Source organism: Sulfitobacter sp. PS-8MA, from assembly GCF_040933935.1.
In the GTDB taxonomy this organism is placed as follows: domain Bacteria; phylum Pseudomonadota; class Alphaproteobacteria; order Rhodobacterales; family Rhodobacteraceae; genus Sulfitobacter.
This window is the reverse complement of sequence record NZ_JBFQYJ010000007.1, coordinates 166,795-223,247: the sequence shown is the minus strand read 5'-3', so window position 1 is coordinate 223,247 and position 56,453 is coordinate 166,795. Positions and strand designations below refer to the sequence as shown.

At 62.6% G+C, this 56,453-nt stretch carries 52 protein-coding genes and 1 pseudogene (2 of these 53 only partly in view); 25 read left to right on the top strand and 28 right to left on the bottom strand.

Annotated features, from left to right (window positions below; genetic code table 11):
• Positions 1–418, top strand: the final stretch of a protein-coding gene (locus AB4M76_RS14455) for an aspartate kinase (protein WP_368442654.1). 1,019 nt of this gene lie to the left of the window's left edge; 418 of the gene's 1,437 nt are visible here — the last part of the coding sequence; the start codon falls outside the window, past its left edge; it ends in the stop codon at positions 416–418.
• 168 nt (positions 419–586) lie between these two features.
• Here AB4M76_RS14455 and AB4M76_RS14450 read toward each other — a convergent pair whose 3' ends face one another.
• Positions 587–1,108, bottom strand: coding sequence for an invasion associated locus B family protein (locus AB4M76_RS14450; protein ID WP_368443521.1), 522 nt, complete (start codon positions 1,106–1,108; stop codon positions 587–589).
• Between the two features lie 189 nt (positions 1,109–1,297).
• Between AB4M76_RS14450 and AB4M76_RS14445 the strand changes: the two genes are divergently transcribed.
• Positions 1,298–2,278 carry an asparaginase gene (locus tag AB4M76_RS14445; protein WP_368442653.1) on the top strand — a complete coding sequence of 327 codons (981 nt, stop codon included), beginning with the start codon at positions 1,298–1,300 and terminating at the stop codon, positions 2,276–2,278.
• 17 nt (positions 2,279–2,295) lie between these two features.
• Here the strand turns inward: AB4M76_RS14445 and AB4M76_RS14440 are convergent, their stop codons facing one another.
• Both AB4M76_RS14440 and serB read right to left on the bottom strand, forming a co-directional pair.
• Positions 2,296–2,610 carry a YciI family protein gene (locus AB4M76_RS14440; protein WP_368442652.1) on the bottom strand — a complete coding sequence of 105 codons (315 nt, stop codon included), beginning with the start codon at positions 2,608–2,610 and terminating at the stop codon, positions 2,296–2,298.
• Positions 2,611–2,753: 143 nt separating this feature from the next.
• Complete coding sequence (gene serB, locus AB4M76_RS14435) at positions 2,754–3,629, bottom strand: phosphoserine phosphatase SerB (RefSeq protein ID WP_368442651.1); 876 nt, start codon at positions 3,627–3,629, stop codon at positions 2,754–2,756.
• Between the two features lie 153 nt (positions 3,630–3,782).
• Here serB and AB4M76_RS14430 point away from each other — a divergent pair, with 153 nt between their 5' ends.
• The 4 genes from AB4M76_RS14430 to AB4M76_RS14415 all read left to right on the top strand — a co-directional run bounded on the left by AB4M76_RS14430 (position 3,783) and on the right by AB4M76_RS14415 (position 7,677).
• Positions 3,783–4,946 (top strand): phosphoserine transaminase, encoded by a 1,164-nt coding sequence (locus tag AB4M76_RS14430; protein WP_368442650.1) that lies wholly within the window; start codon positions 3,783–3,785, stop codon positions 4,944–4,946.
• 100 nt (positions 4,947–5,046) lie between these two features.
• Entirely contained in the window at positions 5,047–6,642 is a 1,596-nt protein-coding gene (gene serA, locus AB4M76_RS14425; RefSeq protein WP_368442649.1) for a phosphoglycerate dehydrogenase, read from the top strand.
• Between the two features lie 111 nt (positions 6,643–6,753).
• On the top strand, positions 6,754–6,933 hold the full coding sequence (locus tag AB4M76_RS14420; protein ID WP_368442648.1) for a hypothetical protein: 180 nt from the start codon (positions 6,754–6,756) through the stop codon (positions 6,931–6,933).
• A 15-nt stretch (positions 6,934–6,948) separates the two neighbouring features.
• Entirely contained in the window at positions 6,949–7,677 is a 729-nt protein-coding gene (locus AB4M76_RS14415; protein WP_368442647.1) for a metallophosphoesterase family protein, read from the top strand.
• A gap of 47 nt (positions 7,678–7,724) precedes the next feature.
• Here the strand turns inward: AB4M76_RS14415 and tdh are convergent, their stop codons facing one another.
• The 3 genes from tdh to AB4M76_RS14400 all read right to left on the bottom strand — a co-directional run bounded on the left by tdh (position 7,725) and on the right by AB4M76_RS14400 (position 10,608).
• Positions 7,725–8,765, bottom strand: a complete 1,041-nt coding sequence (gene tdh / locus AB4M76_RS14410; RefSeq protein ID WP_368442646.1) for an L-threonine 3-dehydrogenase — start codon at positions 8,763–8,765, stop codon at positions 7,725–7,727.
• The gene (locus AB4M76_RS14405; RefSeq protein ID WP_368442645.1) at positions 8,765–9,949 is read right to left on the bottom strand and encodes a glycine C-acetyltransferase; all 1,185 of its coding nucleotides are present in this window, start codon (positions 9,947–9,949) and stop codon (positions 8,765–8,767) included. Before AB4M76_RS14405 ends, tdh begins: the two co-directional genes overlap by 1 nt.
• Before the next feature lie 92 nt (positions 9,950–10,041).
• On the bottom strand, positions 10,042–10,608 hold the full coding sequence (locus AB4M76_RS14400) for a helix-turn-helix domain-containing protein (protein WP_368443519.1): 567 nt from the start codon (positions 10,606–10,608) through the stop codon (positions 10,042–10,044).
• A 115-nt stretch (positions 10,609–10,723) separates the two neighbouring features.
• On the opposite strand from AB4M76_RS14400, the gene AB4M76_RS14395 reads away from it, so the two are divergent.
• Entirely contained in the window at positions 10,724–11,905 is a 1,182-nt protein-coding gene (locus AB4M76_RS14395; RefSeq protein ID WP_368442644.1) for an acetyl-CoA C-acyltransferase family protein, read from the top strand.
• A gap of 64 nt (positions 11,906–11,969) precedes the next feature.
• On the opposite strand, the gene ubiB is transcribed toward AB4M76_RS14395, so the two are convergent.
• Both ubiB and ubiE read right to left on the bottom strand, forming a co-directional pair.
• A complete protein-coding gene (ubiB, locus tag AB4M76_RS14390) occupies positions 11,970–13,502 on the bottom strand; it encodes a 2-polyprenylphenol 6-hydroxylase (protein ID WP_368442643.1) in 1,533 nt (510 codons plus the stop codon).
• Positions 13,502–14,254: a bifunctional demethylmenaquinone methyltransferase/2-methoxy-6-polyprenyl-1,4-benzoquinol methylase UbiE gene (ubiE, locus tag AB4M76_RS14385; protein ID WP_368442642.1), complete on the bottom strand. Its 753-nt coding sequence runs from the start codon at positions 14,252–14,254 to the stop codon at positions 13,502–13,504. The genes ubiB and ubiE overlap by 1 nt, the downstream gene beginning before the upstream one ends.
• A gap of 100 nt (positions 14,255–14,354) precedes the next feature.
• Here ubiE and mutM point away from each other — a divergent pair, with 100 nt between their 5' ends.
• The 8 genes from mutM to gyrB all read left to right on the top strand — a co-directional run bounded on the left by mutM (position 14,355) and on the right by gyrB (position 23,908).
• Entirely contained in the window at positions 14,355–15,206 is an 852-nt protein-coding gene (gene mutM / locus AB4M76_RS14380) for a bifunctional DNA-formamidopyrimidine glycosylase/DNA-(apurinic or apyrimidinic site) lyase (protein WP_368442641.1), read from the top strand.
• Positions 15,207–15,270: 64 nt separating this feature from the next.
• Entirely contained in the window at positions 15,271–16,047 is a 777-nt protein-coding gene (locus tag AB4M76_RS14375; protein ID WP_368442640.1) for an enoyl-CoA hydratase, read from the top strand.
• Between the two features lie 174 nt (positions 16,048–16,221).
• Positions 16,222–16,485: a 30S ribosomal protein S20 gene (gene rpsT, locus AB4M76_RS14370; protein WP_368442639.1), complete on the top strand. Its 264-nt coding sequence runs from the start codon at positions 16,222–16,224 to the stop codon at positions 16,483–16,485.
• 511 nt (positions 16,486–16,996) lie between these two features.
• Complete coding sequence (gene dnaA, locus AB4M76_RS14365; RefSeq protein WP_368442638.1) at positions 16,997–18,358, top strand: chromosomal replication initiator protein DnaA; 1,362 nt, start codon at positions 16,997–16,999, stop codon at positions 18,356–18,358.
• Between the two features lie 163 nt (positions 18,359–18,521).
• The gene (gene dnaN, locus AB4M76_RS14360; protein WP_368442637.1) at positions 18,522–19,640 is read left to right on the top strand and encodes a DNA polymerase III subunit beta; all 1,119 of its coding nucleotides are present in this window, start codon (positions 18,522–18,524) and stop codon (positions 19,638–19,640) included.
• A 59-nt stretch (positions 19,641–19,699) separates the two neighbouring features.
• A complete protein-coding gene (gene recF, locus AB4M76_RS14355) occupies positions 19,700–20,797 on the top strand; it encodes a DNA replication/repair protein RecF (RefSeq protein WP_368442636.1) in 1,098 nt (365 codons plus the stop codon).
• A complete protein-coding gene (locus tag AB4M76_RS14350) occupies positions 20,794–21,414 on the top strand; it encodes a LysE family translocator (RefSeq protein WP_368442635.1) in 621 nt (206 codons plus the stop codon). The genes recF and AB4M76_RS14350 overlap by 4 nt, the downstream gene beginning before the upstream one ends.
• A gap of 79 nt (positions 21,415–21,493) precedes the next feature.
• Complete coding sequence (gyrB, locus tag AB4M76_RS14345) at positions 21,494–23,908, top strand: DNA topoisomerase (ATP-hydrolyzing) subunit B (protein WP_368442634.1); 2,415 nt, start codon at positions 21,494–21,496, stop codon at positions 23,906–23,908.
• Positions 23,909–24,326: 418 nt separating this feature from the next.
• On the opposite strand, the gene AB4M76_RS14340 is transcribed toward gyrB, so the two are convergent.
• From AB4M76_RS14340 to istA, 3 genes are all read right to left on the bottom strand, one after another.
• A complete protein-coding gene (locus AB4M76_RS14340; RefSeq protein ID WP_368442633.1) occupies positions 24,327–25,301 on the bottom strand; it encodes a hypothetical protein in 975 nt (324 codons plus the stop codon).
• A 216-nt stretch (positions 25,302–25,517) separates the two neighbouring features.
• Positions 25,518–26,249, bottom strand: coding sequence for an IS21-like element helper ATPase IstB (gene istB, locus AB4M76_RS14335; protein ID WP_108485421.1), 732 nt, complete (start codon positions 26,247–26,249; stop codon positions 25,518–25,520).
• On the bottom strand, positions 26,246–27,745 hold the full coding sequence (gene istA, locus AB4M76_RS14330; RefSeq protein WP_368440290.1) for an IS21 family transposase: 1,500 nt from the start codon (positions 27,743–27,745) through the stop codon (positions 26,246–26,248). The genes istB and istA overlap by 4 nt, the downstream gene beginning before the upstream one ends.
• Before the next feature lie 124 nt (positions 27,746–27,869).
• On the opposite strand from istA, the pseudogene AB4M76_RS14325 reads away from it, so the two are divergent.
• The 3 genes and pseudogenes from AB4M76_RS14325 to AB4M76_RS14315 form a co-directional block, all read left to right on the top strand.
• Positions 27,870–28,289 (top strand): annotated as a pseudogene (locus AB4M76_RS14325) (oxidoreductase); the annotation flags it as partial.
• The gene (locus tag AB4M76_RS14320; RefSeq protein WP_368442632.1) at positions 28,286–30,196 is read left to right on the top strand and encodes a putative inorganic carbon transporter subunit DabA; all 1,911 of its coding nucleotides are present in this window, start codon (positions 28,286–28,288) and stop codon (positions 30,194–30,196) included. The pseudogene AB4M76_RS14325 and the gene AB4M76_RS14320, both read left to right, overlap by 4 nt.
• Entirely contained in the window at positions 30,096–30,650 is a 555-nt protein-coding gene (locus AB4M76_RS14315; RefSeq protein WP_368442631.1) for a putative inorganic carbon transporter subunit DabA, read from the top strand. The genes AB4M76_RS14320 and AB4M76_RS14315 overlap by 101 nt, the downstream gene beginning before the upstream one ends.
• Positions 30,651–30,771: 121 nt before the next feature.
• On the opposite strand, the gene AB4M76_RS14310 is transcribed toward AB4M76_RS14315, so the two are convergent.
• The 3 genes from AB4M76_RS14310 to AB4M76_RS14300 all read right to left on the bottom strand — a co-directional run bounded on the left by AB4M76_RS14310 (position 30,772) and on the right by AB4M76_RS14300 (position 32,640).
• Complete coding sequence (locus AB4M76_RS14310) at positions 30,772–31,299, bottom strand: DUF4269 domain-containing protein (protein WP_368442630.1); 528 nt, start codon at positions 31,297–31,299, stop codon at positions 30,772–30,774.
• A 131-nt stretch (positions 31,300–31,430) separates the two neighbouring features.
• A complete protein-coding gene (locus AB4M76_RS14305; protein WP_368442629.1) occupies positions 31,431–31,976 on the bottom strand; it encodes a L,D-transpeptidase in 546 nt (181 codons plus the stop codon).
• Positions 31,977–32,013: 37 nt separating this feature from the next.
• Positions 32,014–32,640, bottom strand: coding sequence for a DsbA family protein (locus tag AB4M76_RS14300; protein ID WP_368442628.1), 627 nt, complete (start codon positions 32,638–32,640; stop codon positions 32,014–32,016).
• Between the two features lie 151 nt (positions 32,641–32,791).
• Between AB4M76_RS14300 and AB4M76_RS14295 the strand changes: the two genes are divergently transcribed.
• Together AB4M76_RS14295 and AB4M76_RS14290 are read left to right on the top strand one after the other, a co-directional pair.
• Positions 32,792–33,457 carry a winged helix-turn-helix domain-containing protein gene (locus AB4M76_RS14295; RefSeq protein ID WP_368442627.1) on the top strand — a complete coding sequence of 222 codons (666 nt, stop codon included), beginning with the start codon at positions 32,792–32,794 and terminating at the stop codon, positions 33,455–33,457.
• Positions 33,454–34,806 carry an ATP-binding protein gene (locus tag AB4M76_RS14290; RefSeq protein ID WP_368442626.1) on the top strand — a complete coding sequence of 451 codons (1,353 nt, stop codon included), beginning with the start codon at positions 33,454–33,456 and terminating at the stop codon, positions 34,804–34,806. The genes AB4M76_RS14295 and AB4M76_RS14290 overlap by 4 nt, the downstream gene beginning before the upstream one ends.
• A 133-nt stretch (positions 34,807–34,939) precedes the next feature.
• On the opposite strand, the gene AB4M76_RS14285 is transcribed toward AB4M76_RS14290, so the two are convergent.
• The 10 genes from AB4M76_RS14285 to cysQ form a co-directional block, all read right to left on the bottom strand.
• Positions 34,940–36,793, bottom strand: a complete 1,854-nt coding sequence (locus AB4M76_RS14285; protein ID WP_368442625.1) for an ATP-binding protein — start codon at positions 36,791–36,793, stop codon at positions 34,940–34,942.
• Positions 36,794–36,982: 189 nt separating this feature from the next.
• Positions 36,983–37,639: a YitT family protein gene (locus tag AB4M76_RS14280; protein WP_368442624.1), complete on the bottom strand. Its 657-nt coding sequence runs from the start codon at positions 37,637–37,639 to the stop codon at positions 36,983–36,985.
• 69 nt (positions 37,640–37,708) lie between these two features.
• Positions 37,709–39,136 carry a nodulation protein NodH gene (locus AB4M76_RS14275; RefSeq protein WP_368442623.1) on the bottom strand — a complete coding sequence of 476 codons (1,428 nt, stop codon included), beginning with the start codon at positions 39,134–39,136 and terminating at the stop codon, positions 37,709–37,711.
• 3 nt (positions 39,137–39,139) lie between these two features.
• A complete protein-coding gene (locus AB4M76_RS14270; RefSeq protein ID WP_368442622.1) occupies positions 39,140–40,837 on the bottom strand; it encodes a beta-1,6-N-acetylglucosaminyltransferase in 1,698 nt (565 codons plus the stop codon).
• On the bottom strand, positions 40,834–41,844 hold the full coding sequence (locus AB4M76_RS14265; RefSeq protein ID WP_368442621.1) for a glycosyltransferase family 2 protein: 1,011 nt from the start codon (positions 41,842–41,844) through the stop codon (positions 40,834–40,836). The genes AB4M76_RS14270 and AB4M76_RS14265 overlap by 4 nt, the downstream gene beginning before the upstream one ends.
• A 45-nt stretch (positions 41,845–41,889) precedes the next feature.
• Complete coding sequence (locus AB4M76_RS14260) at positions 41,890–43,092, bottom strand: glycosyltransferase (protein WP_368442620.1); 1,203 nt, start codon at positions 43,090–43,092, stop codon at positions 41,890–41,892.
• Positions 43,093–43,169: 77 nt separating this feature from the next.
• On the bottom strand, positions 43,170–44,063 hold the full coding sequence (gene galU / locus AB4M76_RS14255) for a UTP--glucose-1-phosphate uridylyltransferase GalU (protein WP_368442618.1): 894 nt from the start codon (positions 44,061–44,063) through the stop codon (positions 43,170–43,172).
• Between the two features lie 68 nt (positions 44,064–44,131).
• Positions 44,132–45,373: a glycosyltransferase family 2 protein gene (locus AB4M76_RS14250; protein WP_368442617.1), complete on the bottom strand. Its 1,242-nt coding sequence runs from the start codon at positions 45,371–45,373 to the stop codon at positions 44,132–44,134.
• Positions 45,370–46,170, bottom strand: coding sequence for a 3-deoxy-manno-octulosonate cytidylyltransferase (locus AB4M76_RS14245; RefSeq protein WP_368442616.1), 801 nt, complete (start codon positions 46,168–46,170; stop codon positions 45,370–45,372). Before AB4M76_RS14245 ends, AB4M76_RS14250 begins: the two co-directional genes overlap by 4 nt.
• Complete coding sequence (gene cysQ / locus AB4M76_RS14240; protein WP_368442614.1) at positions 46,170–46,967, bottom strand: 3'(2'),5'-bisphosphate nucleotidase CysQ; 798 nt, start codon at positions 46,965–46,967, stop codon at positions 46,170–46,172. Before cysQ ends, AB4M76_RS14245 begins: the two co-directional genes overlap by 1 nt.
• 116 nt (positions 46,968–47,083) lie before the next feature.
• Between cysQ and AB4M76_RS14235 the strand changes: the two genes are divergently transcribed.
• On the top strand, positions 47,084–47,908 hold the full coding sequence (locus tag AB4M76_RS14235; protein ID WP_368442613.1) for an ABC transporter permease: 825 nt from the start codon (positions 47,084–47,086) through the stop codon (positions 47,906–47,908).
• Entirely contained in the window at positions 47,905–48,513 is a 609-nt protein-coding gene (locus tag AB4M76_RS14230; RefSeq protein WP_368442612.1) for a COG3650 family protein, read from the top strand. Before AB4M76_RS14235 ends, AB4M76_RS14230 begins: the two co-directional genes overlap by 4 nt.
• Positions 48,514–48,565: 52 nt before the next feature.
• Here the strand turns inward: AB4M76_RS14230 and AB4M76_RS14225 are convergent, their stop codons facing one another.
• A complete protein-coding gene (locus tag AB4M76_RS14225) occupies positions 48,566–49,168 on the bottom strand; it encodes an alpha-ketoglutarate-dependent dioxygenase AlkB (protein ID WP_368442611.1) in 603 nt (200 codons plus the stop codon).
• A gap of 208 nt (positions 49,169–49,376) precedes the next feature.
• On the opposite strand from AB4M76_RS14225, the gene dnaK reads away from it, so the two are divergent.
• The 3 genes from dnaK to radC all read left to right on the top strand — a co-directional run bounded on the left by dnaK (position 49,377) and on the right by radC (position 53,400).
• A complete protein-coding gene (dnaK, locus tag AB4M76_RS14220) occupies positions 49,377–51,299 on the top strand; it encodes a molecular chaperone DnaK (protein WP_368442610.1) in 1,923 nt (640 codons plus the stop codon).
• 80 nt (positions 51,300–51,379) lie between these two features.
• Positions 51,380–52,528: a molecular chaperone DnaJ gene (gene dnaJ / locus AB4M76_RS14215; protein ID WP_368442608.1), complete on the top strand. Its 1,149-nt coding sequence runs from the start codon at positions 51,380–51,382 to the stop codon at positions 52,526–52,528.
• Positions 52,529–52,686: 158 nt separating this feature from the next.
• On the top strand, positions 52,687–53,400 hold the full coding sequence (gene radC / locus AB4M76_RS14210) for a DNA repair protein RadC (RefSeq protein ID WP_368443517.1): 714 nt from the start codon (positions 52,687–52,689) through the stop codon (positions 53,398–53,400).
• A gap of 7 nt (positions 53,401–53,407) precedes the next feature.
• Here radC and AB4M76_RS14205 read toward each other — a convergent pair whose 3' ends face one another.
• The 3 genes from AB4M76_RS14205 to secA form a co-directional block, all read right to left on the bottom strand.
• Positions 53,408–54,967, bottom strand: a complete 1,560-nt coding sequence (locus tag AB4M76_RS14205) for a substrate-binding domain-containing protein (RefSeq protein ID WP_368442607.1) — start codon at positions 54,965–54,967, stop codon at positions 53,408–53,410.
• A gap of 19 nt (positions 54,968–54,986) precedes the next feature.
• Positions 54,987–55,955 (bottom strand): hypothetical protein, encoded by a 969-nt coding sequence (locus AB4M76_RS14200; RefSeq protein WP_368442605.1) that lies wholly within the window; start codon positions 55,953–55,955, stop codon positions 54,987–54,989.
• 103 nt (positions 55,956–56,058) lie between these two features.
• On the bottom strand, positions 56,059–56,453 hold the final stretch of the coding sequence (gene secA / locus AB4M76_RS14195) for a preprotein translocase subunit SecA (RefSeq protein WP_368442604.1). 2,308 nt of this gene lie beyond the right edge of the window; 395 of the gene's 2,703 nt are visible here — the last part of the coding sequence; its start codon lies beyond the right edge, outside the window; the stop codon is at positions 56,059–56,061.

Sequence of the window (56,453 nt, the reverse complement as noted above, 5' to 3'; positions counted from 1 at the left end):
GGTCGGGGTGAAGGGCTATGACACCGCGATCCTCGACGTGCTGACACGGCATAATGTGCGGATCGTCTCGAAGGTGTCGAACGCCAATACGATCACCCATTATCTGGATGCCTCGCTGAAAACGATGCGTCGGGTGGAGAAGGATCTGGCCGAGATCTACCCAACCGCCGAGATCACCACCCGCACGCTGTCGATGGCCTCGGTCATCGGGCGCGACCTGAACGGGTTGTCGGTGCTGCAACGCGGGCTGGTGGCGATTGCCGAAGCCGGGCAGACGGCGATCGGCGCGAGCCAAGGGCCGCGCAATGTGGATGTGCAGTTCATTGTTGAGCGCGAAACGCTTCAGCCGGTGATCAAGGCGCTGCATGGCGCGTTTATCGAGGAAGAGGTGGCGGCACCGCTGTCGCGGGCGGCCTGACGCCGGTACATTCTTAAGAGCCAATGGCCGCGGCTTCCGAAAGGGGGCCGCGGCTTTTTTATGTGAGGGCCACAGGCTCGATTCCGGGCTGGGTGGCAATCTCAACAGCCGCAAACGAAAACGGCCCCGCAATCGCGAGGCCGTCCCAAACTCTCAAATCTCAGAGGCTCACCCCCCGCAGCGTTTCTCCGCATCTTCCACCGCCGCGGTGAACCCCAGCAGCGAGAAGGTGTCCTTGGTCTGCGTCCCGCGCGAGGATTTGCCGGTCAGCGTGGCGTCCGCCCCGCGTTTCATCGCGGCGATGATCTTGGCGTCATCCGCCGTGGTCGCAGGCCAGGCCCATTCGCCCTCGGTGAAAAGCTCATAGGTATTGCCCGAAATATCCATCGTCACGGTCGAGCCCGACGCGAAAGGATAGCCGCCGGTAAAGGCCACCTGCCCATTCGCATTGGCCGACGGACGGTAGAACACCATCAACAACGTCTGCCCCCGGTTCACCGCCACGACACGCCCGTCGCGGGTGTTGACCACTTCTTTCGGCGTCGACACGCCCCAGCACTCGGTCGGGTTGTCTTCGACAAAGACGCTCCAATCGGTCTTGGCCGCGACCCGGTTGGTGCTCTGTTCCTGCGCCCATGCGCTGCTTGCCATCATGGCGAGCGCGCCGAGCGCAAACCCGCAAGTTTTCATCATTCCCATCTGTCCAGCCTCCAGCCGTCCTTGACCTCAACGCAGTGACAGACCCCGGCCGGGCAACCTCGGGCGGGTTGCTCTCTTGCAGGTGTCTGTTATCTGTTCGACACCAACCACAATAACGGCAAACGCGCGACAGGCGAAACCCTGATTGGCAGAATTTCGCCCAGAAATAGGATGATACCGATGACCCAAGCAGCCCCCTTTGCCGAAATCTGGCGCGGCCCTTTTCTGGAAAGCGTGCACTCTGGCCATGCGGTGATCTGTGATGACAGCGGCCAGATTGTGGAGGCCTGGGGCGATCCGGACAAGGTGATCCTGCCGCGCTCCTCCTCGAAAATGATCCAGGCGCTGCCGCTGATCAACTCCGGCGCTGCCGATCAGGCCGGGCTGACCTCCGAGCAACTGGCGCTGGCCTGCGCCTCGCACCAGGGGGCCGCGATCCACACCGACCGGGTGGGCCTCTGGCTCGACACTTTGGGGCTGGACGACGCCGCCTTCCGCTGCGGCCCGCAAGAGCCCAACGATCGCGACGCGATGGAGGCGCTGATCCGCGCCCATGAGAAACCCTGCCAGATCCACAACAACTGCTCGGGCAAACACGCGGGGTTCCTGACGCTGAACAAACATCTCGGCGCCGGGCCGGACTATGAAAAGCCGGACCATGCGGTGCAACAGGCCTGTCTGGAGGCTTTCGAGACGGTCACGCAGGAAACCTCCCCCGGCTATGGCATCGACGGCTGTTCTGCCCCCAACCCGGCCTGCACCCTGCACGGCATGGCCCGCGCCATGGCGCATTTCGCCGCCGCCCCCGAAGGCTCCGCCGAGGCACGCCTGCACGAAGCCATGCGCCTGCACCCCGAACTGGTCGCGGGCGAAGGCCGCGCCTGCACGGAATTGATGCGGGCGATGGACGGTAAAGTGGCGCTCAAGACCGGTGCCGAAGGCTTCTTCATCGCAATCTGGCCCGAGCGCAAACTGGGCATCGCGCTGAAAGCCGCCTGCGGCACCACCCGCGCGGCGGAATGCGCGATCACTGCGCTGCTGGTCAAACTGGGTGCGCTGGACGCCAACCACCCCGCCGCGCTCAAGCGGATGAACGCGCCGATCAAAAACTGGCGCGGGCTTGAGACGGGCATGTTGAAAGCGGCGGCTGAATTGACCTGACCGCGAAAGGGTCGCGCCTACATTTCAATCACCGGCGCGACCTCGACCGATCCGCTGCCATCTGCAACCATCGGGCAGCCTTTGGCGATTTTGCAGGCGGCATCGATGTCATCCGCGCGCACGACCGTGAAACCTGACAGCGGATTGGCCCCGCCATTGTCCGCAATCCCGTCGGCGCTGACGGTCTTGGACATCCCCACGGGGTTGCCGGGGTTCACGATTTGCGGCCCCATTTCTTCAAACCACGCCCCCCAGGCGGCCATGGCCTTGTCGCTTTCTTCCTGCGACTCCGGGGACTTCCCCCCATGATAGGCAAAGATAAAGTCCGGCATTGTTCTTCTCCCTGATTGCTGCGCGGCACAGGGGCGCCCATGGGCTCTGCCGTGGATGTCGGACAGCACGGTAGGAACCGAGGCAAGCTGTGCCTGCCCCATTACCGCCGCTAATCCCTGCCGAGTCAAATCAGGGTTTTGTGTCAGCCCGCAAATTCCATACGCGCATAGCCCTGCACAAAGAGCAGCGCGGTCAGATCGCCAAAGTTGATCCGGATGTCACATTGCGCCGCGACCGAAGGCTTCGCATGCAGCGCCACGCCCATGCCGGCCCGCCCCAACATGCCCAGATCATTGGCCCCATCGCCCACGGCGATGACCTGATCCTCGCCGATCCCCAGCTTGGCGGTGATCTCTTCCAGCGCGGCCACTTTGGCCTCGCGTCCCAGAATCGGCAGGCCGACTTCGCCCGAGAGGGTGGTCTGTTTCAGCAGGAGCGTATTGGCGCGGTTCTCGTCAAAGCCCAGCATCTCGGCCACTTTCGCGGTAAAGGCGGTGAACCCGCCCGAGACCAGCGCGGCATAGCCGCCATTGGCCTTCATCGTCCCCACCAGCGCCCCGCCGCCGGGCATCAGGGTGATGCGTTCGGCCAATACCTTGTCGATCACATTGGCTTCCAGCCCTTTCAGCAGGCCGACCCGTTCGCGCAGGGCCCCGTCGAAATCCAACTCGCCATTCATCGCCCGCGCGGTGATCTCTTTCACCCGCTCCCCGACGCCCGCCTCTTCGGCCAGTTCGTCGATGCATTCCTGCTGGATCATCGTGCTGTCCATATCGGCCAATAACATCTGCTTGCGGCGGCCTTCGGTCGGCACGATCACCAGATCGACCCCCATGGACTGGCAATCTTCCCAGACGTCCCAACGGTTTGCGGGCATCTGGGCGAGCGGAAACTCCGCCGCCTCATCCGGGGCCAGCCAGATCGCATCGCCCCCGCCCCAAGCGTTGCGCAGGCTTTCGACCAGCGCGGGGTCGAGGCTGGGGTTGGAGGGGGAGGTCAACAAGATTGCCGTGAACATAAGTTTCCGATCCGCATCATTCGCGCCGCGCAAAGCGACATGACCGGCGTCCTAGCGTCATTTTGCGACTTGCGCCAGCCCGGCCTCCCCGCGTATCCCGACAGTGGGACACCCTTCCCCAACGAAGGGCGAATATCTGAGAGGGTAGCATCAATGGCTATGAACCAACCGGCACCGCGCCCGGAAGCGAAACCTGTTGCCGTACCGGCAAACCCCCGTTTCTCCTCCGGCCCCTGCGCCAAAATCCCCACATTCGATCTGACCAAGCTTGGCGATGCTCCGCTGGGCCGCAGCCACCGTGCCGCACCCGGCAAGGCCAAGCTCGCGCAGGCGATCGAGACCACCCGCGAAGTGCTCGGCGTGCCCGCGGATTACCGCATCGGCATCGTGCCCGCCTCCGACACCGGCGCCTTCGAGATGGCCATGTGGTCGCTTCTGGGCGAACGGCCCGTTGAGATGGTGGCGTGGGAGAGCTTCGGCGCGGGCTGGGTCACCGATGTGGTCAAGCAGCTCAAGATCGAAGCGCAGGTCCACACCGCCGACTATGGCGAGATCGTCGACATGGCCGCGCTGAACTATGACAATGACGTCTGCTTTACATGGAACGGCACCACCTCGGGCGTGCGGATGCCCAACGGCGACGCGATCCCGGCGGACCGCGCGGGGCTGACTCTCTGCGATGCGACCTCCGCCGCCTTCGCGCAGGACCTGCCCTGGGACAAGCTGGATGTGACGACCTTCTCTTGGCAGAAAGTGCTGGGCGGTGAAGCGGCGCATGGGATGCTGATCCTGAGCCCCCGCGCAGTTGAGCGGCTGGAGAATTACACCCCCGCATGGCCGCTGCCGAAAATCTTCCGGCTCACCAAGGGCGGCAAGCTGAACGAAGGCATTTTCAAAGGCGAGACGATCAACACGCCGTCGATGCTCTGCGTCGAAGATTACCTGCTGGCGCTGGACTGGGCCAAATCCGTGGGCGGCCTCAAAGGGCTGATCGCGCGCGCCGATGCGAACACCAAGGCCGTGGCCGATTTCGTCGAGGCGCATGACTGGATCGACTTCCTCGCGACCGACCCGGCGACACGCTCCAACACCTCGGTCTGCCTGAAGTTCACCGACGACCGGATCAAGGACGGCGCAGCTTTCGCCAAGGCCGTGGCCAAACGACTGGCGGATGAGGGCGCAGCACTCGACATCGGCGCCTACCGCGATGCCCCTCCGGGCCTGCGCATCTGGTGCGGCGGCACGGTCGAGACGGCGGATATCGAAGCGATGCTGCCTTGGCTTGCATGGGCCTTCGAGGCCGAAATCAACGCGTAAAGCGACGGTGCGCAGCCCTGCGCACCCACCCCCATCCCCATTCCCGTAGGGTGCGCATTCACTGCGCACCGCCGACCCCCGTTTATAAAGGACCGCAAACATGGCTCCCAAGGTACTCATCTCCGACAAACTCTCCGAAGCCGCCGTTCAGATCTTCCGCGACCGTGGCATCGACGTGGATTTCCAACCCGATCTGGGCAAGGACAAGGACAAGCTGGCCGAGATCATCGGCAACTATGACGGCCTCGCCATCCGCTCGGCCACCAAGGTGACCGAAAAAATCCTCGCCAACGCGCCGAACCTCAAAGTCATCGGCCGCGCGGGCATCGGCACCGACAATATCGACAAGGAAGCGGCATCGAAACAGGGTGTGATCGTGATGAACACGCCCTTCGGCAACATGATCACCACCGCGGAACACGCCATCGCGATGATGTTCGCCGTGGCGCGGCAAATCCCCGAAGCCAGCGCCTCCACCCATGCGGGCAAATGGGAAAAGTCCAAGTTCATGGGTGTCGAGCTGACCGGCAAAACCCTCGGCGTGATTGGTGCCGGCAACATCGGTGGCATCGTCTGTGACCGTGCGCTTGGCCTGAAAATGAAGGTCGTGGCCTATGACCCCTTCCTCGGTGAGGAGAAGGCCGAGAAGATGGGTGTCGAAAAGGTCGAGCTCGACGAGCTTCTGACCCGCGCCGATTTCATCACCCTGCACGTCCCCTACACGGAGCAGACGGCGAACATCCTGAGCCGCGAGAACCTTGAGAAGACCAAGAAAGGCGTGCGCATCATCAACTGCGCCCGTGGCGGTCTGGTGGACGAAGAAGCGCTGGCCGATCTGTTGAAGTCGGGCCATGTGGCGGGCGCGGGTTTCGACGTCTTTGCCGAGGAACCGGCCAAAGAGAATCCGCTCTTTAACCTGCCCAATGTGGTCTGCACCCCGCACCTCGGCGCCGCCACCACCGAAGCGCAGGAGAACGTGGCCCTGCAAGTGGCCGAACAGATGTCCGACTACTTGCTGACCGGCGCCGTGACCAACGCGCTCAACATGCCCTCGGTCACCGCCGAGGAAGCCAAGGTCATGGGGCCGTGGGTCAAACTGGCAGGCCACCTCGGGGCCTTCATCGGCCAGATGACCGATGAGCCGATCAAGGCGATCAATATCCTCTATGACGGTTCGGTCGCCAAGATGAACCTCAAGGCGCTGAACTGCGGCGTCGTGGCGGGCATCATGAAACGTGCCAACCCGGACGTGAATATGGTCTCCGCCCCCGTGGTTGCCCGCGAAAAGGGTATCCAGATCAGCACCACCAATCAGGATAAATCCGGCGTCTTCGATGGCTACGTCAAGGTGACCGTGGTGACGGAGAAGCGCGAGCGTTCGATCGCGGGCACCGTCTTTTCCGACGGCAAGCCGCGCTTCATCCAGATCAAGGGCATCACCATCGACGCCGAGATCGGGGAGCATATGCTCTACACCACCAATGAGGACGTGCCGGGCATCATCGGCACGCTGGGTCAGACCATGGGCGAGAATGGCGTGAACATCGCCAACTTTACCCTCGGCCGCCACACCGCGAAAGGCGAGGCGATTGCCCTGCTCTATGTCGACGATCAGGTGCCCGAGCCGGTGATCGGCAAGCTGCGTGACACCGGCATGTTCCGGCAGATCAAACCGCTGCAATTCGACGTGGCCTAAGCGGCAGGACCGAACAGAAAATGCCCCGACCCGGGGGCGTTTTCGCGTTTAGCGCAGGGCGCGGCTGCGCCATAGAACGGCGGCAAAGATCAACGGAACCGTGCTGACCAGATGGCCGGCGAGCTGAACATGATTGTCTACGAGCCGCCTCTGGCCCTACTGCGGCGGGTGAGTGGCATATATTGGCACAAACGCGCCAGCAATTCCCCCGCCCATCGCTGGCTGCGCGCGCAAATTGCGCTATTGATGGAGCCGCTGAACACCGAGGCAGCGCCCCTGCCGAAAGCCTAACCAAAGGACCCTTCCATGCCCCGCCCCATCTACGCCGTCGGCGATATCCACGGTCAAGCTGCCGAGCTTGAGCGCGTTTTGAACCTTATCCATCAGGACGGGGGGCCGGAGGCTGAGATCGTCTTTCTGGGGGATTTCATCGACCGCGGGCCTGACAGCAAAGCCGTGATCGAACGGTTGGCGGCAGGTAAGGCTGAGGGCCGCAACTGGACCTTCCTCATGGGCAATCACGACCGCATGTTCCGCTGGTTCATGGAGGATTTCCCCCGCCACGATCCCTATCTTCTGGTCGAGTTCAACTGGCTGCACCCGCGCATCGGCGGCGACACGACGCTGGCCTCCTATGGAATTCCCGTCACCACGCAGGACCGAATGTCAGAACTCCACGCCCGCGCGCGCGCGGCCGTGCCGCAGCAGCATATCGACTTCCTGCAAAATCTGGCGCTGAGCCATGAGACCGACGACCTGTTCTTTGCCCATGCCGGCATCCGACCCGGCGTGGCGCTTATGGAGCAAAGCGAAGGCGATCTGCTCTGGATCCGCAAAGAGTTCCACAGTTTCACCGCGCCGCATCCCAAGCTGATCGTCCACGGCCATACGCCGGTCGACAGCGCCAAACACTACGGCAACCGGGTGAATCTCGACACCGGGGCAGGCTATGGCAAACCGCTTTGCGCCGCGGTTTTCGAAGGCAGCGAGGTCTGGGTTCTCACCGAGCAGGGGCGCAACCGCCTGCGCCCCTGACCCGAGATCTCGCGCTTTTGAGCCAAGACCGCGTCAGCGCGCCGCTCTCACGTCCAGTCGAGCACCACCTTGCCCGACTGGCCCGATTTCATCGCGGCAAAGCCCTTCTCGAAATCATTTACGCCAAAGCGATGGGTGATGATGCCCGACACATCGAGACCGTTTTCCAACATGGCAATCATCTTATACCATGTCTCGAAAATCTCGCGCCCATAGACGCCCTTGATGGTGATCGCCTTGAAGACGATGCGGCTCCAATCCACCGGCGATTTGCCCGGCGGGATGCCCAGCATGGCAATGCGCCCGCCCATGGTCATGGCCTCGACCATCTGATCCAACGCCTGCTGGTTGCCCGACATCTCCAGCCCCACGTCAAAGCCCTGCTTCATTTTTAGCCGCGGGATCACATCGGCCAGGTTTTCTTCGGCCACATTCACCGGCACAACATCCGCGACCTTTTCCGCCAGCGCCAGCCGCGCGGGGTTCACATCGGTGATCACCACATGCCGCGCACCGACATGCCGCGCCACCGCCGCGGCCATGATGCCGATGGGGCCGGCGCCGGTGATCAGCACGTCCTCGCCCACCAGATCAAAGCTCAGCGCCGTATGCACCGCATTGCCCAAAGGATCGAGGATCGCGCCGATGTCGTCTGGAATCTCGTCCGGCAGCGGCACCACGTTAAAGGCGGGCAGCTTGAGGTATTGCGCGAAAGCCCCCTGCTCGTTCACCCCGATGCCCCGCGTCGCGGGATCAAGGTGGAACTTGCCCGCCCGGCTTTGGCGTGACTGTTTGCCGATCAAATGCCCCTCGCCCGAGCAGCGCTGGCCGATCTCCAGCCCTTCGACACGGCGGCCCAACTCGACAATCTCGCCGGCAAACTCATGCCCGGTGATCAATGGCACCGGCACGGTCTGCGCGGCCCAATCGTCCCAGTTCCAGATGTGGATATCCGTGCCGCAGATGCCGGTCTTGTTGATCTTGATCAGCACGTCGTCGGGGCCGATTTCCGGGACCGGCGCATGGGTCATCCACAGCCCCTCGCGGGGGTGCAGCTTGGCCAGCGCCTTCATTTCGTTGGTCGCCATCAGATCACCCCGCATGCCTTGCCGGCCGTCTCGAAAGCCTTCAGCGCGCGGTCCAACTGTTCACGGGTCAGTGCGGCGTTCATCTGGGTGCGGATGCGCGCCTGTCCGCGCGGCACCACCGGAAAGAAGAAGCCCGAGACATAGACACCTTCCTCGAAGAGCTTCGCCGCCATGTCCTGCGCCAGCTGCGCCTCGCCCAGCATCACCGGCACGATGGGATGTTCGCCGGGCAGCAGATCAAAGCCGAGCTTTTCCAGCCCCGCGCGCCAATAGGCGGTGTTCTCGAACAATTGCGCCCGCAGGTCGTCGCCCTGCTCGACCAATTCCAGCGCCCGCATCCCCGCCATCACGATCGACGAGGGCAGCGAGTTGGAAAACAGATAGGGCCGCGCGCGCTGGCGCAAGAGGTCGATCACCGGCTGCGGCCCGGAGATATAGCCGCCGATCGCCCCACCAAGCGCCTTGCCCAGCGTGCCGGTCACGATATCGACCTTGACCCCGTGATGCGCCGGCGTGCCCGCGCCCTTGGGCCCCATGAAGCCGGTGGAATGGCAATCATCCACCATCACCAGCGCCTCATACTGCTCGGCCAGCGCCACGATCTCGGGCAGCTTTGCCAGATAGCCGTCCATGGAGAAAACCCCATCCGTCGCGATCATGATGAACCGTGCGCCATCCGCGCGGGCCTGTTTCAGCTTGGCCTCCAGATCATCCATGTCGCTGTTGGCGTAGCGGTAGCGCTTGGCCTTGCAGAGACGAATGCCGTCGATGATCGAAGCATGGTTCAGCGCGTCCGAGATCACCGCATCCTCGGGCCCCAAAAGCGGCTCGAAGAGCCCGCCATTGGCGTCGAAACAGGCGGCGAAGAGGATCGAATCGTCATGGCCGAGGAAACCCGCCAGCTTCTGCTCCAACTCGCGGTGAATGTCCTGCGTGCCGCAGATAAAGCGGACCGAGGCCATGCCAAACCCCTTGTTGTCCATCGCCTCTTTGGCGGTGGCGATCAGATCGGGGTGGTCGGCCAGACCAAGGTAGTTATTGGCGCAGAGGTTGATCACTTCGCGGCTGCCCACCTCGATTTCCCCGCCCTGCGGCGTGGTGATCAGTCGCTCGCGTTTCATCATGCCCTCGGCGTCGATCTCGGCCAAGGTGTCGGTGATATGGTCCAGAAATGCTTTGGTCATGAGACTCTCCTTTGAGTCTCATCTACCATAGCGGAGGCCGTTCCGAAATAGAGGATGTCTTGAATAGCGGAATTTTTCCGATATATCGGACGTTACGCGTCCTGTACCACCAAAAAGGCCCGCACCGGCCCCTTTATCGCGCGGATCGCATGGGGGACATCGGCGGCATAGCGGGCGGTATCTCCGGCCTGCAACTTCTCGGTGCCTGTGCCGCTGGTCACTTCGACCGCGCCTTCAAAGACACTCAGATGCTCGCGCGCGCCCCGGGTATGCGGGGCGCTTTCCAGCACGCCCCCATCGGCGATGAGCAATTCGTAGACCTCGTGATGCCCGGCCTCTTCGGGCGGCGAAAGGATGCGGATGCGACAGCCATCGCCCAGATTGCTGATCGTCGGCACCGCCGCACTGCGCAGCACCTCGATCTGCGCGACGCTGGGCGCACCGTCCAGCAACCCGGCGAAATCGACCTGCAAGGCGCGGGTCAGGTTCCAGAGGGTGGCAATGGTCGGGCTGGATTCGCCGCGCTCGATCTGGCTGACCATGGAGCGTGACACGCCCGAGAGTTTCGCCACCGCGTCCAGCGACAGGCCCTGCCCTTGCCGCGCTTCTTTCAGGCGGGCGGGGAGCTGCGTCAGGATCTTGTCACTGTTTTCCGTCATGGCGGATATGTCGCGCGGCACCCCGCCCCTGTCAAGCCGCGCTTTGACGGAACGTCCCCGCTGACATTGCCCCGCCGCCGCCCCATAGTGCCGCCAACGGATAGAGGAGAGCTTCATGTCAAACGATATCGTCATCTTGGGCGGCGCCCGCACCGCCATCGGCACTTTCGGCGGCAGCCTTGCCGCAACCCCGCCGACCACCCTGGGCAGCACCGTGGCCCGCGCCGCGATGGAACGCGCAGGCGTTTCGCCCGAACAGATCGGCCATGTGGTCTTTGGCAATGTCATCAACACCGAGCCGCGCGACATGTACCTTAGCCGCGTCGCCGCGCGCGACGCCGGTGTGCCGGATGAGGTGCCCGCGATGAATGTGAACCGCCTTTGCGGCTCGGGCGTGCAGGCGCTGGTCTCGGCCACCCAGAGCCTGATGCTGGGCGATGCGGATTTCGCCCTGGCAGGCGGTGCCGAAAACATGTCCCGCGCGCCCTATGTCCTGCCCGATGCCCGCTGGGGCCAGAAGATGGGCGATGCCCGCAGCCTTGATATGCTGCTGGGCACGCTGAACTGCCCCTTTGGGACGGGTCATATGGGGGTGACGGCCGAGAATGTGGCCGATGAACATCATATCTCCCGCGAAGACCAAGATGCCTTTGCCTTGCAGAGCCAAGAGCGTGCGGCGGCAGCGATTGCGGCAGGGCATTTCAAAGAGCAGATCGTGCCGGTCGAGGTCAAGGTGAAGCGCGATATGGTGCCTTTTGATACGGATGAGCACCCCAAGGCGACCACCGCCGAAGCGCTGGCCGGATTGCGGCCGGTGTTCCAGAAAGACGGGCGCGTCACGGCAGGCAATGCCAGCGGTATCAACGACGGGGCGGCGGCGCTGGTGCTGGCCCGGGCCGAGGCGGCGGAGACCGCAGGGCTGAAACCGCGCGCGCGGATTATTGGCTATGCCCATGCGGGCGTGCGGCCCGAGGTGATGGGCATCGGCCCGATCCCTGCGGTGCAGAACCTGCTGCAGCGGACCGGTTTGAAGGCCAGTGATTTCGATGTGATCGAAAGCAACGAAGCCTTTGCCAGCCAAGCGCTGGCGGTGAGCAAGGAGCTGGGCTTTGACCCGGCGAAGGTGAACCCCAATGGCGGGGCGATTGCGCTTGGCCACCCGGTGGGCGCAACTGGCGCGATCATCACCGTGAAAGCGCTTTACGAGTTGGAGCGGATCGGCGGATCGAAGGCGCTGATCACCATGTGTATCGGGGGCGGGCAAGGGATTGCGCTGGCGATTGAACGGATCGCCTAATCTCAACTGATCGGGGGGCATCGCGCCCCCCGACCCTTCCGCAAAGTATTCTTGCCCAAAAGCGTTAGAGAAGCGCGTTTATAAGCGCGACTGTCGTGGCCCCCGCCATGCCAGAGACCACCGCCGTGCTGGCGATATAGCGCCAGAAACGGGGGCGGCGTGGCGGGTGTTCTTCGGCCTGACGGTTCAACGCCTGTTCGACCAGCCCCGGCAGGCGCGGGCCGAAACGGGCCATGACCATGGCGGTGTCGCGCAGGTCTGACAGCATGGCGCGGGGGCCGAGCGATTTGGTGATATACTCCGTGACGATGGGGCTCGCCACTTGCCAGATGTTGATATGCGGGTTGAGCGAGCGGGCCACGCCCTCGACCACGACCATGGTGCGTTGCAGCAGGATCAACTCGGTCCGGGTCTCCATGCCGAAACGCTCTGTCACCTCAAAGAGATAGGTCAGCAGCCGCGCCATGGAGATGCGGGTGGCGTCCATGCCGAAGATCGGCTCGCCCACGGCGCGCAGGGCGCGGGCAAATTCATCGACATCCTTGTCGGCTGGGACATAGCCCGCCTCGAAATGCACCTTGGCCACGCGCAGGTAGTCGCGGCGGATGAACCCATAGAGAATCTCGGCATAGACCCGGCGGGTGTAGCTGTCGATATGGCCCATGATGCCGAAGTCATAGGCGATGATATCGCCATTGGCCGCGACCTTGAGGTTGCCCTGGTGCATGTCGGCGTGGAAGTAACCATCGCGCAGGGCGTGTTGCAGGAAGAGTTGCAGCACCCGTTCCGACAGCGCCACCCGGTCGTGCCCCGCTGCATCCAGCGCGGCGTTATCGCCCAGCGGCAGCCCATCTGCCCAACCCAGCGTCATCACGCGGCGGCTGGAGTAATTCCATTTGATATCGGGCAGTTGGAAACCGGGATCGTCCTTGGTGTTGGCGGCAAACTCCGACGCGGCGGAGCTTTCGAGCCGCAGGTCCAGCTCGCCCCGCACCACGCCGTCAAAATGCTCGATCACCTCGATCGGGCGCAGGCGGCGCGAGCCGGGGGAGAAAATCTCGGCCATGCGGGCGGCAAGGTAGAATGCGTCAATGTCCTTGCGAAAGGCTTTTTCAATGCCGGGGCGCAGGACTTTGACCGCGACCTCTTCGCCGGTTTCGACGAGCCGCGCCTGATGCACCTGCGCGATGGAGGCGGCGGCGACGGGTTCGCTGAACTCTGAAAAAATGCTGCTGACCGGCTGACCCAATTCATCCGCGACGGATTTGCGGGCCAGCGCCGTGTCAAAGGGCGGCAGCTTGTCCTGCAGCACGCGCAGCTGCACGGCGAGCGCATCGCCCACCACATCGGGCCGGGTGGAGAGCACCTGACCGAATTTGATATAGGCCGGGCCGAGCGCCGTCAGCGCGCGGGTGGCGGGGGGCATCGTCGGATCGCCCTTGTAGCCCAGCCATTTGAACGGCAGGCCAAGCGCGCGGGCGACGAAACGCAGCGGCGCCGGGGCGTCGAAAGCGTCGAGCACCACATTCATCGCGCCGGTGCGTTCCAGCGTGGCGCCGGTGCGGATCAGCCGCCAGATGTTGTGCGGGCCGCGCATCAGATTTTCCAGCCCGAATGCAGCGCCGCGATGCCCATGGTGAGATTGCGGTATTTGGCCTGTTCAAAGCCCGCTCTGCGGACCATCGACAGGAACGTATCCTGATCGGGGAAATTGCGGATCGATTCGACCAGATATTGATAGCTGTCGCGGTCGCCTGCGATGGCTTGGCCCATGCGCGGGATCACGTTGAAACTGTAGAGGTCATAGGCTTTCTGCATCGCCGGATTGGGCAGCTGGCTGAACTCCAGCACCATCAGGCGGCCGCCGGGGCGCAGCACGCGGTAGGCCTCGTTCAGCGCCTCTTGGGGCCGGGTCACGTTTCGGATGCCGAAGCTGATGGTGTAGACGTCGAAACTGTTGTCGGGAAAGGGCAGCGCCATGGCGTCGCCCACGACCCAATCAAGGCTGCCGGTCAGGCTCGCGGCCTCGGCCCGTTTGCGGCCTTCGACCAGCATCGGCTCGGTGAGGTCCAGCACCGTGGCATGGCCGTGACCGGCACGCTTGAGAAATTTGAACGACACATCGCCGGTGCCGCCGGCCACATCGAGCAGCTTCTGACCGGGGCGCGGGGCGAGCCAGTCCATCATCGCTTCTTTCCAGACGCGGTGGATGCCCATGCTCATCACGTCATTCATAATGTCGTATTTGCTGGCCACGGAGTTGAACACACCCTGCACGCGGCCAGCCTTTTCATGCTCGGGCACGGTTTCGAACCCGAAATGGGTGGTTTTGTCGGCGTCCTGGGTCATCTGCTCTTGCGATCCTCTGGTTCAGTCCCTTGTTATAGGGTGCCGGGGGGCAGGGACAATGCGTGCCTTTTGTCACAGGCAAGCGAGAGGGGAAACCGAGATGCCGGAACTGCCAGAGGTCGAAACCGTGCGCCGGGGGCTGGCCCCTGCGATGGAGGGCGCGGTGATTGCCCGCGCCGAGGTGAACCGCCCCGATCTGCGCTGGCCTTTCCCGGAACGGATGGCGGAACGGTTGACCGGTCAGTGGGTCACGCTGCTGCGGCGGCGGTCAAAGTATATTCTGGCCGATCTCGCGGGGGGAGAATCGCTGCTGGTGCATTTGGGCATGTCCGGGCGGATGCTGGTCTCGGGCGATCCCTTGGGCCAATTTCAGCACGATCACCCCGCGCCCGAGAAACATGACCATGTCGTGCTGCATATGGGGAACGGGGCGCGGATCACCTTTAACGACCCGCGCCGCTTTGGCGCGATGGACCTGATGCCCACCGCCACGGCGGAGACCCATAAGCTGCTGGCCTCGCTCGGGCCGGAACCCTTGGGCAATGACTTTCACGAAGCGCTCTTGGTCGCCGCGCTGAAGGGGCGCAACACGCCGATCAAATCGGCGCTGCTGGATCAGCGGATCGTGGCGGGCCTGGGAAATATCTATGTCTGTGAAGCGCTTTACCGGGCGGGTATCCATCCGGCGCGCCGCGCGGGGCGCATCTCGGCCAGCCGCGTGGCGGGGCTGGTGCCGATCATCCGGCAGGTGCTGGCAGAGGCGATCGAGGCGGGCGGCTCCTCGCTCAAGGATTTCCGGCAGGCGGATGGTGAATTGGGCTATTTCCAGCACCGTTTCGACGTCTATGGCCGCGCGGGCGAAGCCTGTCGCCGCCCCGGCTGCGATGGCACCGTGGCGCGGATCGTGCAGAGCGGGCGGTCGTCCTTCTACTGTCCGCGCTGCCAAAGATAGCTTGAAACATGAGGGGGCCGTGATATGCACATTCCCCTGAGCGCAACAACAAAGAGCATTCTTGATGGCTTACGAAACGATCACCGTGGACGTGGACAACCATGTGGCCCTGATCACCCTCAACCGCCCGGATGCGCTGAACGCGCTCAACGACGCGTTGCTGAGTGAACTGGCCAAAGCGCTGAAAAGCGCGCAGGAAAACGACAAGGTGCGCTGCATCGTCATCACCGGGTCGGAAAAGGCATTCGCCGCCGGGGCCGATATCGCGATGATGCGCGAGAAGAGCTTTGTCGACGTCTTCATGGGCGATCTCTTCACCCCCGAAACCGATCAGATTCTGCGCGTGCGCAAGCCGATCATCGCGGCGGTGTCGGGCTATGCCCTGGGCGGCGGCTGCGAATTGGCGATGATGTGCGATTTCATCATCTGCTCGGAAAGCGCCAAATTCGGCCAGCCCGAGATCAACCTCGGCGTGGTGGCGGGCATCGGCGGCACCCAGCGTCTGACCCGTCTGGTGGGCAAGTCCAAGGCGATGGACATGAACCTCACGGGCCGTTTCATGGATGCCGATGAAGCCGAGCGGTCGGGCCTTGTGTCCCGCGTGGTGCCGGTGAAAAAGCTGATGGAAGAGGCGATGGGCGCGGCGGGCAAGATTGCCGAGAAGTCGATGATCTCGGCCACCGTGGTCAAGGAATGTGTGAACCGCGCCTATGAGGTGCCGCTGAGCGAAGGGCTGCTCTTCGAGCGCCGCATGTTCCATTCGCTGTTCAACACCGAGGACCAGAAAGAGGGCATGTCGGCCTTCCTCGAAAAGCGCGAAGCGCAGTTCCGCGACAAGTAAGCGATTCCCTCTGGCGCGGCTTGCATTGCCGCGCCGGCTGTCCTATAGGCGGCGTCAATACATGCGCGTGCAGCCCGCTCTGGCTAGAATCACCTGCCCTTTTGGGGCCCGGATATCCGGTCGGGTTGGCGTCACGCAGTGCTACGCAACATATGAATCCGAAGGCTGATACTCATGGCAAACACACCCCAATCCGCTAAACGCGCCCGTCAGAACGAAAAGCGTTTTGCGATCAACAAAGCCCGCCGTTCGCGCATCCGCACCTATCTGCGCAAAGTTGAAGAGGCGATTGCCTCCGGCGACAAGGAAGCCGCAAGCAACGCTCTGAAAGCTGCCCAGCCCGAGCTGATGCGCGGCGTCACCAAAGGCGTTTTTCACAAGAACACCGCATCGCGCAAAATGTCGCGCCTTTCCGCGCGGGTCAAAGCACTGGGCTAAGCTGCAACGTCAGCCAAGCTATTGGAAGACAAGGCGCCGCATTGCGGCGCCTTTTTTCGTGCAAGTGCAGCGGGAAAACCACGCCGGAGATTCTTTTCAGACAATACATGAGTCAAGTTGGAAGATATGTTGAAGCGGACCTGAAACACTTGCTACCAAAGGTCCAGCGATTCACTTCGCTTGGGGGGACAGGCCCTGAAACAGGCGTCAGCCAAATGGCAAAATGCCAGCTTCAGGGGAATGCAGATACCATGGTGGGTCTGCATTGACGTGAATGTTGCTGCCGCACGTTTACCCTGTCGATTGAAACGCGGACGGTTCGTTCAGCGCCTTTTTCGCGCCGATTTTCGGTGCAACAGGGTATTGGGCAAACCATTCTGTACAAGTCCGAAGGACACAGGTCGGTCATCCTTGTGGGACCGGGTGGATGATCTGTTGCCGGGTGAAAAAATATTGAGGGCCAAGATCCACTTGGCCCCGGTGCGAAGAGCAAAGCGGGACGTTAGGCAAGATGACACAAGATCAATGGGGCGAGATTAAGCAGCGGCTTCTCAAGACAGTGGGGCAGAACAACTACACAACCTGGATTGAGCCGCTTGTGCCCGGCGATGTCGAAGACGGCATCGTGACCCTGAAGGTGCCGACGAATTTCTTTGGCAACTATGTCAGCCAGAACTTTTCGGACCTGATCCTGCATGAAATCAACGCCGCTGGCACCGATGCCACGCGTCTGAACTTTGCGCTGAACCAGCAGCCCGCCAATGCCGCCGAGAAGCCCGCCCCGGCCGCGCGTCAGACCACGGCTGCGGTGAAACCCACCGCCAACAACCAGCTGAGCACCGCCCCGCTTGACCCGCGCTTCAGCTTTGACAATTTCGTCGTTGGCAAGCCCAACGAGCTGGCCCATGCCGCCGCGCGCCGCGTCGCCGAAGGCGGCCCCGTGACCTTCAATCCGCTGTTCCTTTACGGGGGCGTCGGCCTCGGTAAGACCCACCTGATGCACGCCATCGCGCGCGAGCTGCATGAGCGCAAACCCGAGATGAATGTGCTCTACCTCTCGGCCGAGCAGTTCATGTACCGTTTCGTGCAGGCCCTGCGCGACCGCAAGATGATGGACTTCAAGGAAATCTTTCGCTCGGTCGACGTGCTGATGGTCGATGACGTGCAGTTCATCGCGGGCAAGGATTCCACACAGGAAGAGTTTTTCCACACGTTCAACGCCCTCGTCGACCAGCACAAGCAGATCATCATCTCTGCCGACCGCGCGCCCGGTGAGATCAAAGACCTCGAAGACCGGGTAAAATCGCGTCTGCAATGCGGGCTGATCGTTGACCTGCACCCGACCGACTATGAGCTGCGTCTCGGCATTCTGCAAAGCAAGGTCGAAGTGCAGCGCAAGACCTATCCGGACCTCGAAGTGGCCGAGGGCGTGCTGGAGTTTCTGGCCCATCGCATCACCTCCAACGTCCGTGTCCTCGAAGGCGCGCTGACCCGGCTCTTTGCCTTCGCCTCTCTGGTGGGCCGCGAGATCGACATGGGGCTGACGCAGGACTGTCTGGCCGATGTGCTGCGCGCCTCGGAACGCAAGATCTCGGTCGAGGAAATCCAGCGCAAAGTGTCGGATCATTACAACATCCGCCTGAGCGACATGATCGGCCCCAAACGCCTGCGCAGCTATGCGCGTCCGCGTCAGGTGGCGATGTATCTGTGCAAACAGATGACCAGCCGCTCCCTGCCCGAGATTGGACGCCGCTTTGGCGGGCGCGACCACACCACCGTGATGCATGGGGTGCGCCGGATCGAAGAGCTGAAGCTCTCGGACGGGCAGATTGCCGAGGATCTGGAACTGCTGCGCCGGGCGCTCGAATCCTAAGCCCCCTCCCCTGAGGGTTGTCGTCAGGACACGGTTATTTACGCGATCAGGGGCGCAGCTTGCGCCCCTCTTGCATTCACTTCAACAAAGCCACAAAAGTTCTTGTGTAAGCGTGGGAACCGGGTAGTTTGCCTCTCCCGGCAATCGGTATGGGAGAAGGCATATGAAATTCAGCATCGAACGCGCGGCACTGCTCAAGGCCGTTTCGCAGGCCCAATCCGTGGTCGAGCGCCGCAACACCATTCCGATCCTCGCCAATGTGCTGATCGAAGCCGAAGGCAACGATGTCTCCTTCCGCGCCACCGATCTCGATATCGAAGTGGTCGATAAGGTCGCGGCCCAGGTGGAGCGCGCGGGCGCCACCACCGTGTCCGCCACGCTGCTGCATGAGATCGTGCGCAAACTGCCCGACGGCGCATTGATCAGCCTTACCGCAGACAGCGCCGCGGGCCGCCTGACGGTTGAAGCGGGCCGCTCGAACTTCTCGCTGGCCACCCTGCCACGCGAAGACTTCCCGGTCATGGCGTCCTCGGAATATGCCTCGAATTTCTCGGCCCCTGCCCCGGTGCTGCGCCGCCTGTTCGACAAATCCAAATTCGCCATCTCTACCGAAGAAACGCGTTATTACCTGAACGGCGTTTACCTGCATATCGCGGATGCCGAAGGCGGCAAGGCGCTGCGCTGCGTGGCCACCGATGGTCACCGTCTGGCGCGGATCGACGCCGAGATGCCCGAAGGGGCGGCAGAGATGCCCGGCGTGATCGTGCCGCGCAAGACCGTGGGCGAGCTGCGCAAGCTTCTGGACGATGACGAGATGGAAATCGCCGTCTCAGTCTCCGAAACCAAGGTCCGTTTCGCCACCCCCGGCATCACCCTGACCTCCAAGGTGATCGACGGCACCTTCCCCGATTACACCCGCGTGATCCCGCAGGGCAACACCCGCAAGATGGAAGTCGACGCCGCCGATTTCGCCCGCGCGGTGGACCGTGTGGCGACCGTTTCTTCGGAGCGGTCGCGGGCGGTGAAACTGCAACTGGACGAAGACCGTCTGGTCCTGTCGGTCAACGCCCCCGACAGCGGGGCGGCGGAAGAAGAGCTTGCCGTGGCCTATGCGGACGAGCGGTTGGAGATCGGTTTCAACGCGAAATACCTGCTGGAGATCGCGAGCCAGGTGGATCGCGAGAACGCCGTTTTCCTGTTCAACTCCTCCGGCGATCCAACCCTGATGCGCGAAGGCAATGACACATCGGCGGTCTATGTCGTCATGCCGATGCGCGTGTGACTTGGGCGGGAATTTTTGAAATTCCCGCGCCGTTTTCTTCTAAAGAAAACGGGTTCTGAATGGCGCAGCTCTATCTTTCCAACCTCGGCCTCTCGCATTTCCGCTCGCATAGGCGGGCGGTGATCGACGTCGATGCGCGGCCCGTGGCACTTTACGGGCCCAACGGCGCGGGCAAGACCAATATCATCGAGGCGATCTCGCTGCTGTCTCCGGGCCGCGGGCTGCGCCGCAGCAGCGCACAGGACATGGCGCGGCGCCCCGAAGCTCTGGGCTGGAAGCTGACCGGGCTGCTGCATGGCCCTTCGGTGCTCCATGAGATCGAAATCTGGTCCGAAGCCGGTGCCGCCCGTCAGACCAAGATCGACGGCAAGGCCGTGCCGCAAACCGCGCTTGGCCGGATCGCACGGGTGCTTTGGCTGATCCCCGCGATGGACCGGCTGTGGATCGAAGGCGCCGAGGGGCGGCGGCGGTTTCTGGACCGGGTGACGCTTTCCATGCTGCCCGACCACGCAGAGCTCTCGCTCAGCTATGAAAAGGCCATGCGCGAGCGCAATCGGCTGCTGAAAGACATGGTGCGCGAACCCGCCTGGTACGCCGCGCTAGAGACCCGCATGGCCGAGACCGGGGCGCAGATCCATGCCAATCGGCTGCAAGCGCTCGCGGCACTGGCAGCGGCGCAGGAAGAGGCCCAGACCGCCTTCCCCATCGCCGCGCTCACGCTGCAATGCGACATGCCGACCGAGGCCGAGGCGCTGCGCCGGGCGCTGTCGGACAACCGGATGCGCGATCTTGCGGCGGGGCGCACCCTCATCGGCCCGCACCGCGCCGATCTGGACGGCAGCTATGCCGCCAAGGGTGTGGCGGCGCGGGATTGCTCCACGGGCGAGCAAAAGGCGCTGCTGGTCTCGCTGATCCTCGCCAATGCCCGCGCCATCGCTGCCGATTTCGGCGCCCCGCCGCTCTTGCTGCTGGACGAGGTCGCGGCCCATCTCGACGCCACCCGCCGCGCGGCGCTCTATGACGAGGTCACCGCGCTTGGCGCGCAGGCTTGGATGACCGGCACCGGGCCGGAGCTGTTTGAAAGCCTCGGCGAGCGCGCGCAATATGTCGAAGTGACCGAAGCGGACGGCGTGTCGCAGGTGGAGGTCACCGCATGACCGTGAGCGCCGCCGATCTGCTGCTCTATTGCGGCGCTTTGCTGATCCTCTTTCTGACCCCCGGCCCGGTCTGGCTGGCGATGATGGCCCGCGCCTTGTCGGGCGGGTTTCAGGCGGCTTGGCCGCTGGCTCTGGGCGTGGCCCTTGGTGACATCCTCTGGCCGCTTGTGGCGGTGCTCGGCATCACATGGATCCTGTCGGTCTTTGACACGATGATGGAGATACTGCGCTGGATCGCGAGCGCGGTGTTCATTCTCATGGGGCTGGGCCTGATCCGTCAGGCGGGCGAGAAGATCAGCACCGACAGCCGCCTCACCCGCCCCGGCAGGTGGTCTGGCTTTCTGGCGGGCATCATTGCGATCCTCGGCAATCCCAAGGCGGTCTTATTCTATATCGGGGTGCTGCCGGGGTTCTTTGATCTGCGCAGCGTCACCGCCCCCGACGTCGGCCTGATCCTCGCCGCCTCGGTGCTCATTCCGCTCCTCGGCAACCTCGCGATCGCTGGTCTGGTGGGCCATATTCGCGGCTTTCTGACCGCGCCGCGCACCCTGCGGCGGATCAATCTGCTCTCTGGCGCGCTGCTGGTTTTCGTGGGGCTGATCATCCCCTTCGTCTGACACAAAATCTTGTGTCATGCGCGTGACAATGCCGGGCGAAAACACTATAAATCGGGCAAACGAGAAGGGTTTTTTCCGCATGTCCGATACCGCGCAGACACCACAGGAATACGGTGCCGATTCCATCAAGGTTCTCAAGGGGTTGGAGGCTGTCCGCAAACGCCCCGGCATGTATATCGGCGACACCGATGACGGCTCTGGTCTGCACCATATGGTCTATGAGGTCGTGGACAACGGGATCGACGAAGCGCTGGCGGGTCACGCCGACGCGGTGACGGTCACGATCCACGCGGATTCCAGCGTATCGGTCAGCGACAACGGGCGCGGGATCCCCGTAGGCATCCACGAGGAAGAGGGCGTCTCGGCCGCCGAGGTCATCATGACCCAGCTGCATGCGGGCGGTAAGTTCGACAGCAACTCTTACAAGGTCTCGGGCGGTCTGCACGGGGTTGGCGTCTCGGTCGTGAACGCTCTCTCGGATTGGCTGGAACTGCGCATCTGGCGTGACGGGAAAGAGCATCTCGCGCGTTTTGAGGGGGGGTTCACCACCAAACATCTCGAAGTGCTGGGCGAGACCGACCGCACCGGCACCGAAGTCCGCTTTCTGGCCTCGACCGAGACGTTCTCGAACCTCGACTATAGTTTCGAGACGCTGGAAAAACGCCTGCGCGAACTGGCCTTCCTGAACTCCGGCGTGCGCATCATCCTGACCGACGAACGCCCCGTGGAGCCGCTGCGCACCGAGCTTTACTATGAAGGCGGGGTGAAGGAATTCGTCAAATACCTCGACCGGCACAAACATGCGGTCATGCCCGAACCGATCTTCATCACCGGCGAGCGGGACGACATCGGCATCGAAGTCGCCATGTGGTGGAACGACAGCTACCACGAGAACGTGCTGCCCTTTACCAACAACATCCCGCAGCGCGACGGCGGCACCCATATGGCGGGCTTCCGCGGCGCACTGACGCGCACGATCAACGGCTATGCCCAGTCGAGCGGCATCGCAAAGAAGGAAAAGGTGAGCTTTACCGGCGATGACGCCCGCGAAGGGCTGACCTGCGTGCTCTCGGTCAAAGTGCCGGACCCGAAGTTCTCCTCGCAGACCAAAGACAAGCTGGTCTCCTCCGAAGTGCGCCCGGCGGTTGAAGGGCTGGTGAACGAGAAACTGGCCGAGTGGTTCGAAGAGAACCCCAATGAAGCCAAGCAGATCGTCGGCAAGATCGTCGAGGCCGCCCAGGCCCGCGAAGCGGCGCGCAAGGCCCGCGAGCTGACCCGCCGCAAATCCGCGATGGATGTGAACTTCCTTGCCGGCAAGCTCAAGGATTGCTCGGAAAAAGACCCCGCCAAGACCGAAGTCTTCCTCGTCGAGGGGGACAGCGCCGGCGGCTCGGCCCAGACCGGGCGCGACCGGCAGACCCAGGCGATCCTGCCACTGAAGGGTAAGATCCTGAACGTCGAGCGGGCGCGTTTCGACCGGATGCTGGGCTCTCAGGAGATCGGCAACCTCGTCATGGCGCTCGGCACCGGCATTGGCCGCGATGAGTTCAACATCGACAAGCTGCGCTATCACAAGATCGTCATCATGACCGACGCTGACGTCGACGGCGCCCATATTCGCACGCTCTTGCTGACCTTCTTCTACCGCCAGATGCCCGAGCTGATTGAGAACGGCCATCTCTACATTGCGCAGCCGCCGCTCTACAAAGTCTCGCGCGGCAAGTCCGAGGTTTACCTCAAGGACGAAGCGGCGATGGAAGACTACCTGATCCAGCAGGGTGTCGAAGGCGCGATGCTGCGGCAAGGCAATGGCGAGGAAATCTCCGGCCAAGACCTGACCCGCGTGGTCGATATGGCCCGGCAACTGCGCCGGGTGCTGGAGGCATTCCCGACCCACTACCCGCGTCACATCCTCGAACAGGCCGCCATCGCCGGTGCCTTTGTCGATGGCGCGGTGGACAGTGACCTGCAAGGTGTGGCCGACAAGGTCGCCGCCCGCCTGAACCTGATCGCGCTGGAATATGAGCGCGGCTGGCAGGGCCGCATCACCCAGGACCACGGCATCCGCCTCGCCCGCATCCTGCGCGGCGTGGAGGAAGTGCGCACGCTGGACGGGCGCATGTTGCGTTCGGGCGAGGCCAAGAAATCCGGCAGTTTCACCCAGCATCTGCAAGAGGTCTATGACCAGCCCGCCACATTGGTCCGCAAAGACCGCAGCCAGTTGATCCACGGCCCGATGGACCTGCTGGATGCCATTCTTGCCGAGGGCGAAAAAGGACTGTCGCTGCAACGCTACAAGGGCCTGGGCGAGATGAACCCGGACCAGCTGTGGGAAACCACCCTCGACCCCGACGCCCGCACCCTGCTGCAGGTTCGGGTCGAAGATATGGCCGAAGCGGATGATCTGTTCACCAAGCTGATGGGCGATGTCGTGGAACCGCGGCGTGAGTTTATCCAGAAGAACGCGCTGAGCGTGGAGAATTTGGATTATTGAGGGGTTGTAGGATCGCGTGTAATCTTGCGCGATCCCCATAAGTGTGCGCGATTTGCCCATAAAGTTGCGCGGGTGGAAAGAATTCTACGGGGGTAGTGGCCGGGAAGCGGCGTGCGCCTACTCCGGATCGTTTCCGCAACGTAGCCACGGGACCCGATGGCTCACGCCCTGAACAGCACCGTCATCCAAACCAAACCCTCAGAACGAAACTACCAATCAGCGATGGCGGGTTGTGCGCTGTTCAAGTGACTGGAACCGTCGGTCCACTTCGATGTCAGGATCCGCCTTCACAAGGCGGTCGAGGACCTCAGCCATCTCGTAGCTGGTCTCGCCTTTCGGCCCATAGATCAGCCAGAGGAGATCGAGCACTTGCCGGGGGAATTCTTCCGGCGCCGCGCTTGCGATGCAAGGATACAGGTTACCTCGAACGCGCCCATTGGCATGGAAAAATGGGCCGCAGTTTCTTCAGTGCATCCGGGAAACGCTTCCCTGCACTGACTGCAATAGACATGAGCTCGTGGTTCAGTGCTTCGCCAACGAAACGCCGCTCCGGTGGCCAGACCCTGTCGAAAAACGGAGCGGCCAGTTTCTCCCAGGCTACCTCGCCTCCGGCCTCATCGTTTTTCATCCATTGTGCGAGGATGCCGAGTGCGCCAGTTCGAACTTCGAGCGCTGATGCCCGCAAGGCACGCCGGACGTCTACCTCGCCAATGCCCCATCGGTCAGGATCTTTTTCACGCACTGACGCAATTGCTGGCCGCAGAATGCCGGCTGCAATCTGCCTCGCTGAGCTACTATCGGGCCGGGCTTCGGTCACACCACGAAGGATCGCATCAGGCGCCACCATGGTGACGTCTGGTGTGATACTGGCATGGGATACCAAGACCGCCCGGAGGCAACGTCCCTGCTCATCCTCAGTTGCGAGGCGAGGCAGCAGACCGTCCTTGACCAGCAGTGCATCAGCAAGGAGCGCGAACGCGATTTCCTTGATGAGTAGGGCACGGCTGATGATGCCTGCCGGACCATCGTCCGCGACCATAGCCGCGAGGCGTTCGCGTTGCCGATCTTGCTCGGGCCCCGCCGCGTCACGTTCGCGACTGTGTTCCGCAAGCAAGATGCGTGAGAAACGACCGACCGGATGATTGAGCGCAACCTCGTAGAGATCCCCATCGAAATCGGCCTCGTCTTCTTTTGTCCGAAGCGCCTCCCAAAGACGATCGCACCAGTCTTCCAGGTGGTCAATTTCCTCCCTCGGCCCGAACAGAAGGAGATTGACGACACTCCCGGCAACAGGGCGCAGGTCATCGGGATTCAATACCGCGAGATGGGCAATCGCACGCTTGGTGAGGTCATTTCGAAGTGCTGCGTCTTCAACTTGATTTCGGAACGCCAAGCTTTCGAGCAGATCATCCCAGAGGCCAATGTTTGGCGACGATAGCTCGGCACCCGACAGTGCCTCGAGCGCCCCCCTTGTGTCCGAGCTGTCAATGAGCGTTTAAAAGTGACCCGGTTTCAGCGTTTAATTTTGACCCGCCTATTGGGTGACAAAGCCCCCAGGCGGACCGCCCTCATATAGCGAGTCCGTCTGGGGGCTTTGCTTGCGACGTGGCTATTTTTCTCTGCGACTTTTGCTCTGAGCGAAGCGATATGACGTGTTGCCCGTTTCGATGATGGCACAGTGGTGCGTGACGCGATCCAAGAGCGCAGTTGTCATCTTGGCATCACCGAAGACAGCGACCCATTCCCCGAACTCCAAGTTGGTGGTGATGATGACGCTGGTTTTCTCGTAGAGCTTGCTGATCAGGTGGAACAGCAACGCGCCGCCGGATTTCGGGAACGGGATGTAGCCTAACTCGTCGATGATGACGCAATCCAGGGCAGACAGCTGCCGGATGATCTTCCCGGCATTGCCGTCGGCCTGTTCCTTGATCAGGGCATTGATCAGATCGACCGCGTTGAAGAAGCGGACCTTCTTGCCGTTGTTAATCAATGTGGTTCCAAGCGCGATGGCGATGTGAGTTTTGCCTGTCCCGGTTCCGCCGACCAGGATGAGGTTGTGCGCCTCTTCGGTGAACTGACCCGAGCAGAAGGGTTCGATCTGGGCCTTACTCACCGCGGCCGCGCCGTAATCGAAGGTGGCGAAGTCCTTATGATGGGGGAACTTCGCGATGCGCATTTGATACTGGATGGAACGCACTCGCCGCTCTACAGTTTCCGCGTCGATCAGTTGCTTTATCGCTGTGGTCAGACTTGGTGGCTTGCGCGCGGACAGCAAATCATGGGCGCAAGCTGCCATTCCATGCAGCCTCAAGGCGGTGAGTTGGTCGATGAGAGCGTTCATGCGGCAGCCTCCTCGGCCGAGCAGAGCGCCTCATAGCGCTTGCAGTCGGCCTCGGGCCGCACGGTCAGCTGCGGATAGACATTACCCTCATTCAACGGCGTGATGATTGGCTCCACCAACTGGTTGATCAAATTGGTGATGGCAGGAAGGCGCAACGTGTTTTGTTCAACTGCCAGTTCGCAGGCCGTCTCCACCACCTCGATTCCGTGGTCCTGGGCCAGCAGAAGCAGATCGACGAACTCCCGGTCCCCGCCTTTGCCAGCCATGTAATGCTCCCTGATCCGATGCATGGCCTCAGGCAGTTGCCAGTCCACAAAAGGGGCGCCGTCGCGCAGAGCGCCGGGCTTGCGATCCAGTAGAGGAACATAATGCCAAGGCTCAAAGTAGCTGACGTTGCGGGTGAAGCGACGCTTGTGCTCGGCAATAACGTCCTGGCCTGACACCAGCACGATCCGGCTCGCATAGGCGCGCAAGGAGACATGCTGGCCTGCAAACCGGGAAGGCACGCTATAGCGATTGCTGGCATATTGAACCAGGCAGGTGGAACGGACCCGCACCGTCTTTTCCACATAACCATCAAAAGCCCGCCCCAGGGGGCGCAGCTCGGCGCGCTCATCTTCAAAAACCTCCGCAATCGTGCGGGACGATTGATCAGGATGGGCGCGGCTTGCCAATTCCTCGCAGCGCAGACGCAACCAGTTGTTCAGCCCATCCAGATCATCAAAAGCTGGCATGGGAACAAACAATCGGCCTCGTAAAAAATGGACCTGGTTCTCCACCTGACCTTTCTCCCAACCCGACGCGGGGGTGCAGGCAACCGGCTCCATCACATAATGGTTCATCAACGCCAAGAACCGCGGATGGAACACCCGGTCCTTCGAGCGGGAGACATAGGTCACCATCGTTTTGGGATTGTCGATGATCACCCGTCGCGGAACCCCGCCGTAGAAGGACAGCGCCCGTACAAAAGCATCCAACACCATCTCTTGGCTCTCGCCGGGATAGGCTACGATAAGAGGTTTGCGACTATGGCACAGGCGGAAGTGAGCAACCTTTACCTTCTGCTCGACACCACCGAGAATAACGCGCTCTTCGCTCCAGTCAAACTGGAGCGCATCACCGGCAGCAAAATGCAGGGGGATAAACGCCTCTCCCGATCCAGCATCGGCACGTTTGAGGTCTCGGATAAATCGCTGAACCGGAGAATAGGACCCAGTATACCCTTCCGAGACGAGCTGTTCGTAAAGCTTCGTGGCCGTCCGCCGCTCCCGGCGCGGGCGCTTGTGATCCTGCTCGAAAAGCTCTTGCAGCCGCGCGTCAAATCCATCGCACAGCTTATGCCGGGTCGGTGGCGCTTGCCGTTGATAGCTCGGTGGACTGTCGTCCTTCAGATACTTCTTCACCGTGTTCCGCGACAAACCGGTTGCCCGCGCCACAGATCGGATGCTGCGACCCTCAACCAATATCCAACGACGGATCTTCGATACACTTTCCATCAATATCACCTGCTCATTCCTCCGCGCTATTCAGCGCGGATGCTAACGTGGCAGGTGGGTCAATTTTGCACGCTCATAACCCACCCAAGTGGGTCAATTTCGCACGCCGATTCACAGGCTGGCCTTTGGCATCATCGACAAGCCGCCGCAGACCGTGGCGCTTGGCGCGATCCTGATCTTCGGCGTGGTCTATCTGATCGCCCAGGGCCTCGCCGATCAAGCGCCGCGCGCGCTGACCTGGCGGACCGTCGGGCTGTCGGTGCTGGCGACCGTCGCCTATTTCGCCCTGCAACAGGGGGCGAGCTGGGCCGCCATGGGCACCCTGCCGACCCCGCCGTCGCCCGACGGGCTGATCTGGGCGACGATCACGCTGGCATTGGCGAGCTTTGCCGTCGCCGCCGTGGCGCAGACGACCTTCCCGCTTTGGGCAGGCCATCCCGCCGCCGCCGGGCTTCGGGTGCATCTGATGAACGGCCTCTACCTCAACACCATCCTTGAGCGGCTCTCGGGCCGCTGGACCCCCAAGAGCGGAGCGACGCAATGAACGCATATCTGAGCTGGCCCGGCCAGACCCTCGAACTCTTCGCTGCGGCGGAAGATGCCATGCGGCAGATCCCGCCGGCCTTCCCGCTCGACGCGACGGTCGCCGTCAATCCCTGGCTGGGGCAGATGGGCGAGGATCGCCGCCTTGCCGCCGCCCGGCTGGCCCGCGTTGGCGGCGGCCGCATGTTCCTGCCCCGCGACGCCGTGGCGCGGATGATCGCGGCGGGCGATATCACGGCGGCGGACATCACCGCGGCCGCCATGGCGCAGGGTTTCACGCCCGAGGATCTGCACCGCGCCGCCCCCGCCGCGGCGCCCGCTCCTGCGGTTCTCTGCACCGTGGCCGACCTCGCGCAGAAAGCCGATGGTGTCGACTGGCCGGGGCTGGTGGAGGAGCGGATCAGTCTCTGGGCGGCGGCGCAGTTCGACCGCGGTCAGGCCTTCTGGCCCGCGCCTGACTGTGGCATCTGGGCCGCATGGCGCGGCTTTGCCAGCCATGACCTGACGCCGGAGATTGCGGGGCTGCCGGGCTTTGCGGCGCGGGTGGCAGCGATGCCCGGCGATCCGCGCGCGGCCTTTGCCGAGGCCTGCAGCGCCTTGGGTCTGACACAAGAGGCCGCGCCGCTCTATTTCCACCGGCTGCTCATCACGCTCTCGGGCTGGGCGCAGTATGCCCGGCATCTGCACTGGACGGCGGAGCGGGACGGCGAGCGGGACAGCACGCTCTTCGAGCTTCTGACCGTCCGGCTGGTCTGGGAGGCCGTGCTGCTGGAGAGCGGCAAGGCCCCTGCCCCGGCCTGGGAACAGGCGCGTGCAGAATGTGCAATGCCGGTGCAGATCGACCGGGAGACGGCGCTCGATGCCGCGCTTCAGGAAGCCCATGACCGCAGCGTCGAGCGGCGGCTCGCGGCCCAGCTTGCGCAAAAGGCAGAGATCGGCACCGATACCGCCCCGACGATCCAGGCGGCGTTCTGCATCGACGTGCGCTCCGAGCGCCTGCGCCGCGCGCTTGAGGCCTCCGATCCGCAGATCCGCACCATCGGCTTCGCCGGTTTCTTCGGCCTCGCCGTCGGCCATCGCGGCCACGCCTCCGACATCGTCGAGGCGCGTGCCCCGGTGTTGCTGAGCCCCGGGATCGAGACCCGCGCGGCTGATGCGGAGAAAAGCGATGCAGCGGCGCGGGTCCGGCTGCGGACCAGCCGCGCCTGGGGCCGTTTCAAACGCGCCGCGGTCTCGGCCTTCGCCTTTGTCGAGGCGGCAGGGCCGCTCTATGTCGGCAAGCTGCTGCGCGACGGCCTCGGCCTCGCCGCGCCATCGCGGCGCGATCCGCCGCCCCTGCTCGACCTGCCAATGGCGGAACGGATCGCGACGGCCGAAGCCGTGCTGCGGGCGATGTCGCTGACCGAAGGTTTTGCCCCGCTGGTGCTGGTCTGCGGACACGGGGCAGCGGTCACCAACGCCCCCCACGCCAGCGCGCTGCAGTGCGGCGCCTGTGGGGGCCATGCCGGTGACGTCAATGCGCGGCTTCTGGCGGGCCTGTTGAACGAGACCGAGGTGCGGGCCGGGCTACAGTCAAAGGGGATCACGATCCCCGGGGGGACATATTTCCTAGCCGGTCTGCATGACACGGTCTCCGACAGGGTTCGTCTGTTCGATGAGACACTGCCCGAGAGCCACCGCGCCGAGGGGGAGCGTCTGCGCAGCGCGCTGGCCAAGGCGGGCCTTCTGACCCGGACGGAACGCGCGCAGCACCTGCCGCGGGGGGTCGGAAGCGGCGCTGGCCCATCGGGGCCGGGACTGGTCGGAATTGCGCCCGGAATGGGGGCTGGCCGGCTGCCGCGGCTTTGTCGCCGCGCCGCGGGCGCGGACCGCCGGGCAGGATCTGGACGGCACGGTCTTTCTGCATGACTACGACTGGCAGTTGGACGCGGGTGCCGCGACGCTGGAGCTGATCCTCAGCGCGCCGGTGGTCGTCGCCAGTTGGATCGCGCTGCAATACCACGGCTCTGCCATCGCGCCCGAGACCTTTGGCGCGGGCAACAAGCTGCTGCATAATGTCGTCGGCGGCATCGGGGTGCTCGAAGGCAACGGCGGGCCGCTGCGCACTGGCCTGCCCTGGCAATCGGTGCATGATGGCCAGAGCCTGCGGCATGTGCCGAGCCGGCTGGTGGTGGCGGTGGACGCACCGGAAGAGATGATCTCGCGCGTGCTCGACCGCAGGCCGGAGGTCCGGGCGCTCTTCGACAACGGCTGGCTGACGCTGCTGGCGCTGGACAGCGCCGGGGCCGGTGTTCGCCGCTACGCGGGCGGCACCTGGGTGGCCGGTGCGCTGAATGAAGAGGTCAACCGGGCTGCGGCGTGAGAGCGAGGGCGTGCTCTAAGCATGGCAAGGAGCGGGTCTTTGGCCCGCTCCTTGCTGACCGGCGGGGGATGGCGGTCGCCAAGGCCGGACGCGGCGCTGCGCAACGGCTTTGCCTGCGCCGTCAGATTGCCGCGTCGATCATGTCCTGAAGCCGCGCATCCCCCATGCCCTCCAGTTCGAGCAAGGCGACATAAGGGTCGCCCGACAGCGATAGAACCTTTGCAAAGGCCGGCTCGGTTTTCAGACCTTGGCGCCGCAGCCGCATGACGGCTTCCAGAAGAGGCGGGGCCAGGGCCAAGAGCCTTTTCTCGATCCGAAAATGCCGAACCCCGCGCTGGCATTCCGTCGGGATGGTCTGAGAGAAAAGCTCGACCTCCCACCCCATCGACTTGAACGAGGCGACAACCGCCGGGGGGGAGAAATGGTCCATGCGACGGAGCGAGAATGCCGCCATCTGGCCGAACTCTTCGCGCAGGATGGCGGAAAACCGGTCAAGGTCCGGCGCGGTGCAAGCGATATCGATATCGCTTTCAGCCGTCGCCAGACCCAGCGGCGGGGTTCCGATCACAACCGGGGTGAACGGCGCCAGCCGGGGGAGGAGATTTAGCCTCTCGACGACGGTTTCATAGGGCGGCTTCACGCTATCCATCCGCCGCTGCCTAAATCTGATGGCATGGCAGATCAAGACAGGGCGCCAGGGTCGGCCTTTTCAGCCGCAGGCATTGAGCGACGCGAGAGGTCAACTGTCCTGCCCGCTGCAGGACAGCTTGCCCGGCTGCATCAAATGATCCGGACCTGCGTCCCGACCGGCGCAATCTCGAAAAGCTCCGCGACCTTGTCGTTGTAGAGCCCGATGCAGCCATCCGACGAGGGGCGGCCGATCTTGCGGGTGTCATGGGTGCCGTGGATCAGATAGGCGGGCCAGGACAGATACAGGGCATGGGTGCCGAGCGGATTGTCGGGGCCGGGCGGCATATAGGTCCAGCCAAAGCGCTCGACCTGGCTGGGGGTCGGGGTCCAGTCAGGCCCCACCTTCTTGCGCACGATCCTTGTGTAGCCGCGTTTCGTCAACTCTTCGGAAATCGGCACCGAGGTCGGGTAGATGCGATAGTCCGAGCCATCTGCGTTCCAATAGTGCAGCGCCCGCGAGGCGGTATCGGCGACGATCGTGGCGACGCCGAGATCATCGAAATGGTCTTGCCATCGCTGCACCACGAAGCTCGAAGAATTGCGGCGTGCAGGCGCGGCGGCAAGGCTCAGGCTGGGCGCCGCAAGACCGGCAAGCCCGGTGAGGATCGCGGCGCGGCGGGTCAGGAAACTGGTCATCTGCTTTCTCCTTTCGATATCGATCTATGTGCTCGGATCACCCCCGGGCCCGGTCGACCGCGTCTTTCAGCGCCTTGGCATCCATGGCGCCGGGATAAAGGGTCGTGCCGACGATAAAGGCCGGGGTGCCCTGCAGGCCGATCAGGCTGGCCTGTTCGCTGTTGCGGCTCATCAGACCGTCCCATTTATCGCGCTCGCCGCGATAGGCTTTGTCCAGCGCGGCAACGTCGAAACCAGCCTGTTCCAGCGTCTCATCAATGAGCTCGGCGCTGAGCTTGCCTTCGGTCTCCATCAGGGCGTTACTGGCGGCCTCGTAACGGCCGAGCGAGGCGGCGCCGAGCGTCAGCTGCGCGGCCCGCACAGAGGTGGCGCCGAAGATCGGCCAGTCCTTCATCACCAGCCGGATGTTGCCATCCGCCTCGACCACCTCGGTCAGAGGCGGGTGGTTCGCCTTGCAATAGGGGCATTGGTAGTCGAAGAACTCCACAATGGTCACGTCGCCCTCGGGGTTGCCGAGCACCGGGTTGTCGGGGTCAAAGAGCACATCTTCGACCGTCATCTCCTTGGCGCTGGCGGGCGAGCGCAAAAGCGACATCAGGCCGACACCGGAGGCGGCGGCGATCAATCCGCCGGTGAGTAGCGTTCTGCGTGTGGTGAGGGGCATTGGTTTCTCCTTTTGCTATGTCAGCTGGATGCGGGAGTGCGTGCGGGGGAAGGCGGAAAAAATCTTTGTCATGCGCCCCCTCTCGACCGCCAACCTTAACACTGCCTTAATGTTGCAGGGGGATGCCGCGGGCAGTCTGAAGGAGCCGGGAATGCGGATATTGGTGGTAGAAGACGATGCCTCGCTGGCCGACGGGCTCTGCACCGGCCTGCGGCTACACGGGTTTGTTCCGGAACTGGTGGGCAATTGCGCCGATGCGCGAGAGGCCTGGGCGCAGGACGGGTTTTCGGCCGTGGTGCTTGACGTGATGCTGCCCGATGGCAGCGGCATCGACCTGCTGCGCGAGCGGCGCAGCGCCGGCAGCCGCCTGCCGGTCCTGCTGCTCACCGCCCTTGATCAGGTCGGCGACCGGATCGCCGGGCTCGACGCCGGGGCCGACGATTATCTTGCAAAACCCTTCGATCTTGGCGAGCTCGGCGCGCGGCTGCGGGCCATCACCCGCCGCGCGCAGGGTCAGGCCAAGGGCACGATCCACTGGAACGGGCTGGAGTTCGACCCGGCGCGCATGGCCGGGCGTATGGGCGGCGCAGACGTCCGCTTCTCCCGCCGCGAGTTCGCGATCCTTCAGGCGCTGATGGAACGCCCCGGCGTTATCGTTGCCAAGGACCGGCTGGAAGAGCGGCTCTATGGCTGGCAGGATGGCGTGGAAAGCAACGCCGTCGAAGTGCATATCCACAAGCTGCGCGCCAAGCTCGGCCCGGGCTATATCGAAACCGTCCGCGGGGTCGGCTACCGACTGGCAGAGGAGACCCCATGACCTCCATTCGCACGCGGCTTTTCCTAATCCTTCTGATCGCCACCGGCGCGATCTGGTTCTCTGCGGTCTGGTGGATTCAGCACTCAACCCGGGTCGAGGTCGAACAGGTGCTCGACGCCCGGCTCGCCGAGGCGGCGCAGATGGTGTCGTCGCTGCTCGCCGATGGCCGGGTCGAACTGGCGACGGCGGCGGGGGCGATCTCCCCGCCGCCCAACCGCTCGACCTCCAACTATTCCCGGCAGCTCTCCTGCCAGATCTGGTCGCTCGACGGCACCATGGTCGGCGCCTCGGCCAGCGCCCCCGAAGCCCGACTGACCCAGGCGAAAAGCGGTTTTTCCGAGAATATGGTCGATGGGGAGCGCTGGCGCGTCTTCTCAGAGGTGAACGAGGAACTGGGCCTGCGCGTGATGGTGGGCGACCGTCTCGCAGTCCGGGACCGGCTGGTCAATGACGTGGTGCGCGGCCTGCTGATCCCCGCGCTGGCCATCCTGCCGCTTCTGGCCGGGCTGATTTGGCTCAGCGTGGGCCGGGGCCTCGCGCCGCTGTCGCGCATGGCCCGGACGCTCTCGGGACGCTCGGCCGATAATCTCGCCCCGGTGCAGGTGGGCCCGCTGCCACGCGAGCTGCGCCCGATGGGCGCGGCGCTCGATCGGCTCTTCGCCCGTGTGGCCGCAGCACGGGAACGCGAGCGCAGCTTTTCCGCCTATGCGGCGCATGAGTTGAAAACCCCGCTCTCGGGGATCAAGACCCAGGCCCAGATCGCCGCCATGGCCCCGGATGAGGCGACCCGGCGCCACGCGCTTGAGCAGATCGAGCGCGGCGTCGCCCGCACCGACCGCATGGTCCGGCAGTTGCTCGAACTGGCCGCCGTCGATGGCGCTGCCGATGAGGATGACGGCGGGATCGAACTTGGCAGCGTCATCCAAAGCGTCTGTGGCACGCTGGAGCGTATGGCCGAAACCAAGGGCGTAGAACTTCGCCTGAACCTTCCCGCCCGCCTTCCGCCCGGCGCCGGGAACGCCACGATGGCCACGCTCGCGCTGCGCAACGTGGTGGAAAATGCCATTGCGGCCAGCCCGAAAGGCGGCACGGTCGAGGTTCACGCCGAACCTGTCGGCACCGCCGTGCAGGTCTCGGTGCTGGACGCAGGCCCGGGCATCGCCAAAGACGACCGTGCCCGCATCACCGAACGCTTCTTCCGCGGCCGAAACGCTCCCGAGGGCGGCAGCGGGCTGGGCTTGTCCATCGCGCAGGCGGCAATGGCGCGGATCGGCGGCAGGATCGAGTTCCGGGCGCGCGCGAGCGGTGGGGAACACGTCAGGCTGACGTTCGTCGGGGCTGGTGTTTGAGGACGGGCCGCCTGCTCACCTTTCCGGTAATTGTTGCGGTTCTGAAGCTGCCGTTCAAGTGCGGGTTTGCTTGGGCCGGCTAAGGGTCGGTAGAACCCCGACACGAATAAACCTCCGCTCCCCGACCTGCGCGCTACGGCTGACCGACCCCCAGCAAAGGCATATGCACCCAGAATTCGGTCGAGACATGCGGGAGTGATGTGAAACCGATCTCACCTCCCATATTTTCGACCAGTTCCTTGCAGATCGACAGGCCAAGCCCGGTCCCCGCGCGGTTGCGTGTCAGATGGTCGGCCTGCTGCGAGAAGGGCTGAAAGATCCGATTGCCGAACTCTGCCGAGATGCCGGGACCGTCGTTCTCGACGCGAATGGTGCAGATGCTCGCCTCCACCGTCAGGCCGACAGGCACCGTGCTGCCGGGGGTCGAAAACTTCGCGGCGTTGGACAGAAGGTTCGTCACGACCTGCCTCAGACGCTGCGCATCGGCGTGAATAAGCACCGGTTCCGCAGGCAGGTCCAACGCAAAAGAAACCTCGAACTTATCCGCGAAAGGCCCATTGTCGATGACCGTCTGGCGAACCAGTTCCACGGCGTCCACCTCGGCCAGAGTGACCGAAAAATGCCCGGTGGTGAGCTTTTGGAAATCCAGCAAATCATTGACGACCTGCGTCAGCCGAAGGCTGTTTCTGTCTGCCAGTTCCAAAAGCTTTTCGACCCGCCCCGACCGGCCCTTCCCGACCTCCTCGGTGAGCAGGCGCAGAGCGCCGTGGATGGATGCAAGCGGCGTGCGCAGCTCATGACTGACCGTTGCGACAAAATCATCCTTCAGGGACTCCAGCCGCTTTTTCTCGGTGATATCGACCATCTGTACGACCAGCCGCGTGTCTTTCGGGTCTTCGTGGCGGACCACCGAAAGCCGGATCGCAATATCGATCACCGCGCCATCCGGTTTCTCATAGCGCTCCTCAATGCGCGAGGCGTTGATCTTTCCGGTCAGAAACCCCTCGACCTCGGCTCTGACCTTGCCCAGCGTTTCAGTCCCGGAAAGCTTCCAGAAGCTCAACTGCTCAAGCACGCCGGGCGGGTAGCCGAACAAAGGGTAGCAGGCATCGTTCAGCAAGATGAACCGCCCGTCGAGCGCAACGACAGCCATGGCGACAGGGGCGTTGGCCATCAGCATTTCCAGCCCCTCCTTGCGCGCCTTTGCAAGGTTCTGCGCACTTTCGAGGGAGTGGATGTCGATCATCGTGCCCAATAGGCGCAGCGCATCCCCAGCCGCATCGCGCTCTGTCACCCTGAGGATCGACCGCATCCAGCGCCAGGACCCGTCGGCCCCGCGCATGCGGAATTTGGCTTCGGATTTCTCGACCCTTCCCGCGATACATTCCGCGTCATTCGCTTCGACCATTGCCCGGTCATCGGGGTGGATGCGCGCACGCCATTCTTCGTCAGAGTTTCGCCCGTCTGAATCGCAGATGCCAAGCAGTTGATACCAGGCGTCTGACGCCACACCTTTGCCACTCCGCAGGTCAGATTCAAACACCCCGATCTGGCTGCCTTCCAAGGCAAGGTTCCAGCGTGTTTCTTGGTCCTTGAGCGCCTGCCAAGCCCGAACGCGGCTTGTCACGTTGTTGAGGCTGGCAATATTGAACCGCTGACCGTCCGCCCCAGTGAACTGGCTGAGGCTGACCTCGCAATACCGCGGCCCGCCGAGGCCCCTGGGCAGGGCGATGATATTCTCAAGGTCACCGCTGCCGATGGACTGGCAGATGAGCTTGCCGCCCTCAACCGACAGCGCCGGCAGGAGGGACGAGATCTGCGCCCCATGGCCGATCTTGCCGGGGAACATGGCTTCGGCGCTGCAATTGCGGAACAGGACAAACCCGGCGGCATTCGTGACCCACACGCCGAACGGGCTGTGCTGGATGATCGCCCGGAACATATCAAAGGAGGCGGGATTGGTTCCGGTTGCTATGCCCTGACACATCAAAGGATTGTTTTCCCACGGTATATGCCCGGCCGGGGCGGGTCCCGGAGTGGCGTTAACTTCCCGTTAACTCTTGCAGAAAAATCGGAACATTCAATCTCAGTTCCCTCAACCTATGGGAGTGTTGCCCAAGGTCCACGCAGGCTTTGCCTTGCGATAACAGAAAGGTCAGGGCAGCCGGCGGTGCGGCTAGCGCTCGGAGCTGCGCAGGTTCAAAATCTGCATGCCGATCGCCATGGCGGGGCCAATGCCGACCGCGAAAAGCAGCGTGCCCAACCCCAGAGTGCCGCCCAAGGCCCAGCCGATACCGACCACGGTCAATTCAATGCTCATGCGGACCAGCGCGATGGGCTGGCCGGTGATCCGTTGCAGCCCGGTCATCAGCCCATCCCGCGGGCCGGGGCCAAGGTTGGCCACCAGATAGATCGCGCCGCCAAAACCGGTCACAAAAACGCCGGTCAGGGCGAGCAGGGCATTGGCGAAATAGGTCTCGAAACGCGGCAGCAGCGGCAGGGCAAATTCGAGCACCAGAGCCACAATCACCGCGTTCAGGATCGTCCCGATGCCCGGCGTCTGGCGCAGCGGTATCCACAGCAGCAGGACCGTCGCACTGATGACAAAGGTCGCAAAGCCGAGGCTCCAATCGGTGATATTGGTGACCCCCTCGGCAAAGACCGTCCAAGGACTGACACCGACACCGGCGGTGACCAACAGCGCTTCGCCGAGGCCGAAGATCACCAGCCCCAGAATGAGAAAGGCCAAAGATGCCAAAGGCGGCCGCAGCGTAAAGGCGCGCGGCGCGCTCCACCGCAGGCGCGGGACAGAGGTGACGGACAGAAAGCTCACGGCAAGACCCTCAACTAGGACGCGACCTTTCTCACAGCTTGCGCCGCCTCCAGCAAGGACGAATGCGGTTCAGCGCCAGCGGGAGAATCCGAATGTCATATAGTCTTTCTGATAGGCCTCAGCGGCGAGTTTTTCGATCTCTTCGTCATAGATCTCGGCCAAAGCAAAGGGCCCCGGCTCGGGCACCGCGGGGATCGCGGGCGCCGTGGCATGGCCCGCCCCGGCGGCGAGGTCCGCCAGTTCCGCGGCCATATCGGCCTCTCTGATGATCCGGTCGGGCAGGCAAAACGCGCCAAAGCCCGCCACGGCCTGCACCTGCGAGCACCAGGCCGCATCGACCCTAATCGCGGTTTGCCCGGCCAGATTGCCCTTCAGAAACCGCAGGAAGGCGGCAAAGGCAGTGCGGTGCGCGTCGCGGTCGTACTCCGCCCCCGGACCGCCTTCGGGCAGGGGCAGTTTGTAGCGGCGGACCAGCGTGCGGCGCAGTTGTGCATAGCTGCCCGGGCCGGTCGCGAGAATATAGCGGCAGAAGGCGTGATGCGCCCGCGCCACCGGATGGCGAAGAACGGTAAATCCGCGATGCCCGGGGTTTTTCCGTTTCCACTGCCGCATCTCTTTCTGCGTCATCTTATCGCGCAGCGCCTCTTGCGGCACGCCGTCGAGCTCGGCCAACCAGGCCAGAACCTGCGCCTGTGGCCCGGATTTGATCGGCAGATAGACCAAGCCGCTGGTTGCCGCGGCGACGTAGGACGGCACGCTCGGCCCGCGCCGCGGCTCGAAATTCGGGGTGCGGGTCAGATCGAAACGGTCCAACCGCGACAGCGCCTGCTGCATCTCATCATAGTTGCTGACCTTGGCCGAGATCGGGCTGGGGTTTTGTTTCTTGAGGTTCTTATCGAGCGCGTCGAGCGCCTCATCCACCCCCAGATACCGCGCCAGACCGTTCATCACCTCGACACTTTGAAGGTCTTCGTAAGCCAGATAAAACGCCGTTTGGCCCGAGGTCTGAAGCCGGTTCAACAGGGTGATCTGAAAAGCCTGCAAAGCGTCGAGATGGGCAGCGAATTCATCCGCGTCAAAGACCGCCTGCGCCAGTTTCTGCGCCTTCACATCGGTCAATTTCCACTGCCCCGTGGCCTGGGCGATCTTCCAACTGACATAGCTGTCGACCGGGTTCCGCGTCAGCACGATCTTGGCGCAGCGGGGATCGTTGACAATGGTATCAAAGACGCGGGGGTCGTGGTCGTGGAAATAGCGAAAACCGCCGAGCGCATCCCCCTGCCTGCGTATCGCATCCAGCAGCACCTGCGGGTCGGCATCGCGCGCCGCCTGATCAACCCCAAGGATCGGCTCGCTTTTGGGATAGCCCATGAAGAAGGGATTGAACGCCTCCCCATGGCAGGCGATCCCGTTAAAGGCGTTCAGGTTGGCCTCCAGAAAATTGGAGCCTGTGCGCATCTCGGCAAAGACCACGAAACTGTCGAACTTTTGCGTCATGGGTTACTTCACCAGATAGGGTTTCAAAGAGGGTTTCGCATCCGCCGCCACGCCCCGCGCGACGGGGAAATCACCCATCAGATAGGGGTGCATGCCCTGGTTCTTGAGGTTCTGAAGGAACTGGCCAAAGCCGGTCAGATCCACCATCCGGGGCGCTTCGGAGAGGCGGCGCGTCCGGCTGCGGCCGATCTCGTCCAAGATGCCCTGCAAGGGCTCCATCGGCGCTTCGATAAACTCCGCCATGGTCCAGATCCGCACCCGCGCCTTGGCATGGGGCGAGCGCAGCACATCCATATGGGTGCTCTCCACCCGTTGCAGCTTGGCCGCGAGCCGCCGGATCTCAGCAAAATCGAGGTTTGACCGGAACAAAGGCACCGCCCAAGCCCCGGTGATGACCGAAACCTGCGCATTCGGATCTCGGGCGACGCGCCAATTGATGTCTTGCGTGTCCATCGGGCCAAATTGGAAACACTGACGTTCCCCACGGGTGTTCCAGATCAGATTGGTCAGAAAGGCGCTGCTGTTATAGTCGCGCAGGATCGGATCGTCCGACAGCGCGCCATTGAGCGCCCTCTGCCCATCGGCGAAATGCGCGCGGTCCGGGGCAAAGAGATGCCCATGCACCCGCGCGCCGGTGGTCCGGCCCAGCCAATGCTCGAAATCCTCAAAGAGTTCGGCAAAGCCTTGGAACATCGAATAGGGCGCGGCGGTGACGCCATTCTCCCAATCTTCGTTGGGAAAGCGGCTCTGCATGTAGAGCCCCGGCCGCCCGCGGGTCCGGCGCTCGACGGCCTTGGCAAAGATACGGTCGATCTTGCCCGGGTTCGGCTCGGTCTTTTTCATCGCCCCCGCCGGGTCGGTCAGAAACACTTCATAGAGGCGGTCCGCATGCGGCCAGATTTTGCGCGCCACAAAGCAATCCGAGCGCCGCAGAAGCTGAAGGTGATCGTCATAGAAAATATGCGGTTTGCCCTGAAAATCGAACTTCGACAGGGTCAGCGAGCGGCTTTCGATCTGGGTGGAATAGAGCCGTGCGAGGGTCTGGAAATAGGATTCATCCGGGATCCAGACATGGCGAAAGAACTTGTCATAGGTCTTGCGGTCCGGGTCTTGCAGCACCGCCGACAGGGTGCGCCGGGTGAGGCACCACCATTGCGAGCCCATATGCGGGACGAGGTTGTTCGGCATCCGGCGGTGCAGTTTCAGCCTGCGCTGAATGTCCACCGCGCGGTCGAACAGATAGCGCTGCCGGCGCCATGAAAAGGGGAACCGCAGGGTAAAACGCTCGGCATCCAGACCGCCCACGGTCCAAGGCACATCCGCCGTTGTGGCGCTTTCGATGAAATCAGTCTGTGGACGTTCTTTCAGGTAGTCGATCAGCTCCTGCACCGGCCGCAGCGGCAGGCAAGCGCCGGAGGCCAGATAGACGTGGCGCACCTTCGGGAAACTGACCAGCATCAGTTCCGCCGCCGCTTGGGTGGCGGCGACAATGCCCCAGCTGCCCCATTCACAGCGGTAGCGCTTGCTGAAACGCAGGTTCCTAAGATCGGCCAGCGCGGTGACGAAAGCATCATGGTCGCGCCGTGGCACCGCCTTGTCGACATGGATCACCACCGGACAGCCCGCCGCCGCCCAATGGCGCGCCACCTGCTCGGCACGGTCAAAGGCGTTGTGCACCAGCATGACAATGCCGACGCTCATGCCCAATTCCCTTTGGACATGAGACCCAAAATCTCCAACTGGCGCCAATTGATATACCGCTCGGACCATTTGCACCAAAGCTGGGGGTCGTCCGTGAGCCGCGCCGCATAGGCTTTGTATTCGACCGAGGCCGCGTAATGCTCACTGCGGTCCAATTCCTCGGCCGCTTTGGCGCTGAATGTATCGAGGAATTTCGCATGCAGCAGCATGCCCGATGCTTTTTCCCCGCCCCATTCGTCATAGACCTGATTTAACCCGCGCGGCAGGAGCGTATGGGTCGAGCTGACATAGGCATAGCGTCGATCCCATTTGACCAAGGGCACTTTGTTCAGCGCCGGGGACTTTTCCGGCGCCTCGGGAAAGAACACCCGCGCCCGAGGCCCGCCCTGCACCCAAAGATTGCCGAAACGCGGATTGCGCGAAATGGTGTAATTGCCACTGTCAAACCACGCGGCGATCTCAATCGGGTTCTGGCCTTCGCGGTAAGGCTGCGCGTCCAGCCGGCCTTTGGGATACATGTCGAGCAGCATGGCGCTGAAGCTTTTGATCGAGGACGCATCGAGCCAATCCGTCAACGCCCGCAGCGGGCGCGTGTCGCAAAACGGATAGACCAGAAATTCATCCGGATCGACGGTCAGCGCCCAATGGCCATGGGCATAGCGCATCAGCAGCCAGTTCTGCCAATCCATCCCGAAACGGGCGCGTTTGTAACTGGCCTGCGCGCGCCAGACAGAGACATCCGGCTGCTCTGCCAGATAGTCGAGCGACCCATCGCTGCTGTCATTGTCGACAAAGAAGAAATGGCCCACCCCCATGTCGCGGTAGTACTGCAGGAAATAGGGAAGGCGAATGCGCTCATTGCGTTGGGTGCAAAAGAGCAAAAGATCGTCACGCTTGATCTGCCCGGTGCGATTGGCAACAGGGGTCAATTCGCGGCGTTTGCGAAACGCGCGAATGCGCCAGCGCTTGCGCTGTAGCCGCAGCCGGTATGACTGAATGACGCCCAAAACCGCCCCTAACCTATTGAACCTATCCGCTCTTTTGCAGCGCTATCACGTCAACTTTAACACCGTCTTGAAGTGTTCGGCCCATGTCGGGGCCTGATAAGTTGCCATGGCGCGCGGATCTGGCGGATTTGCGGCCCATTCTTCGAGTATTCTTTTCCATGAATAGGGGTCAGACAGCGGTGCGTAAACGGCTTTGTCGCCCAGCACCTCCCGCAGGACTGGTAAATCGTTGCATAAAACACGCGTCCCAAGGCGCAGCGCTTCGGCGGGCGGCAGGCCAAAGCCTTCGGCATGGCTGGGAAAGACGGCGCCTGCGGCCCCGGCAACCAAGGCCGCCAAGGCCCTGTCGGACAGGCCGCTGCATTCGCGCACCGGGCCATTGAGGGGCAAGTGATCCAGCCGGTCGAACACCGCGGCATTGTTCCAGCCGCGGCTGCCGCAGATCAGCAGCATCGGCGCGTCGCGCCCCATCTCTTGCCAAAGGTCCAACAGAAACGCGTGATTCTTGCGCGGTTCGATGGTGCCGACACAGACCACATAGGGCCGCGCAGGGGGCAGATCGGGGGGCAAGGCCGCCGCATCCGGAACGGGGGTATCGACCCCCAGATGCGCCACGATAGCAGGCGGCACAGGGCGGCGCATCTGCGCTTCGCTGCGCCGCCGGGTGTCTTGTGAATTATAGATCACCAGATCGGCGCAGAGGTTCACGCGATCCAATTTCGCGCGAAAGGGCGCGACGGTGCCGGGCCGTTGATAGGCAGGGTATTCCAGCGGAATGACATCATGGATCAGGACCGAAATGCGCCCGCCTGCGGCTTTGACGCCGAGCAGTACCCGGTCTGTCAGATTGCTATGGCCCAGGTTCAGATAGGCAAAGCCTGTCGGCAAGTTCCGCCGCAGCATCGCCACCAGCCCCTGCGGCAGGCACCGCTGCCGTGCGAGACGCCGCAGGTCGCTTTCGGCCCGCATCACCGCCGCCTGCCGACCCTTGGGCAGCCGAGATAACAGATCCGCGCGGCCCCAAGCCAGCTTGCCCTGAATCCTGTCGCAAAAGGCCCGCAGCCCCGCCCGGTCCAGCAGGACATAGCCAAGCGCCGTGCGCGCCAGCCCGTAAAGCGGCGTCTCTAGCGTCAGCAAATGAGAGAGATAGGCCAGTTCGACCCGATCGACCCCGGTGGCGGTCCGCCCCGCCCGGCGCAGGCTGCGCGTCAGATCAAGCAGCCGCGCCGGTGGGTCAGTCGTCGTCAAATCAGATTGTCCCGTCCCGAGCGTCATGCGGCTCCTGCGTCATTGCCGTGCGGCGCTCGGGGCTTTCTCGCGCGGTGCTACTGTGCGGCCCGGTCGATCTGCATGATACTTTGCAGATAGGCATGCAGATCGTCGCGCAGTTCTTCGCGGGCCAGACCAAAGGCCACGGTCGCCTGCAAGAAGCCGGATTTGGACCCGCAATCGAACCGCTGACCGCGGAAGCGGTAGCCATAGACATCACGATCCTGCTCAATCTCCTGCGCAATCGCGTCGGTAAGCTGGATTTCACCGCCAGAGCCGGATTTCAACTTGTTGAGATTCTGCAAAACAGTGGGAGCAAGAACGTAGCGCCCGATCACCGCAAGGTTCGACGGGGCCTCTTCCGCCGCTGGCTTTTCAACCATGCTCTTGACCTTGACCCGATCACCCTGCTCTTCGCTGGTTTCGAGGATACCGTAGGACGAAGTCTTGGATGGCTCGACTTCCATCGCCGCTACCATGCTGCCGCCGGTTTCATTATAGGCTTCGATCATCTGCTGAAGACAGGGCTTTTCCGCCGCGATGACATCGTCTGGCAGAATGACGGCGAAAGGCTCATTCGCAATCAGACGCCGGGCACACCAGACCGCATGGCCAAGGCCCAGTGCTTTGTGCTGGCGGATATAGGCAATGGCACCGCTTTCCATATTGGTGCTTTGCAAGGTTTTAAGGAGCTCGTCCTTCCCCTTCTTGCGCAGCTCTTGCTCAAGCTGCGGTGCGTGATCGAAATAATCTTCCAACGCACCTTTGCCGCGCGAGGTTACAAAGATGAATTCTTTGATACCGGCAGCCCGCGCTTCATCGATGGCATATTGAATCAGAGGCCGATCAACGAGCGTCATGATTTCTTTCGGCACAGATTTCGTGGCCGGCAAAAAACGGGTGCCGAGGCCCGCGACCGGAAAAATTGCTTTGGTTACTTTTTTACGCATCTTCGTCCTAACTACAGCTCAAATAAAACAAGGCGCTTGGAAAATTGACCACTCCCTACCAGCCTGTCTTAATCATCGCTTAAACCACGCTGGCAAGCAATACGCTTGGCCTCAATTAGCACGCGGGTTTTGCGCGAAATCCGGCGGAAAAGCGCCGTATTGCGCAAAGATTTCCCATAGATGCCCCCTCTTTGCAGCCAAATACCCTCTTCGGACTGAAAGGAAAGGCGATGGTAGAACAATGTCGGAGACAGGCAAACCAAAGTGACAATCTCACCTCTTGCGACCCGTTTTGCCGCTGCTGCGCGGTCTTGAGAGAGCCGCCACGGTCGGGTTCCGATAAGAGAGCTCTTTCTCTTGCGGGCTGGGAATGCCCGGAACATTTCTGACGCTTGCGCCACAGACTGCGGGCCAAAAACCCGCGTTTGACCCTCGGCATAGCCCTCATCGAGCCGCCCCAAAAGCCGGGTGACATCCCGCGGCTCCAACCCGCCTGACAGCAGATGCCTCAAAAGCCTCTGCCGATCCTCCTGCCGCCGCTGCGCCCAATGTGCGGCGCGGTCCGGCTGGGGGATATGTTTGCGTTGAAAGACGGCCCAACTGGCCCCGATGTCATAAAGGTCTTGTGGCACACGTTTGGCATTGCGCATGGCATTGGCGGCAAAGCCGTGATGCACTTCGGCCAAGGGCGCGATGGCCGTGGCATGCCCCGCCCGCGCCAACCGCATATTGAGGTCAGTTTCATCCAGAAAATAATGGAACGCCGGGTCAAAGCCGCCCAAGTCAAGCAGCACATCGCGGCGGAAGGCCATATTGGTGCCTTCGGTCTTGATCGCACCGGTTGCGGGCGCGGGCAGCACAGTGGGGGCAGCCGGGTCGAGCGGCAGGGCTTCGGCGATGCCCCATGCGTTCAATCTACGTGCCTGATACTGAAAGGAAATACCATTGCGACCGCGCACAAAGCCTGTAAAGGCGGCGACGGCGGGGTCTGTCGCCGGCGCCATCAGGTACCGGAGCCATTGCGGCTCTGGCACCGCGTCATCGTCGATAAAGGCCACCACCTCGGCTGCAGCCTGCGCAATACCAAGGTTGCGGGCGGCGGAGATATTGGGTTCATCGAAAGCGACCAGCTTGAGCGCTGCGGCAAAGGGCAACGACCGCGCCACTGCCAACCCTGCCGGATCGGCGACGACGATCACTTCGAATGGCGTGTATTGAAGCTGCTCTACCCCCGTCAGACAGCGCCGCAATGCCTTGGGTCGATGTCGACTTACGATCACGATGCTGACGCTGACGGGGGCGGTGGTCATTCCAATCCCATTTTCGCCATCATGGCCTCAAGCTTTGGCACGTCTTCGGGGTTGTTCAACTCCCAGAACTCGCGCCCTTTCGCCTCGACCTCCACGCAGAGCACCGGGCGCCCATTCTCCAGAAAGCGCAGCTGCTCCAGACCTTCCAGCTGCTCCAGCGGGCCGGTCGGCCAGTCCGGATAGGCCGCCAGCGCCTCGGGGCGGTAGGCATAGACACCGACATGGTGAAACACCGGGGAAGGGTCATCCGGGGCAAAGGATTTGCCGGTATAGGGGATGACCTCCTTGGAAAAGTAGAGCGCGCTATTGTCGCTGCCGAAAACCGCCGTGGTGCCGCCCACGCGCCCGGCCTTACGGTCCGCCAAGAGACTGTTCAGGGTCGCCCCATCACAGCGCAGGACCGGCGTGGCGATCTCGGCCTGCGGCCTGTCTTTCAGTCCCTGCACAAGGCTTTCGACAAACCAATAAGGGGTCAGCGGCGCATCGCCTTGCAGGTTCACCACAATGTCATAGCCCCCGCACAGCGCGGCATGAGCTTCGGCGCAACGCTCCGTGCCATTGGCGCAGGTTTCGGAGGTCATCACCACCTCGGCGCCAAAGCCCTCGGCAGCGCCGCGAATACGCGCGTCATCGGTGGCGACAACCACGCGGTCCACGCCCGACACCGCGCAGGCCGCGCGCCAACTGCGCTCAATCAGGGTTTGCTGCTGGCCAGTGGCGCCGGTCAGCGCCACAAGCGGCTTTCCGGGGTAGCGGGTGGAGGCATAGCGGGCGGGAATGACAATCAGGACAGACATCAGCTTTCCTTAAGATCCACGCCGGGGGCATGAGCGATGAAGAAGGGGTTGGCAAAGCTGTCCTTGCCATAGGTCAGGGGCGAAAGATCATCGAAACGCACCACCGCGCCTCCGGCCCCGTTCAACACGGCATGGCCGGCGGCGGTGTCCCATTCCATCGTGCGGCCCAGACGGGGGTAAAGATCCGCTTCGCCCGTGGCGACAAGGCAGAACTTCAAGGAGGAGCCAGCGGAGGTCATGTCGCGCACGGCGTATTTGCCGATATAGTCATCTGTAGCCTGATCCCGGTGCGATTTCGACGCCACCACCATCAGGGCCGAATTGTCCGGGTTAGAGACGGAAATCTCTTTGGTCTCCCCGACCTTATCCTTCGCAAAGGCGCCGCTTTCCTCAACCGACTGGCCATCGGCGCGGGTAAAGAACATGCGGGATTTGGCAGGCGCATAGACAACGCCGCGCGTCGGGGTGCCGCCTTCGACCAAGGCGATATTGACCGTGAAATCGCCGCGGCGGTGGACAAATTCCTTGGTGCCATCAAGCGGGTCGACGATCAGAAAAGTATCGCCCTGCGCGGAATGGGTCGCTGCCTGTTCTTCGGTGACCAGCATCATGTCCGGAAAAGCGCTGCGCAGACCTTCGGAGATAATCGCGTCTGCGGCCTCATCCGCGGCGGTCACCGGGCTGTCGTCCGATTTGGATTTCACTTCGAAATCATCCTGGCCGTAAATTTCCATAATCCGGTCGCCTGCTTCCAGCGCCAAACGCCGCATTTCCGTGACCAGCTTGTCGTAGTCCATTCTGCCTCCGGCCCTTTCGGGCAACATTGCTTCAATCAATGGTTTCCCTTATGCTTTGGCCCTAACGGAACAGCAAGAATTCCGTGTCACGCTAGGGCTTCGTTGAGGACGCGCGCATGTTCCAATCCAATCGAAAACCGAAATCGGGTCTTGGCTCGGCCCTCGCTATGGCCGAGTTGATCTATCATTCGGTGGTGCGCAGCGTGCGCAAGCAGCACAACAATGCTTTCGCCGCGATTGCCATGAACATGATGCAGACGGTGATGTTCGTGCTCGCCTTTTACGTGATGTTCACGATCCTTGGCATGCGGGGCTCTGCGGTGCGGGGCGATTTTCTTGTCTATCTCATGTCGGGTATTTTTCTCTACCTCACCCATGTCAAAGCGCTGGGCGCGGTGGCCGCGTCTGAGGGGCCAGCCAGCCCGATGATGCAACATGCGCCGATGAATACCATCATCGCCATCGCCTCGGCGGCACTGGGGGCGCTCTATATTCAAGTGCTGTCGCTCTTTGTGATCCTGTTCATCTATCACGTGGCGGTCACGCCGATCTCCATCGACCAGCCGTTCGCGGCCTTCGGGATGCTGCTGATCTCTTGGTTCACCGGCTGCGCGCTCGGGCTGGTGATGCTGGCGATCAAACCGTGGTTTCCGTCTTTCGTTTCAATCTTTTCCACGGTCTATCAGCGCGCCAATATGATCGCCTCGGGCAAGATGTTTTTGGCCAACTCCCTGCCCGGCTATATGCTGGCGATGTTTGACTGGAACCCCCTGTTCCACGCCATTGACCAAGCAAGGGGCTTTGCCTTCATCAATTACAATCCGCGCTATAGCAATTGGGAGTATCCGCTTTGGGTCGGGCTGGTGCTTTTGATGATCGGGCTGATGGGGGAGTTTTACACCCGCCGTCATGCCTCGCTGAGCTGGAATGCCCGGCGATGAGATGGCTCGCCGCACTGCTCTGCCTCTTGGCCCTGCCCGCCGCGGCGACACAGGACGCTTGGCCGGCGCTTTACGATGTTGTCGATGTGGCGGCTAATGACGTGCTGAACATCCGCGAAGGCCCCAATGCGCAGGCACCGATTATCGGCCGTCTTGCCCATGACGCCGAAGCGGTTGAATTGATCCGGCCCGATGACAGCTATCGCTGGGCGCTGGTGAACAGTGGCGAAGGCAGGGGCTGGGTCTCCCTACACTATCTGCAACGCCGACCGGGGCAATGGGCGGGCGCCATGCCGCAATTGGCGCAATGTGCGGGAACCGAGCCGTTTTGGTCGCTTGAGGTTGAGGGCGCCACAGTCAGCTACCGCGCGATTGATGCGGCGCCGCAGGGCTATGACATTGTGCAAAAGGGGCCGGCGCAAGGGCGACGGGACAGCTTTCACCTGATTGCCGAGCGCGCAGAGGGCCTTGCGGTCGGCGCGCTTTCGACAGAGGCATGTAGCGATGGCATGTCGGACCGCGCCTATGGGTTGTCGATTGAACTGCTTATGAAGGACGCGACGGGCTGGCAGCATGTTTCAGGGTGCTGTTCGCTCAGCCGCTAGCGGTGCCGGACTTTTCAAAAAAGTCCGGGGCGTTTTCTTTAAAAGAAAACGGCTATTCCACCACCCGCAGTGTTAGATTGATCCGTCCGCCTTTGGGCAGCAAGGTCGAAGACCCGGCCTTGACCCGATCCACCCCGTGATAGGTCAGGCGCGCCTCCCCGCCCATCACCACCACATCGCCCGATTGCAGCCAGATCGATTCCGTTTTCCCGCCGCGGGTGAGATTGCCAATGCGGAACAGCCCGTCATCCCCCAGCGAGACCGAGACGACAGGCCACTGAAAATCCGCCTCGTCCCGGTCCTGATGCAGCCCCATTTTCGCGTCTGCATCGTAATAGTTGATCAAGCAACACTCCGGTCGCCGCTCCAACCCCGTCACCTGATCCCAGATCGCCAGGATCGGCGCGGGGATGTCGGGCCAGGGCTGGCCATCAGGATGCGCGGTGACATAGCGATAGCCGCGCCGATCAGAATACCAGCCGTATCTCCCGGCCGAGGTCATCCGCACCGACATCCGCCCGCCGCGCGGTGTCTCCGGCCGGTAGAAAGGTGCCGCGCGGACCACGCCCCGCACGGCATCCAGCACCTCGGTCTGGGCCGCGCGGTTCAGAAAATCCTTGTGAATATCAAAGCCCCGAAGGCGCAATGCAGTCATTTTTTCCTCGTTCTCAGGCGGTTTCGCAAAAACATCACGGAATCGCGACCAACCTGCCTCGCCAGTGGTTGCAGGGTCGAAATACCCTCCCTATATACGCTCCGAACCGTCGAAGGCACGTTGCCTTTGATGTCAACAGATCGGGGCAGGATGCCGAAACGGGTCCGCGTCTCGTGTCATCGCCTTGGATTTAAAGAGGGATCGAAACATGTCCAAAGTAATCGGTATTGACCTTGGAACCACCAACAGCTGCGTCGCCATCATGGACGGCAGCCAGCCGCGCGTGATCGAAAACGCAGAAGGCACACGTACAACCCCGTCCATCGTCGCCTTCACCGACGATGAACGTCTTGTTGGCCAGCCGGCGAAACGCCAGGCGGTCACCAACCCCGAAAACACAGTCTTTGGCGTCAAGCGCCTGATCGGCCGCCGCAACGACGATGCGGATCTGGCTAAGGACAAGAAGAACATGCCGTTCAACGTTATCGACGGCGGCAACGGCGACGCATGGGTCGAAGCCAAGGGTGAGAAATACTCCCCAAGCCAGATCTCGGCCTTCATCTTGGGTAAGATGAAAGAGACCGCAGAAAGCTATCTGGGTGAGGAAGTCACTCAGGCGGTTATCACCGTGCCAGCCTACTTCAACGACGCCCAGCGTCAGGCCACCAAAGACGCCGGTAAGATCGCCGGTCTCGAAGTGCTGCGGATCATCAACGAGCCGACAGCCGCCGCGCTGGCCTATGGCCTCGACAAAGAGAACACGCAAACCATCGCGGTCTATGACCTTGGCGGCGGTACATTCGACGTGACCATCCTTGAGATCGACGACGGTCTGTTCGAAGTGAAATCCACCAACGGTGACACCTTCCTCGGTGGTGAAGACTTCGACATGCGCATCGTGAACTACCTTGCGGATGAGTTCAAAAAGGCCAACGGTGTCGACCTGACGCAAGACAAGATGGCGCTTCAGCGTCTGAAGGAAGCGGCAGAGAAGGCGAAGATTGAACTGTCGAGCTCCAGCCAGACCGAGATCAACCAGCCCTTCATCTCGATGGGCAAGGACGGCTCGCCGCTGCACATGGTCATGAAACTGACCCGCGCCAAGCTGGAAAGCCTCGTGGGTGATCTGATCAAAGCCTCGATGAAGCCCTGCGCCGCCGCGCTGAAAGATGCGGGCCTGTCCGCTTCCGACATCGACGAAGTCGTTCTGGTCGGTGGTATGACCCGCATGCCGAAAGTCGCGGAAGAGGTGACCAAATTCTTCGGCAAGGAGCCGCATAAGGGTGTGAACCCCGATGAAGTCGTGGCCCTTGGTGCCGCCATTCAGGCCGGTGTTCTGCAAGGTGACGTCAAGGATGTGGTCCTGCTCGACGTGACCCCGCTTTCCTTGGGCATCGAGACCCTCGGTGGCGTCTTCACCCGTCTGATCGACCGCAACACCACGATCCCGACGAAGAAGTCTCAGGTCTTCTCGACCGCCGAAGACAACCAGAACGCTGTGACCATCCGCGTGTTCCAGGGTGAGCGTGAAATGGCGGCCGACAACAAGATGCTCGGTGCCTTCAACCTTGAGAACATCCCGCCGGCCCCGCGCGGCATGCCGCAGATCGAAGTGACCTTTGACATCGACGCCAACGGCATCGTGTCGGTCGGCGCGCTCGACAAGGGCACCGGTAAGGAGCAGAAGATCACGATCCAAGCGTCGGGCGGTCTGTCGGATGCGGATATCGAGCAAATGGTCAAGGACGCGGAAGAAAACGCCGAGGCGGACAAGTCCCGCCGCGAGCTGATCGAGGCGAAGAACCAGGCGGAATCGCTGATCCACTCGACCGAAAAGTCGCTGGAAGAGCATTCCGACAAGGTCGACCCGACCACCGTCGAAGCGATCGAACTGGCCATCGCCGCGCTGAAGGACGAACTGGAAACCGACAATGCCGACAAGATCAAATCCGGCATCCAGAACGTCACCGAAGCTGCCATGAAACTAGGCGAAGCCATCTATAAGGCCGCACAGGAAGAAGGTGGCAGCGACGACACGGCACAGCCTTCGGACACGCAGCAGGCGCAGGGTGGCGATGACGACATCCTCGACGCCGAGTTCGAAGATCTGGACGACGACAAGCGCGCGTGAGCGTGAAACGGAACCTGTGAAAGGGCCGGTCCGTCAGACGGGCCGGCCCATCACGTTCCAGCGCAGGAGCAAGATAACCCATGGCAAAACGTGACTACTACGAGGTGCTTGGCGTTGCCAAAGGGGCCTCTGCCGACGAGATCAAGAAAGCCTATCGCCGCAAGGTGAAAGACCTTCACCCCGACCGCAACAAAGACAACCCCAAGGCCGAAGCCCAGTTCAAGGAAGTGGGCGAAGCTTACGACGTGCTGAAAGACGGCGACAAGAAAGCCGCCTATGACCGCTACGGTCATGCCGCCTTTGAAGGTGGCATGGGCGGCGGGCGTCCCGGAGGCGGTATGGGCGGCGGTCAGGGCGATTTCTCCTCGGCCTTTTCCGATGTGTTCGACGACCTGTTCGGCGACTTCATGGGCCAACGCGGCGGTGGCGGTGGACGCCGTGCCGCACGCGGCGCCGATCTGCGTTACAATCTGCGCATTTCGCTCGAAGACGCTTTCTCGGGCATGCAGAAATCGATCACCGTCCCGGCCTCTGTGCAATGTGACGCCTGTGACGGCAGCGGTGCCGAAGGCGGGGCGGAGCCGACCACCTGCCCGACCTGTTCGGGCATGGGCAAGGTACGCGCGCAGCAGGGTTTCTTCACCGTTGAGCGGACCTGCCCGACCTGTTCGGGCATGGGGCAGATCGTCAAGAACCCCTGCAAGAAATGCCGCGGCGCGGGCCGGGTTGAGAAAGAGCGCACGCTCTCGGTCAACATCCCGGCAGGTGTCGAAACCGGCACCCGCATCCGGCTTGCTGGCGAAGGCGAAGCAGGCATGCGCGGTGGGCCGTCGGGCGACCTCTATATCTTTATTGAGGTGACCGATCACGAGCTCTTTGAGCGGGACGGGCCGAACCTCTTCTGCCGGGTGCCCGTGTCAATGAGCACCGCCGCTCTGGGCGGCAATATCGAAGTGCCGACCATCGACGGGGGCCGTGGCCGGGTGCAGATCCCTGCCGGCAGCCAGTCTGGCCGTCAGATGCGTCTGCGTGGCAAGGGGATGCCCCCGCTGCGTGGCGGTGGCGTAGGCGATATGATCATCGAACTGGCGGTCGAAACCCCGGTGAACCTGACCAACCGTCAGAAAGAATTGCTGCGAGAGTTTGAGGGCGAAGCCCAGAACAACAATCCCGAAAGCAGCAACTTCTTTTCCTCCGTCAAATCCTTCTGGGATTCGATGAAGGGCTAAGCGATCAGGGTGGAGCGCTGCGGCGGTCCACCCGGCATCCCAGAATGCAAACCGCGCGGATTTAGGTTTCGATTAACCAAATCCTAACCAAGTTGGGTCAAGTATCCATCATGGCACGCGCACCCACCACCCTTGTTAATCAACAATTGCCCTTCCTGATGGACAGGGCGGAAAAGCGACCATCCAACGGGCAGAAGCAACCTTCCTACCTTGCAGACCACCGTCAAAGGCTCCGCAGCCGTTTCATGCAGGGTGGCGCCGCCGCGATGCCGGACTATGAGCTGCTTGAACTCGTGCTTTTCCGGGCCATCCCCCGGCGCGACGTAAAACCCCTCGCCCGCGCCTTGATGGACAGGTTCGGCGATTTCAACCGCGTCATCACGGCCCCGGCCACCCGGCTCCGCGATGTCAAAGGTGTCGGGGAGGCGGTGATCGTGGAACTCAAGATCATAGAGGCGGCAGCCCAACGTCTCGCCCGCGCCAAAGTGTTGAAAAAACATGTGGTGTCAAGCTGGGATGCCCTGCTGGACTATTGCCACACCACCATGGCCCATCTGGAAACCGAGCAGTTTCGCGTGCTCTATCTGGACCGCAAGAACACCCTTATCGCCGACGAAGAGCAGGCCAAAGGCACGGTGGACCATGTGCCGGTCTACCCCCGGGAGGTTGCCAAACGGGCCTTGGAACTGAACGCCAGCGCCTTGATCCTCGTGCACAACCATCCCTCGGGCGACCCCAGCCCCTCGCGCGCGGATATCGACATGACCCAGCAGGTCGCCACCGCCTGCGATGCTTTGGGCCTGTCGCTCTACGACCATCTGATCATCGGCAAATCGAGCGAGCTGAGCTTTCGCAGCGAAGGCTTTATCTAGGCGCGCATCAGCGCACCCATACTTCGACCCGACGGTTGGCCTGACGGCCCCACGCGCTGTCGTCACAGGCCATCGGCATGGCCTCACCAAAGGCAGCCACCCGCAGATCAATCCGCGACAGGTTGGCCGTTTCCGCCGCAGCCGCCACCGCCCGGCGCACCGCCTCGGCCCGTTGCAGGGCGATCTCTCGGTTCGCCCGCGCCGGCCCTTCACCATCGCTGAAGCCGACAAACATCAGGCGGCGGGCATCATATTGCCCCTGCTCCAAGGCCCGCGCCAATTGGCGCACGTTTGACCGTGATTGCGCATCCAGCCGGATCGACCCGGCCTCAAACCGGAAGGACGTGGTCAGCCGCGCCATTGGCACCAAGGTCGCCGTCATCCGCTGCAATTCTTTCAGCGAGGTCTCGCTTCCGGCGGTGATAATGGCATTGGCGAAACGGTTGCCCTGCTCCTCCACTGGAATTTCCTCAGGCGCCTGATCGACGAAACCGGCCCGGCGAATGATAATCTGGGCGGTCTGGCTGCGGGTAAAGGCCAGAAATTCGCGCGTGATCAGGGGCAAGCGTCGGGTCGGGAAATATAGGAACATCGGCGCGGTGAGCGGATAGTCCTCTGTCTTGATGGTCCGCCGCGCGGCGTCCAGCGCAAAGCCGCAATCGCCACCCAGCGTTAAGACCTCAGTGGCCCGCTGTTCGGCGAAACTGGTGATCCCAATGGCAAACATGTCATCGGCCACGGCTTCGGCCAGATTTTCCGGCAGCCGGTGGCGGCGGATGTTTTCCGCCAGTTCCAGCCCCGCCGGGGCCATGACCTGATCCACGATGGCCTGGCTCAACCCGCTCCCCCTGCTGGGCAGATGCAGGGATATCGGCGCATCCGGGCCACCCAGACGCTGCCAATTGCTGATTTCACCGGCAAAGACCCGCGCCAGCGTATGCGGTGAGATTTGCTTCACCGGATTGGTCGGGGCCACGACAGGCACCACCGCGTCCAAGGCCAGCACCCGACTGCGGTTCGCGCCAGTGAGATCCCCCAGCCCGCGTTCGCGGGCGTTGATCCGCTCCTCCCGGCGCAGCTCGCGCAGCGCCATGACGATATCGGCCTCATCGGCCAAAAGATCGGCAAAGCCTTCGTCGGTGTTGGAGGCGCGGAATGTGAAACTGGCCGCCAGCTTGCCGCTGTCGGCGCGGGAGAGGCGCATCACGAAACGCTCTGCGTCGATATCTTCGCGGCTCACCGTGTAATCGTTGCGCGCGGCAAAGGCCTCGATCAAGGCGGGCATGAGCACCGCGCCAATCGTCGCCGAGCCGGAAAGCCGCACTTCGGCGACGAAATCGGCAAGGCTGGGGCAGCCCGGCCCGGCGCAGGACACGCCGCTGCTGTCAACGGTGAGCTCGCCATAATCGGTCTCGACCCGGTAGAACTCTCCGTCAAAGCCTAGAAGCGTGCCGCTGATCTCCACACTGCCATCGCGCGAGGTCAGGGCGACATCCTGGGCGGCAAGCCTGCCTGCCGTCAAAAGCAAAAGTGCGGCGCAGACCGCCGCACGTTTTAGACCGTTCATCAAGCTTCACCCGATTGCGTTACTTTTGCGCGACTTTCAGGTCTTGGAGCAGATTATTCAACACCAGAAAGTTCCCCACCGCATCACAGTCCGGCACCGCCAGCGTCAGGTTCCGGGTGGTGACCGCGCCCTGATCGCGCAGTTCCAGCGCCTGTGCTTCGATCTCAAGCCCGCAATTGGCCTCGCTCACCTCCGCTTCGACACTCAGCGCGACAGCGCCGTCCTCTGTGGCTGTGGAGACCGGGAAACTATAGACTTCGGCCATCAGCGGTTCAGCGACATCGGTATTGCCGTTGCGGGTCAGAAACCCGCCTTGGCCACTGGCTGCGGCGGCCCTGTCGCGCGGCGCGCCGGACCAGACATGGCCATCATCACCATAATCGGCACCGAACTCCCGCGCGTGGATTTCAAAGCCCGCAGCGCCTTTCCATTGCAGCACGACACGGTCGTAATCCGCCAGATCCGGCACGCTGGTCTGGGCCACGGCGCCATCGCCATTGCCGAAGGCAAGGATGAACACCGCCTCTTCTGCCAAGGCGGGGACGGTCACCTGCAACTGGCCCTCAGCGTCGGTGGTCTCGGTAAAGATCATACCATTGTGATGCACGGTCAAACGCTCATTCGGCAGGCAGGCGGCATCGAGCGACAGCTCGACCATCGCGGCCTCTGTCGGGCGCGCGTCTGCCACGATATCGCAGGCGGCGGTAACCGCGGCGCTATGGGTTTCCGGGAGGGGTGGCAGGCTTTGTGGCGCAGAGGCTTTGAACAGCTGGGCGTCGGTCTCTGGCAGGGCGATGGTGTTCTCAAACTCGCCCGAGGTCAACGTGATGCTCTCGACTTCCAGCAGCGCGCCATGATCCGCAATGGGCCGCCCTTCGGCACCGCCGTAGCGCTGTTCCGCAGCCTCGGAGTTCTGCATGACAAAGCCGATGCCCGCCGCACAGATCATCGTTCCGGCAGCGGTCAGGATTTCTTTGGTGCGTTTCATTGCAGGTCTCCTTCAACGGAATCGTCGGAGACCTTCATGGTGCAGGATCAGGGCCGCGTTATGGCCCTGACAGGCCAAGTTAGGGGCGAAAAGGTGGCGGCGCTCAGGTGATCTGACCGTGGCAATGTTTGAACTTCTTGCCAGAGCCACAGGGGCAGGGATCGTTGCGGCCCGGATTGCCCCAAGTCGTGGGTTCGTTCTCGTCAAAACCCGCAACCGCAGCCTCGGCCTTTTCAGCAGAGGCGTCGGCTGCTTCCGTCGCCGCGGCCTGCATTGCCGCTTGCCGCGCCGCCATTTCGCGCATCATTTCCTGCCGCTGCTCTTCGCTCATCGGCTGGATCTGGCCCAGCTTCTGCGTCACTTCCTGACGCAGACTGTCGAGCATTGTCTCGAACAGTTGGAAGGCTTCGTTCTTATACTCATTCAGCGGGTCGCGCTGCGCGTAGCTGCGGAAACCCACGACCGAGCGCAGATGCTCCAGCGTCAGCAGGTGGTCGC

Bases quoted from the DNA above. Each gene is read 5' to 3' on its own strand.
- AB4M76_RS14450 (WP_368443521.1), bottom strand. From the start codon at position 1,108: ATGAAAACTTGCGGGTTTGCGCTCGGCGCGCTCGCCATGATGGCAAGC.
- AB4M76_RS14445 (WP_368442653.1), top strand. From the start codon at position 1,298: ATGACCCAAGCAGCCCCCTTTGCCGAAATCTGGCGCGGCCCTTTTCTG.
- AB4M76_RS14440 (WP_368442652.1), bottom strand. From the start codon at position 2,610: ATGCCGGACTTTATCTTTGCCTATCATGGGGGGAAGTCCCCGGAGTCG.
- serB (WP_368442651.1), bottom strand. From the start codon at position 3,629: ATGTTCACGGCAATCTTGTTGACCTCCCCCTCCAACCCCAGCCTCGAC.
- AB4M76_RS14430 (WP_368442650.1), top strand. From the start codon at position 3,783: ATGGCTATGAACCAACCGGCACCGCGCCCGGAAGCGAAACCTGTTGCC.
- serA (WP_368442649.1), top strand. From the start codon at position 5,047: ATGGCTCCCAAGGTACTCATCTCCGACAAACTCTCCGAAGCCGCCGTT.
- AB4M76_RS14420 (WP_368442648.1), top strand. From the start codon at position 6,754: ATGGCCGGCGAGCTGAACATGATTGTCTACGAGCCGCCTCTGGCCCTA.
- AB4M76_RS14415 (WP_368442647.1), top strand. From the start codon at position 6,949: ATGCCCCGCCCCATCTACGCCGTCGGCGATATCCACGGTCAAGCTGCC.
- tdh (WP_368442646.1), bottom strand. From the start codon at position 8,765: ATGGCGACCAACGAAATGAAGGCGCTGGCCAAGCTGCACCCCCGCGAG.
- AB4M76_RS14405 (WP_368442645.1), bottom strand. From the start codon at position 9,949: ATGACCAAAGCATTTCTGGACCATATCACCGACACCTTGGCCGAGATC.
- AB4M76_RS14400 (WP_368443519.1), bottom strand. From the start codon at position 10,608: ATGACGGAAAACAGTGACAAGATCCTGACGCAGCTCCCCGCCCGCCTG.
- AB4M76_RS14395 (WP_368442644.1), top strand. From the start codon at position 10,724: ATGTCAAACGATATCGTCATCTTGGGCGGCGCCCGCACCGCCATCGGC.
- ubiB (WP_368442643.1), bottom strand. From the start codon at position 13,502: ATGCGCGGCCCGCACAACATCTGGCGGCTGATCCGCACCGGCGCCACG.
- ubiE (WP_368442642.1), bottom strand. From the start codon at position 14,254: ATGACCCAGGACGCCGACAAAACCACCCATTTCGGGTTCGAAACCGTG.
- mutM (WP_368442641.1), top strand. From the start codon at position 14,355: ATGCCGGAACTGCCAGAGGTCGAAACCGTGCGCCGGGGGCTGGCCCCT.
- AB4M76_RS14375 (WP_368442640.1), top strand. From the start codon at position 15,271: ATGGCTTACGAAACGATCACCGTGGACGTGGACAACCATGTGGCCCTG.
- rpsT (WP_368442639.1), top strand. From the start codon at position 16,222: ATGGCAAACACACCCCAATCCGCTAAACGCGCCCGTCAGAACGAAAAG.
- dnaA (WP_368442638.1), top strand. From the start codon at position 16,997: ATGACACAAGATCAATGGGGCGAGATTAAGCAGCGGCTTCTCAAGACA.
- dnaN (WP_368442637.1), top strand. From the start codon at position 18,522: ATGAAATTCAGCATCGAACGCGCGGCACTGCTCAAGGCCGTTTCGCAG.
- recF (WP_368442636.1), top strand. From the start codon at position 19,700: ATGGCGCAGCTCTATCTTTCCAACCTCGGCCTCTCGCATTTCCGCTCG.
- AB4M76_RS14350 (WP_368442635.1), top strand. From the start codon at position 20,794: ATGACCGTGAGCGCCGCCGATCTGCTGCTCTATTGCGGCGCTTTGCTG.
- gyrB (WP_368442634.1), top strand. From the start codon at position 21,494: ATGTCCGATACCGCGCAGACACCACAGGAATACGGTGCCGATTCCATC.
- istB (WP_108485421.1), bottom strand. From the start codon at position 26,249: ATGAACGCTCTCATCGACCAACTCACCGCCTTGAGGCTGCATGGAATG.
- istA (WP_368440290.1), bottom strand. From the start codon at position 27,745: ATGGAAAGTGTATCGAAGATCCGTCGTTGGATATTGGTTGAGGGTCGC.
- AB4M76_RS14320 (WP_368442632.1), top strand. From the start codon at position 28,286: ATGAACGCATATCTGAGCTGGCCCGGCCAGACCCTCGAACTCTTCGCT.
- AB4M76_RS14310 (WP_368442630.1), bottom strand. From the start codon at position 31,299: ATGGATAGCGTGAAGCCGCCCTATGAAACCGTCGTCGAGAGGCTAAAT.
- AB4M76_RS14305 (WP_368442629.1), bottom strand. From the start codon at position 31,976: ATGACCAGTTTCCTGACCCGCCGCGCCGCGATCCTCACCGGGCTTGCC.
- AB4M76_RS14300 (WP_368442628.1), bottom strand. From the start codon at position 32,640: ATGCCCCTCACCACACGCAGAACGCTACTCACCGGCGGATTGATCGCC.
- AB4M76_RS14295 (WP_368442627.1), top strand. From the start codon at position 32,792: ATGCGGATATTGGTGGTAGAAGACGATGCCTCGCTGGCCGACGGGCTC.
- AB4M76_RS14290 (WP_368442626.1), top strand. From the start codon at position 33,454: ATGACCTCCATTCGCACGCGGCTTTTCCTAATCCTTCTGATCGCCACC.
- AB4M76_RS14285 (WP_368442625.1), bottom strand. From the start codon at position 36,793: ATGTGTCAGGGCATAGCAACCGGAACCAATCCCGCCTCCTTTGATATG.
- AB4M76_RS14275 (WP_368442623.1), bottom strand. From the start codon at position 39,136: ATGACGCAAAAGTTCGACAGTTTCGTGGTCTTTGCCGAGATGCGCACA.
- AB4M76_RS14270 (WP_368442622.1), bottom strand. From the start codon at position 40,837: ATGAGCGTCGGCATTGTCATGCTGGTGCACAACGCCTTTGACCGTGCC.
- galU (WP_368442618.1), bottom strand. From the start codon at position 44,063: ATGCGTAAAAAAGTAACCAAAGCAATTTTTCCGGTCGCGGGCCTCGGC.
- AB4M76_RS14250 (WP_368442617.1), bottom strand. From the start codon at position 45,373: ATGACCACCGCCCCCGTCAGCGTCAGCATCGTGATCGTAAGTCGACAT.
- AB4M76_RS14245 (WP_368442616.1), bottom strand. From the start codon at position 46,170: ATGTCTGTCCTGATTGTCATTCCCGCCCGCTATGCCTCCACCCGCTAC.
- cysQ (WP_368442614.1), bottom strand. From the start codon at position 46,967: ATGGACTACGACAAGCTGGTCACGGAAATGCGGCGTTTGGCGCTGGAA.
- AB4M76_RS14235 (WP_368442613.1), top strand. From the start codon at position 47,084: ATGTTCCAATCCAATCGAAAACCGAAATCGGGTCTTGGCTCGGCCCTC.
- AB4M76_RS14230 (WP_368442612.1), top strand. From the start codon at position 47,905: ATGAGATGGCTCGCCGCACTGCTCTGCCTCTTGGCCCTGCCCGCCGCG.
- AB4M76_RS14225 (WP_368442611.1), bottom strand. From the start codon at position 49,168: ATGACTGCATTGCGCCTTCGGGGCTTTGATATTCACAAGGATTTTCTG.
- dnaK (WP_368442610.1), top strand. From the start codon at position 49,377: ATGTCCAAAGTAATCGGTATTGACCTTGGAACCACCAACAGCTGCGTC.
- dnaJ (WP_368442608.1), top strand. From the start codon at position 51,380: ATGGCAAAACGTGACTACTACGAGGTGCTTGGCGTTGCCAAAGGGGCC.
- radC (WP_368443517.1), top strand. From the start codon at position 52,687: ATGGACAGGGCGGAAAAGCGACCATCCAACGGGCAGAAGCAACCTTCC.
- AB4M76_RS14205 (WP_368442607.1), bottom strand. From the start codon at position 54,967: ATGAACGGTCTAAAACGTGCGGCGGTCTGCGCCGCACTTTTGCTTTTG.
- AB4M76_RS14200 (WP_368442605.1), bottom strand. From the start codon at position 55,955: ATGAAACGCACCAAAGAAATCCTGACCGCTGCCGGAACGATGATCTGT.